General features: G+C 71.3%; 55 protein-coding genes and 2 pseudogenes (2 of these 57 only partly in view). 34 read left to right on the top strand and 23 right to left on the bottom strand.

Annotated features, from left to right (window positions below; all coding sequences use genetic code 11):
- Both hemB and ACZ5XZ_RS28605 read left to right on the top strand, forming a co-directional pair.
- Positions 1–382 carry the 3' portion of a porphobilinogen synthase gene (gene hemB / locus ACZ5XZ_RS28610; RefSeq protein WP_468983004.1) on the top strand. 608 nt of this gene lie to the left of the window's left edge, so only the last 382 of its 990 coding nucleotides appear in the window; the start codon falls outside the window, past its left edge; it ends in the stop codon at positions 380–382.
- A 222-nt stretch (positions 383–604) separates the two neighbouring features.
- Positions 605–2,173, top strand: a complete 1,569-nt coding sequence (locus ACZ5XZ_RS28605) for a CocE/NonD family hydrolase (RefSeq protein ID WP_468983001.1) — start codon at positions 605–607, stop codon at positions 2,171–2,173.
- Between the two features lie 10 nt (positions 2,174–2,183).
- Here the strand turns inward: ACZ5XZ_RS28605 and bla are convergent, their stop codons facing one another.
- Positions 2,184–3,122: a class A beta-lactamase gene (gene bla, locus ACZ5XZ_RS28600; RefSeq protein ID WP_468983000.1), complete on the bottom strand. Its 939-nt coding sequence runs from the start codon at positions 3,120–3,122 to the stop codon at positions 2,184–2,186.
- A 97-nt stretch (positions 3,123–3,219) separates the two neighbouring features.
- Complete coding sequence (gene argS, locus ACZ5XZ_RS28595) at positions 3,220–4,986, bottom strand: arginine--tRNA ligase (RefSeq protein ID WP_468982998.1); 1,767 nt, start codon at positions 4,984–4,986, stop codon at positions 3,220–3,222.
- A 187-nt stretch (positions 4,987–5,173) separates the two neighbouring features.
- Here argS and lysS point away from each other — a divergent pair, with 187 nt between their 5' ends.
- Entirely contained in the window at positions 5,174–6,946 is a 1,773-nt protein-coding gene (gene lysS, locus ACZ5XZ_RS28590; protein WP_468982997.1) for a lysine--tRNA ligase, read from the top strand.
- Positions 6,947–7,070: 124 nt separating this feature from the next.
- A complete protein-coding gene (locus tag ACZ5XZ_RS28585) occupies positions 7,071–7,286 on the top strand; it encodes a hypothetical protein (protein WP_468982994.1) in 216 nt (71 codons plus the stop codon).
- Positions 7,287–7,322: 36 nt separating this feature from the next.
- On the opposite strand, the gene ACZ5XZ_RS28580 is transcribed toward ACZ5XZ_RS28585, so the two are convergent.
- The 3 genes from ACZ5XZ_RS28580 to ACZ5XZ_RS28570 all read right to left on the bottom strand — a co-directional run bounded on the left by ACZ5XZ_RS28580 (position 7,323) and on the right by ACZ5XZ_RS28570 (position 10,562).
- Positions 7,323–8,561: a DUF2637 domain-containing protein gene (locus ACZ5XZ_RS28580; RefSeq protein ID WP_468982992.1), complete on the bottom strand. Its 1,239-nt coding sequence runs from the start codon at positions 8,559–8,561 to the stop codon at positions 7,323–7,325.
- Between the two features lie 198 nt (positions 8,562–8,759).
- Positions 8,760–9,473 (bottom strand): DUF3558 family protein, encoded by a 714-nt coding sequence (locus tag ACZ5XZ_RS28575; RefSeq protein WP_468982989.1) that lies wholly within the window; start codon positions 9,471–9,473, stop codon positions 8,760–8,762.
- Positions 9,474–9,683: 210 nt separating this feature from the next.
- On the bottom strand, positions 9,684–10,562 hold the full coding sequence (locus tag ACZ5XZ_RS28570; RefSeq protein ID WP_468982987.1) for a hypothetical protein: 879 nt from the start codon (positions 10,560–10,562) through the stop codon (positions 9,684–9,686).
- A gap of 162 nt (positions 10,563–10,724) precedes the next feature.
- On the opposite strand from ACZ5XZ_RS28570, the gene ACZ5XZ_RS28565 reads away from it, so the two are divergent.
- Positions 10,725–11,918, top strand: a complete 1,194-nt coding sequence (locus ACZ5XZ_RS28565) for an RtcB family protein (protein WP_468982984.1) — start codon at positions 10,725–10,727, stop codon at positions 11,916–11,918.
- Between the two features lie 188 nt (positions 11,919–12,106).
- Here the strand turns inward: ACZ5XZ_RS28565 and ACZ5XZ_RS28560 are convergent, their stop codons facing one another.
- Together ACZ5XZ_RS28560 and ACZ5XZ_RS28555 are read right to left on the bottom strand one after the other, a co-directional pair.
- Positions 12,107–12,865: an SDR family oxidoreductase gene (locus ACZ5XZ_RS28560; RefSeq protein WP_468982983.1), complete on the bottom strand. Its 759-nt coding sequence runs from the start codon at positions 12,863–12,865 to the stop codon at positions 12,107–12,109.
- An 81-nt stretch (positions 12,866–12,946) separates the two neighbouring features.
- Positions 12,947–13,282 carry a YnfA family protein gene (locus ACZ5XZ_RS28555; protein ID WP_399146442.1) on the bottom strand — a complete coding sequence of 112 codons (336 nt, stop codon included), beginning with the start codon at positions 13,280–13,282 and terminating at the stop codon, positions 12,947–12,949.
- 90 nt (positions 13,283–13,372) lie between these two features.
- Between ACZ5XZ_RS28555 and ACZ5XZ_RS28550 the strand changes: the two genes are divergently transcribed.
- Positions 13,373–14,116, top strand: coding sequence for an AAA family ATPase (locus ACZ5XZ_RS28550; protein ID WP_468983039.1), 744 nt, complete (start codon positions 13,373–13,375; stop codon positions 14,114–14,116).
- Here the strand turns inward: ACZ5XZ_RS28550 and ACZ5XZ_RS28545 are convergent.
- A complete protein-coding gene (locus tag ACZ5XZ_RS28545) occupies positions 14,070–15,758 on the bottom strand; it encodes an FAD-dependent monooxygenase (protein WP_468982980.1) in 1,689 nt (562 codons plus the stop codon). The two genes, ACZ5XZ_RS28550 and ACZ5XZ_RS28545, sit on opposite strands and share 47 nt — an antisense overlap.
- Positions 15,759–15,932: 174 nt before the next feature.
- On the opposite strand from ACZ5XZ_RS28545, the gene ACZ5XZ_RS28540 reads away from it, so the two are divergent.
- The gene (locus ACZ5XZ_RS28540) at positions 15,933–16,544 is read left to right on the top strand and encodes a TetR/AcrR family transcriptional regulator (protein WP_468982978.1); all 612 of its coding nucleotides are present in this window, start codon (positions 15,933–15,935) and stop codon (positions 16,542–16,544) included.
- A 19-nt stretch (positions 16,545–16,563) separates the two neighbouring features.
- On the opposite strand, the gene ACZ5XZ_RS28535 is transcribed toward ACZ5XZ_RS28540, so the two are convergent.
- Complete coding sequence (locus tag ACZ5XZ_RS28535; protein WP_468982977.1) at positions 16,564–17,442, bottom strand: AraC family transcriptional regulator; 879 nt, start codon at positions 17,440–17,442, stop codon at positions 16,564–16,566.
- A 122-nt stretch (positions 17,443–17,564) separates the two neighbouring features.
- Between ACZ5XZ_RS28535 and ACZ5XZ_RS28530 the strand changes: the two genes are divergently transcribed.
- The 3 genes from ACZ5XZ_RS28530 to ACZ5XZ_RS28520 all read left to right on the top strand — a co-directional run bounded on the left by ACZ5XZ_RS28530 (position 17,565) and on the right by ACZ5XZ_RS28520 (position 19,758).
- Positions 17,565–18,203 carry a TIGR03086 family metal-binding protein gene (locus ACZ5XZ_RS28530; RefSeq protein ID WP_468982974.1) on the top strand — a complete coding sequence of 213 codons (639 nt, stop codon included), beginning with the start codon at positions 17,565–17,567 and terminating at the stop codon, positions 18,201–18,203.
- Positions 18,204–18,319: 116 nt separating this feature from the next.
- On the top strand, positions 18,320–18,925 hold the full coding sequence (locus ACZ5XZ_RS28525; RefSeq protein ID WP_468982972.1) for a cupin domain-containing protein: 606 nt from the start codon (positions 18,320–18,322) through the stop codon (positions 18,923–18,925).
- A complete protein-coding gene (locus ACZ5XZ_RS28520) occupies positions 18,922–19,758 on the top strand; it encodes an SDR family NAD(P)-dependent oxidoreductase (RefSeq protein WP_468982971.1) in 837 nt (278 codons plus the stop codon). Before ACZ5XZ_RS28525 ends, ACZ5XZ_RS28520 begins: the two co-directional genes overlap by 4 nt.
- A 78-nt stretch (positions 19,759–19,836) precedes the next feature.
- Here ACZ5XZ_RS28520 and ACZ5XZ_RS28515 read toward each other — a convergent pair whose 3' ends face one another.
- Positions 19,837–20,397 carry a hypothetical protein gene (locus tag ACZ5XZ_RS28515; RefSeq protein WP_384441633.1) on the bottom strand — a complete coding sequence of 187 codons (561 nt, stop codon included), beginning with the start codon at positions 20,395–20,397 and terminating at the stop codon, positions 19,837–19,839.
- Between the two features lie 322 nt (positions 20,398–20,719).
- Between ACZ5XZ_RS28515 and hemL the strand changes: the two genes are divergently transcribed.
- From hemL to ccsB, 7 genes are all read left to right on the top strand, one after another.
- A complete protein-coding gene (gene hemL / locus ACZ5XZ_RS28510; protein ID WP_468982969.1) occupies positions 20,720–22,027 on the top strand; it encodes a glutamate-1-semialdehyde 2,1-aminomutase in 1,308 nt (435 codons plus the stop codon).
- An 8-nt stretch (positions 22,028–22,035) separates the two neighbouring features.
- Positions 22,036–22,716, top strand: coding sequence for a histidine phosphatase family protein (locus tag ACZ5XZ_RS28505; RefSeq protein ID WP_468982966.1), 681 nt, complete (start codon positions 22,036–22,038; stop codon positions 22,714–22,716).
- Between the two features lie 146 nt (positions 22,717–22,862).
- Entirely contained in the window at positions 22,863–24,080 is a 1,218-nt protein-coding gene (locus ACZ5XZ_RS28500) for a polysaccharide deacetylase family protein (protein ID WP_468982965.1), read from the top strand.
- Between the two features lie 78 nt (positions 24,081–24,158).
- On the top strand, positions 24,159–24,773 hold the full coding sequence (locus ACZ5XZ_RS28495) for a TlpA family protein disulfide reductase (protein WP_468982963.1): 615 nt from the start codon (positions 24,159–24,161) through the stop codon (positions 24,771–24,773).
- Positions 24,774–24,777: 4 nt separating this feature from the next.
- Positions 24,778–25,536 carry a cytochrome c biogenesis CcdA family protein gene (locus ACZ5XZ_RS28490; protein ID WP_468982960.1) on the top strand — a complete coding sequence of 253 codons (759 nt, stop codon included), beginning with the start codon at positions 24,778–24,780 and terminating at the stop codon, positions 25,534–25,536.
- A 3-nt stretch (positions 25,537–25,539) separates the two neighbouring features.
- Positions 25,540–27,330 (top strand): cytochrome c biogenesis protein ResB, encoded by a 1,791-nt coding sequence (resB, locus tag ACZ5XZ_RS28485; RefSeq protein ID WP_468982958.1) that lies wholly within the window; start codon positions 25,540–25,542, stop codon positions 27,328–27,330.
- Complete coding sequence (gene ccsB, locus ACZ5XZ_RS28480; protein WP_468982956.1) at positions 27,327–28,415, top strand: c-type cytochrome biogenesis protein CcsB; 1,089 nt, start codon at positions 27,327–27,329, stop codon at positions 28,413–28,415. The genes resB and ccsB overlap by 4 nt, the downstream gene beginning before the upstream one ends.
- On the opposite strand, the pseudogene ACZ5XZ_RS28475 reads toward ccsB, so the two are convergent.
- The 3 genes and pseudogenes from ACZ5XZ_RS28475 to ACZ5XZ_RS28465 all read right to left on the bottom strand — a co-directional run bounded on the left by ACZ5XZ_RS28475 (position 28,400) and on the right by ACZ5XZ_RS28465 (position 30,249).
- Positions 28,400–29,117 (bottom strand): annotated as a pseudogene (locus ACZ5XZ_RS28475) (DUF4291 domain-containing protein). The gene ccsB and the pseudogene ACZ5XZ_RS28475 sit on opposite strands and share 16 nt — an antisense overlap.
- Before the next feature lie 67 nt (positions 29,118–29,184).
- Entirely contained in the window at positions 29,185–29,730 is a 546-nt protein-coding gene (locus tag ACZ5XZ_RS28470; protein ID WP_468982954.1) for a nucleoside deaminase, read from the bottom strand.
- 99 nt (positions 29,731–29,829) lie between these two features.
- Entirely contained in the window at positions 29,830–30,249 is a 420-nt protein-coding gene (locus ACZ5XZ_RS28465) for a PLD nuclease N-terminal domain-containing protein (RefSeq protein WP_468982951.1), read from the bottom strand.
- Positions 30,250–30,337: 88 nt separating this feature from the next.
- Between ACZ5XZ_RS28465 and ACZ5XZ_RS28460 the strand changes: the two genes are divergently transcribed.
- Positions 30,338–31,795, top strand: a complete 1,458-nt coding sequence (locus ACZ5XZ_RS28460) for a menaquinone biosynthesis decarboxylase (protein WP_468982950.1) — start codon at positions 30,338–30,340, stop codon at positions 31,793–31,795.
- Positions 31,792–32,694 (top strand): menaquinone biosynthesis prenyltransferase MqnP, encoded by a 903-nt coding sequence (gene mqnP, locus ACZ5XZ_RS28455; RefSeq protein ID WP_468982948.1) that lies wholly within the window; start codon positions 31,792–31,794, stop codon positions 32,692–32,694. The genes ACZ5XZ_RS28460 and mqnP overlap by 4 nt, the downstream gene beginning before the upstream one ends.
- Positions 32,695–32,763: 69 nt before the next feature.
- On the opposite strand, the gene ACZ5XZ_RS28450 is transcribed toward mqnP, so the two are convergent.
- Positions 32,764–33,420, bottom strand: a complete 657-nt coding sequence (locus ACZ5XZ_RS28450; RefSeq protein WP_468982945.1) for a DUF4870 domain-containing protein — start codon at positions 33,418–33,420, stop codon at positions 32,764–32,766.
- 87 nt (positions 33,421–33,507) lie between these two features.
- Positions 33,508–34,101: a rhomboid family intramembrane serine protease gene (locus ACZ5XZ_RS28445; protein ID WP_468982943.1), complete on the bottom strand. Its 594-nt coding sequence runs from the start codon at positions 34,099–34,101 to the stop codon at positions 33,508–33,510.
- A gap of 142 nt (positions 34,102–34,243) precedes the next feature.
- Between ACZ5XZ_RS28445 and ACZ5XZ_RS28440 the strand changes: the two genes are divergently transcribed.
- Positions 34,244–34,972 (top strand): UbiX family flavin prenyltransferase, encoded by a 729-nt coding sequence (locus ACZ5XZ_RS28440; RefSeq protein ID WP_468982940.1) that lies wholly within the window; start codon positions 34,244–34,246, stop codon positions 34,970–34,972.
- A gap of 31 nt (positions 34,973–35,003) precedes the next feature.
- Here ACZ5XZ_RS28440 and ACZ5XZ_RS28435 read toward each other — a convergent pair whose 3' ends face one another.
- Positions 35,004–35,138, bottom strand: coding sequence for a hypothetical protein (locus ACZ5XZ_RS28435; protein WP_384441639.1), 135 nt, complete (start codon positions 35,136–35,138; stop codon positions 35,004–35,006).
- 121 nt (positions 35,139–35,259) lie between these two features.
- On the opposite strand from ACZ5XZ_RS28435, the gene ACZ5XZ_RS28430 reads away from it, so the two are divergent.
- The 5 genes from ACZ5XZ_RS28430 (at position 35,260) to ACZ5XZ_RS28410 (ending at position 39,953) form a co-directional block, all read left to right on the top strand.
- Positions 35,260–35,718 carry an Lrp/AsnC family transcriptional regulator gene (locus ACZ5XZ_RS28430; RefSeq protein ID WP_384441617.1) on the top strand — a complete coding sequence of 153 codons (459 nt, stop codon included), beginning with the start codon at positions 35,260–35,262 and terminating at the stop codon, positions 35,716–35,718.
- 158 nt (positions 35,719–35,876) lie between these two features.
- On the top strand, positions 35,877–37,040 hold the full coding sequence (gene mqnE / locus ACZ5XZ_RS28425; protein WP_393498526.1) for an aminofutalosine synthase MqnE: 1,164 nt from the start codon (positions 35,877–35,879) through the stop codon (positions 37,038–37,040).
- Positions 37,041–37,085: 45 nt separating this feature from the next.
- Positions 37,086–37,610, top strand: a complete 525-nt coding sequence (locus ACZ5XZ_RS28420; protein WP_468982938.1) for a GNAT family N-acetyltransferase — start codon at positions 37,086–37,088, stop codon at positions 37,608–37,610.
- Positions 37,611–37,747: 137 nt separating this feature from the next.
- Entirely contained in the window at positions 37,748–38,038 is a 291-nt protein-coding gene (locus ACZ5XZ_RS28415; protein WP_468982936.1) for a DUF4229 domain-containing protein, read from the top strand.
- Between the two features lie 538 nt (positions 38,039–38,576).
- The gene (locus ACZ5XZ_RS28410) at positions 38,577–39,953 is read left to right on the top strand and encodes a dicarboxylate/amino acid:cation symporter (protein ID WP_468982935.1); all 1,377 of its coding nucleotides are present in this window, start codon (positions 38,577–38,579) and stop codon (positions 39,951–39,953) included.
- Between the two features lie 114 nt (positions 39,954–40,067).
- Here ACZ5XZ_RS28410 and ACZ5XZ_RS28405 read toward each other — a convergent pair whose 3' ends face one another.
- Positions 40,068–40,943: an alpha/beta fold hydrolase gene (locus ACZ5XZ_RS28405; protein WP_468982933.1), complete on the bottom strand. Its 876-nt coding sequence runs from the start codon at positions 40,941–40,943 to the stop codon at positions 40,068–40,070.
- A 143-nt stretch (positions 40,944–41,086) separates the two neighbouring features.
- On the opposite strand from ACZ5XZ_RS28405, the gene ACZ5XZ_RS28400 reads away from it, so the two are divergent.
- Entirely contained in the window at positions 41,087–41,827 is a 741-nt protein-coding gene (locus ACZ5XZ_RS28400; protein ID WP_468982931.1) for a TetR/AcrR family transcriptional regulator, read from the top strand.
- Here the strand turns inward: ACZ5XZ_RS28400 and ACZ5XZ_RS28395 are convergent.
- Positions 41,824–41,967, bottom strand: coding sequence for a hypothetical protein (locus tag ACZ5XZ_RS28395; protein ID WP_468982929.1), 144 nt, complete (start codon positions 41,965–41,967; stop codon positions 41,824–41,826). The genes ACZ5XZ_RS28400 and ACZ5XZ_RS28395 overlap by 4 nt on opposite strands.
- Before the next feature lie 397 nt (positions 41,968–42,364).
- On the opposite strand from ACZ5XZ_RS28395, the gene ACZ5XZ_RS28390 reads away from it, so the two are divergent.
- A complete protein-coding gene (locus ACZ5XZ_RS28390) occupies positions 42,365–44,269 on the top strand; it encodes an AMP-dependent synthetase/ligase (RefSeq protein WP_468983036.1) in 1,905 nt (634 codons plus the stop codon).
- 60 nt (positions 44,270–44,329) lie between these two features.
- Here ACZ5XZ_RS28390 and ACZ5XZ_RS28385 read toward each other — a convergent pair whose 3' ends face one another.
- Positions 44,330–44,599: a hypothetical protein gene (locus tag ACZ5XZ_RS28385; protein ID WP_468982927.1), complete on the bottom strand. Its 270-nt coding sequence runs from the start codon at positions 44,597–44,599 to the stop codon at positions 44,330–44,332.
- A gap of 23 nt (positions 44,600–44,622) precedes the next feature.
- Between ACZ5XZ_RS28385 and ACZ5XZ_RS28380 the strand changes: the two are divergent.
- A pseudogene (locus tag ACZ5XZ_RS28380) lies at positions 44,623–44,844 on the top strand (helix-turn-helix domain-containing protein); the annotation flags it as partial.
- A gap of 233 nt (positions 44,845–45,077) precedes the next feature.
- Here ACZ5XZ_RS28380 and ACZ5XZ_RS28375 read toward each other — a convergent pair.
- The 3 genes from ACZ5XZ_RS28375 to ACZ5XZ_RS28365 form a co-directional block, all read right to left on the bottom strand.
- Positions 45,078–45,389 (bottom strand): hypothetical protein, encoded by a 312-nt coding sequence (locus tag ACZ5XZ_RS28375; protein WP_468982924.1) that lies wholly within the window; start codon positions 45,387–45,389, stop codon positions 45,078–45,080.
- A gap of 14 nt (positions 45,390–45,403) precedes the next feature.
- Positions 45,404–45,541, bottom strand: coding sequence for a hypothetical protein (locus tag ACZ5XZ_RS28370; RefSeq protein WP_399146476.1), 138 nt, complete (start codon positions 45,539–45,541; stop codon positions 45,404–45,406).
- A 457-nt stretch (positions 45,542–45,998) separates the two neighbouring features.
- Positions 45,999–46,202, bottom strand: a complete 204-nt coding sequence (locus ACZ5XZ_RS28365) for a cold-shock protein (RefSeq protein WP_003984261.1) — start codon at positions 46,200–46,202, stop codon at positions 45,999–46,001.
- Positions 46,203–46,520: 318 nt separating this feature from the next.
- Here ACZ5XZ_RS28365 and ACZ5XZ_RS28360 point away from each other — a divergent pair, with 318 nt between their 5' ends.
- Positions 46,521–47,348: a menaquinone biosynthetic enzyme MqnA/MqnD family protein gene (locus ACZ5XZ_RS28360; RefSeq protein ID WP_468983033.1), complete on the top strand. Its 828-nt coding sequence runs from the start codon at positions 46,521–46,523 to the stop codon at positions 47,346–47,348.
- Between the two features lie 19 nt (positions 47,349–47,367).
- On the opposite strand, the gene ACZ5XZ_RS28355 is transcribed toward ACZ5XZ_RS28360, so the two are convergent.
- Complete coding sequence (locus ACZ5XZ_RS28355) at positions 47,368–48,375, bottom strand: alpha/beta hydrolase (RefSeq protein WP_468982923.1); 1,008 nt, start codon at positions 48,373–48,375, stop codon at positions 47,368–47,370.
- Positions 48,376–48,541: 166 nt separating this feature from the next.
- On the opposite strand from ACZ5XZ_RS28355, the gene ACZ5XZ_RS28350 reads away from it, so the two are divergent.
- From ACZ5XZ_RS28350 to ACZ5XZ_RS28330, 5 genes are all read left to right on the top strand, one after another.
- Positions 48,542–50,425, top strand: coding sequence for a serine/threonine-protein kinase (locus ACZ5XZ_RS28350; protein WP_468982920.1), 1,884 nt, complete (start codon positions 48,542–48,544; stop codon positions 50,423–50,425).
- 148 nt (positions 50,426–50,573) lie between these two features.
- Positions 50,574–51,773, top strand: coding sequence for a cyclic dehypoxanthinyl futalosine synthase (gene mqnC, locus ACZ5XZ_RS28345; protein ID WP_468982919.1), 1,200 nt, complete (start codon positions 50,574–50,576; stop codon positions 51,771–51,773).
- 7 nt (positions 51,774–51,780) lie between these two features.
- Complete coding sequence (locus ACZ5XZ_RS28340; protein WP_468982918.1) at positions 51,781–52,326, top strand: imidazolonepropionase-like domain-containing protein; 546 nt, start codon at positions 51,781–51,783, stop codon at positions 52,324–52,326.
- A gap of 280 nt (positions 52,327–52,606) precedes the next feature.
- Positions 52,607–53,305, top strand: a complete 699-nt coding sequence (locus tag ACZ5XZ_RS28335; RefSeq protein ID WP_468982916.1) for a demethylmenaquinone methyltransferase — start codon at positions 52,607–52,609, stop codon at positions 53,303–53,305.
- A 274-nt stretch (positions 53,306–53,579) separates the two neighbouring features.
- Positions 53,580–54,532 carry the beginning of a hypothetical protein gene (locus ACZ5XZ_RS28330; RefSeq protein ID WP_468982915.1) on the top strand. Its footprint extends 1,465 nt past the window's final position, so 953 of the gene's 2,418 nt are visible here — the first part of the coding sequence; its start codon is at positions 53,580–53,582; its stop codon lies off the right edge, out of view.

Genomic DNA, 54,532 nt, shown 5'->3' with positions numbered 1-54,532 from the left:
GTACTCGTCGGCGTTCTACGGCCCCTTCCGCGAGGCCGTCGGCTCGTCGCTGCAGGGCGACCGCAAGACCTACCAGCAGGACCCGGCCAACCTCCGTGAGTCGCTGCGCGAGTTGGCGCTCGACCTCGACGAGGGCGCCGACATGGTCATGGTCAAGCCGGCGCTGCCGTACCTGGACGTGCTGGCGAAGTTCGCGGACGCGGTGGACGTGCCGGTGGCGGCGTATCAGATCTCGGGTGAGTACGCGATGGTCGAGGCGGCCGCCGAGAAGGGCTGGATCGACCGCGACAAGGCCATCCTGGAGACGCTGACCGGCATCAAGCGGGCCGGGGCGAACATGATCCTGACCTACTGGGCGACGGAGGTCGCGCGGGGGCTGTGATCCATCGCCGGTGATCCGTCGGCTGTGCTCCGTCGACGGTGATCGTCGGCTGTGATCCATCTCGCCCGGCGTTGCTGTTTGGGGGAGTCGAGGTGCGCGCATTCATGATCGTGCGCAGCGGTTCTGCGCCTCGATTCCCCTGAAGAGAAGAGCACTTCGGACGTGTTACGTTCCCGCCTGGCCAGATGCGCGGTGGTTCCGGCCACCGCGCTTGCCATATCCGTGGCCACCCCCGCCGTCGCCGAGCCCCGGCCGTCGGCTCCGGCCGCCCCGGCCTCGGCCGCGGCGCCCTTCCAGCTGGTGAAGATCCCCGGCGTCAACGGCGACAAGCTGGACGGCGCCGTCTGGATCCACCCGGACGACGCGCCCCGCCCCGCCATCGTCCTGCCGTCCCCCTGGACGCAGGTGGGCTGGCACACCTACGCGGTCATGGCGACGAAGTACGCGCTGGCCGGCTACAACGTCCTGGCCTACTCCGCGCGCGGCTTCGGCTCCTCGGAGGGCGAGGTCGACGCGGGCGGCCCGCTGGACGTCCAGGACGGCTCCAAGGCGCTGGACTACCTCATCGCGCACGCACCGGGCCGTACCACCAAGGTCGGCTTCGCCGGCCTGTCGTACGGCTCCGGCCTCAGCCAGCTGATCGCCGCCCACGACTCCCGGGTGGACGCGGTCGCCGCGCTGAGCACCTGGGGCGACCTGGGCGCGTCGTTCTACGAGAACCGCACCCGGCACCTGGGCTCCGTACGGGCCCTGCAGCTCGTCGCGGGCAACGCCCGTCTCAGCGCGAGCACCCGCCAGGAATTCGCGGACCTCCTCGCCAACCGCAACATCCCGCAGGCGCTGGCCTGGGCGAAGCAGCGCTCTCCGCAGACGTACGTCAAGCAGCTCAACAAGCGCAAAGTTCCGGTCCTTTACGCCCAGGCGTGGCACGAGACGCTCTTCCCCGCCAACCAGTCGCTGAAGACGTTCAACGCGCTGACCGGGCCCAAGCGGATCGACCTGTCCGTCGGGGACCACGCCGGGCCGGAGATGACCGGCCTGGGGGGCCTGCCCAACCACGTCACCAACGACGCCAAGCGCTGGTTCGACCGCTTCCTCAAGGGTGAGCGCAACGGCATCGACACCGAGGGCCAGGTCAACAGCCAGGTGATGTGGAAGTACTGGCCCTGGCTGCGCGAAACCCGGCCCACCTGGGGGGCGTTCACCGAGCGCACCCAGCGCCTCAACCTGGCCGCACCCGGGCGCGAACGCACCGACGGCGTGCTGCGCGCCGCGCCGTCCACCGGCTGGCAGATGCCCCTCACCTCCGGCAAGGACACCACCGCGAGCGCCGCGGGCAAGATCGTCTTCGCCGCCGGCTACGCGGAGATGGCGGGCCTGCCCAAGACCTACCGGACCGACTCCATCTCCCGTGAGAACGCGGCCGTATGGACCGGCGCGCCCCTGGAGGCCACCACCCGGCTGCGGGGCGCCCCCAAGCTGCGGCTGACCTACACGCCCACCACGGCCGGGTCGACGATCATCGCCCACCTCTTCGACGTCGACGCCCGCGGCAAGGCGCACATCATCACCCATGCGCCGTTCACCTCACTGGACGGCCGCGCGGGCCGGCCCGTCACCGCCGAGATCGCCCTGCAGGCCGCCGCGTACGACGTCCCGCAGGGCCATCGGCTGATGCTGGTCGTCGACACCAAGGACCCGCTCTACGGTGACGCGAACGGCGCCGGCGGCACCCTCACCTTGGGCTCGCCCCAGGCCGCGCCGTCCTATCTGGACGTGCCGACCGGCTGACGCGGCGCCCTCAGCCCGCCACCGCCTCGGCCAGCACCCTGGTCACGTCCTCGATCAGCGGGTTGTCGTAGGTCGCGGCCTGGTCCGCCTTGCGGGTCAGCACCGCCAGCACGATCGGGGTGCCGTCCGCGGTCCAGGCGACGCCCACGTCGTTGCCGGTGCCGTACGCGCCGGAGCCCGTCTTGTCGGCGACCGACCAGTCCTCGGGCAGACCGGCGCGGAAGCGGTCGACGTTGGTCTCGTTGGCCTTCATCCACGCCGTCAGGCGGTCGCGGTCGGTGGTGGGCAGGGCGTCGCCCACCAGGAGGCGGGCGAAGGTGCGGGCGATGGCGTACGGGGTGGTGGTGTCCGTCCGGCGCCAGGGCTCGGCGGTGTTCAGCTCCGGCTCCCAGCGGTCCAGGCGGGTGACCGGGTCGCCGAGGGAGCGGGCGAAGGCGGTGACGGCGGTCGGGCCGCCGAGCTCGCGCAGCAGGAGATTACCGGCCGTGTTGTCGCTGGTGCGCAGGGTCGCGTCGCACAGCTCGGCGACGGTCATCCCCGTCGCGACGTGCTTCTTGGTCACCGGTGAGCCGTCGATCACGTCGTCGGCGGTGTAGTGGATGCGGCGCGCCAGCGTCTCGCCGTCCCGGTCGAGGTCGCGCAGTACGGCGGAGACGGCGAGCGCCTTGAAGGTCGAGCACATCGCGAAGCGGGTGTGCGCCCGGTAGGCGACGGTGGCACCGGTGGCGGTGTTGTGGGCGAAGGCCCCGACGCGTGCCCCGTGCGCACGCTCCAGGCGGCGCAGCGCGGCGTGCGGGCCGGCGGCGGGGGTGGCCGCGGTGGCGGGTGCGGCGCCTGCGGGTGCGGCGCCGGCGGCCAGGAATCCGGCCGCCAGGAGGCCGGCGCCCGCGCCCAGCGCGGCGCGCCGGCTCGGTGCGGAGTGCGTCGTGGGCCTGCTGTGCTCGTACATCGCTGGATGCCCTCCCCGGGAGAAAAAACGGCGCGGCCCCGTACAACACCGTGGTTGTACGGGGCCGTTCGCCTTCGGAGCCTAGGCGAGATATGCCTCAGAGGCGCTCGGGAGTACGGATTCCGAGCAGGGCCATGCCCTTGTGGAGGGTGCGGCCGGTCAGGTCGACGAGGAAGAGGCGGTTCTCGACCACCTCGACGGGGTTGTCGGCGCTGACGACCTGGCACTTCTCGTAGAACGCGGTCAGGTGCGAGGCGAGCTGGTACAGGTACGCGGCGAGGCGGTGCGGCTCGTAGGACGCCGCGGCCTCGGCGAGCACCTCGCCGAACTGGTCGAGGTGGAGGCCGAGGGCCCGCTCCGCCGGGTGCAGCGGCAGCTCGGGGTGGGCCGCCGGGCGGGTGTCGCCGGCCTTGCGCTTGATCGACTGGATCCGGGCGTAGGCGTACTGGAGGTATACCGACGTGTCGCCGTTGAGCGAGACCATCTGGTCCAGGTCGAACTTGTAGTCCCGGGACGGGGAGGTCGACAGGTCGGCGTACTTCACCGCGCCGATGCCGACGTACCGCCCGTTCTCGACGATCTCCGCCTCGCTCAGGCCCACCTTGTCGGCCTTCTCGCGCACGACCGCGGTCGCCCGCTCGACGGCCTCGTCGAGCAGGTCCTCCAGGCGGACCGTCTCGCCCTCACGGGTCTTGAACGGCTTGCCGTCCGCGCCGAGCACCGTGCCGTAGCCCATGTTGTGCGCGGTGACGTCGTCGCCGAGCCAGCCCGCCCGGCGGGCCGTCTCGAAGACCATCCGGAAGTGCAGGGACTGGCGGACGTCCACCACGTACAGCAGCGTCGTCGCGTCCAGGTCGACGACCCGGTTGCGGATCGCGGAGAGGTCCGAGGCCGCGTAGCCGAAGCCGCCGTCCGCCTTCTGCACGATCAGCGGCACCGGCTGGTCGTCCTTGCCGCGGATCTCGTCGAAGAAGACCACGAGCGCGCCCTCGGAGCGCACCGCGACGCCGGACTCCTCAAGGAGCCGCGCGGTCTGCGCCATCATGTCGTTGTACGCGGACTCGCCGACGATCTCCTCGTCGCGGATCTCCATGTCCAGCTTCTCGAAGACCGAGTAGAAGTAGACCTTCGACTCGTCCACGAACCGCTGCCACAGCTCGAGGGTCTCCTTGTCGCCGGACTGCAGGGCGACGACCCGCTTGCGGGCCCGCTCCTTGAAGCCCTCGTCGGAGTCGAAGACCGCGCGCGAGGCCTTGTACACCCGGTTGAGGTTGCTCATCGCCTGCTCGCCGTCGACGTCGGCCGCCGGGGCCAGCTCGCCGGGGTTCTCGATCAGGTACTGGATGAGCATGCCGAACTGGGTGCCCCAGTCGCCGATGTGGTGCCGGCCGATCGTCTTCTCGCCGGTGAAGTCGAGCATGCCGCGCAGCGCGTCGCCGATGACCGCCGAGCGCAGGTGGCCGACGTGCATCTCCTTGGCCACGTTGGGCTGGGCGTAGTCGATGACCGTGACGCCCGGGTTCTCCTTCAGCGGCACGCCGAGCCGGTCGCCGTCGGCGGCCCGCGCGGCCAGCGTCCGCACGATCGCCTCGTCCGCGACGGTGATGTTGAGGAAGCCGGGGCCGGAGACCTCGATCTCCTTGATCAGCTCGGCGGCGTCGATGCCGTCGACGACCTTGCCCGCCAGCTCCCGGGGGTTGCCCTTGAGCTTCTTGGCCAGCGCCAGCATGCCGTTGGCCTGGAAGTCGGCCCGGTCGCTTCGTCGCAGCAGCGGGTCGGCGGCACCGGCCTCCGGCAGGGCTGCCGAGAGGGCGTCCGCGACACGCTGGTTGACGGAGGCTGCGAGGGAAGGGACCGAGGCCATGAAGCTGCACTCTCTTCTACGAGGAGGTGTCGTTGGAGTGGAAAGGGTTTGCCAAGGAGTATCCCACGCCACTACCACTGAATTTCCGTACGGCGGGTGTCTGGGAGAATGGCACCAACAGGCTTTTGCGCGTCATCCGGCGCAAGAGGGCGCAGCCGGAAACCACCAGGAAGAGGAAGGGCCGATCGTGGCTCAGCAGAGCACCGAGACCGACTGGGTCTCCAGGTTCGCGGACGAGGTCATTGCCGAGGCGGAGCGCCGCGCCCCGGGCAAAATGACATCGGGTGCTTCCGCACCGGGCCTGGCGGACGCCTCCGCCCCCGTGATCGTCTGCGCCTCGGGCCTGAGCCCCTCCGGCCCGATCCACCTGGGCAACCTCCGCGAGGTCATGACCCCGCACCTGGTCGCCGACGAGATCCGCCGCCGCGGGTACCCGGTGCGCCACCTCATCTCCTGGGACGACTACGACCGCTACCGCAAGGTCCCGGCGGGCGTCGCGGGCGTCGACGAGTCCTGGGCCGAGCACATCGGCAAGCCGCTGACCTCGGTCCCGGCCCCGGCCGGCTCGGCGTACCCGAACTGGGCCGAGCACTTCAAGGCCGCCATGATCGAGGCGCTGGCCGAGCTGGGCGTGGAGTACGACGGCATCAGCCAGACCGAGCAGTACACCTCCGGCGCCTACCGCGAGCAGATCCTGCACGCGATGAAGCACCGGGCGAAGATCGACTCGATCCTCGGCCAGTACCGCACGAAGAAGTCCCCCGCGAAGAAGTCCCAGAAGCCCGTCGACGAGGCCGAGCTGGAGGCCGCCGAGGGCTCCGGCGCGGCGAATGAGGACGACGGCAGCGGCGGCTCGTCCGGCTACTTCCCGTACAAGCCCTACTGCGGGCAGTGCGAGAAGGACCTCACCACCGTCACGTCGTACGACGACGAGACCACCGAGCTGTCCTACACCTGCACGGCGTGCGGCTTCGGCGAGACGGTCCGGCTCAGCGAGTTCAACCGCGGCAAGCTGGTGTGGAAGGTCGACTGGCCGATGCGCTGGGCGTACGAGGGCGTGGTCTTCGAGCCGTCCGGTGTCGACCACTCCTCGCCCGGCTCCTCCTTCGTCGTCGGTGGCCAGATCGTCCGCGAGGTCTTCGACGGCGCCCAGCCCATCGGCCCCATGTACGCCTTCGTCGGCATCAGCGGCATGGCCAAGATGTCCTCCTCCAAGGGCGGGGTGCCCACCCCCGGCGACGCGCTGAAGATCATGGAGGCGCCGCTGCTGCGCTGGCTCTACGCCCGCCGCAAGCCCAACCAGTCCTTCAAGATCGCCTTCGACCAGGAGATCCAGCGGCTCTACGACGAGTGGGACAAGCTGGCCGGCAAGGTCGCCGAGGGCACCGCCCAGCCCGCGGACGAGGCCGCGTACGTGCGGGCCGTCGGCACCGCGGCCGGCCCGCTGCCGACCACCCCGCGCCCGCTGCCGTACCGCACCCTGGCCTCGGTCATGGACATCACCGCCGGGCACGACGAGCAGACGCTGCGCATCCTCAGCGACCTCGACCCCGACAACCCGGTCACCTCGCTGGACGTCACCCGGCCCCGGCTCGACCGTGCCGAGTACTGGATCACCACCCAGGTGCCGGCCGACCAGCGCACCGTCGTCCGCGACGCGCCCGACGAGGAGCTGCTGGCCACCCTCGACGAGCAGGCCCGCGGCTCGCTGCGGCTGCTGCTCGACGGCCTCGACGAGCACTGGTCGCTGGACGGTCTGACCACCCTGGTCTACGGCGTGCCGAAGGTCCAGGCGGGTCTGGAGCCGGACGCCAAGCCGACTCCGGAGCTCAAGGCCGCCCAGCGCGCGTTCTTCGCGCTGCTCTACCACCTGCTGGTCGGCCGGGACACCGGGCCGCGGCTGCCCACTCTGCTGCTGGCCGTCGGCGCCGACCGGGTGCGCAAGCTGCTCGGCGGATGAGCCTGCGGCGACGAGCCGTTGCCGCTGAGTCGTAGACGCCGTCTCGGGCGTGCGACTCAGGGGTGAGAAGGGGTTCGGCCCCGGGGAGGAGGATCCCCGGGGCCGAACCCTTCACGATGGAGCCATGAGGGGATTCATCGGCTCCATCGTCATGATCCAGGGTGCGGTGGGCTTCATCGGGCAGATGTTCTTCGACGGCGCCTGGGGCCTGCTGCCCCACTGGGTCGAGCTGCCGTCGATCGCCTACGTCGGCGTCTTCGCGGCCGGCGCGGCGCTGGCCGTATGGGGCGACGTGGACAAGAAGCGCCGGCAGAAGCGGGCGGAGCCGGGGGCGGCCTGAGGGCCGGCCGGCACGGTCCGGCCCTCCGCGTGCGCGTTACGCGATGTGCTCGTCCATCAGCTCCGCGTTGAGGCGGTCGCTGAACTGGTCCATGTAGCGGTTCAGCTCCCGCGCCCGCATACGCATCCCGTACTGCGCCTCCAGGTTCGCCGCGAACGCGCCCGGTGTCGGCATGCCTTCGCCCTCTATCGAGCGCCGGAACACCTGGTACAGGTCCTCATCGGTCGGGGCCGCGGCCGGCGCCTGAGCGGGCTGCGGGTCCGCCTCCGGGATGCCCTTGCCGAGCGGGCGCGTGCCCCCCGCACCGGTCGGCACCGGCACCTGCGGCTCGGGCTCCGGCGCGCGGGGCGCCGGCACCGGGACCTGCTCGCGCGGCGGCACCTGCTGGTACTCGTCGTACGCGGGCTGATGCTCGTTGTGCGAGGGCTGGTGCTCCGGCTCCGGGACGTAGTCCGGGTCGTAGTCGCCCTGATACGTCACCTGCTGCGGCGCCGCGAACCACTGGTTCGGCAACGCCTCGGCCGGCTCCTGGGCCCTCGGCTCCAGAGCGGGCGCCACGGACTGCTCCGGCGCCGGGAGTACCTGTGGTTCGATGCCCGCCGCGGCGAGCCCCGCGGGAGCGGTCTCCGCCAGCGGCACACCGTACCGGGCGAGCCGCAGGGGCATCAGGGACTCCACGGGAGCCTTGCGACGCCAGCCCCGCCCGAATCGCGAACGCAGGCGCGCCTGGTACACGAGCCGTTCCTGCTCCAGCTTGATCACCGCTTCGTACGACCGCAGTTCCCACAGCTTCATCCGCCGCCACAACAGGAACGTCGGGACGGGCGACAGCAGCCAGCGCGTGAGGCGCACACCCTCCATGTGCTTGTCGGCCGTGATGTCGGCGATCCGCCCGACGGCGTGCCGGGCGGCCTCGACGGTGACGACGAACAGCACCGGGATGACGGCGTGCATGCCCATGCCCAACGGATCGGTCGCCACCGCGGCGTTGAACGCGACGGTCGCCACCGTCAGCAGCCACGCCGCCTGCCGCAGCAGCGGGAAGGGCATGCGGATCCAGGTCAGCAGCAGATCCAGCGCGAGCAGGACGCAGATGCCCGCGTCGATGCCGATGGGGAAGAAGTAGGCGAAGTCGCCGAAGCCCTTCTTGATGGCCAGTTCACGCACGGCCGCGTAGGAGCCGGCGAAGCCGATGCCGGCGATGACCACCGCGCCGGTGATGACGACTCCGATGAGTATCCGGTGCGTGCGCGTCAGCTTCAGTGGCTCGGCCACCCGAGAACCCCTCCTAGTCGGTCTTTTGCGAGCGACAGCCTGGCATACGCGTACGGGCGAGCGGGTGGCGGTATGAAGGGGGCCGGGTCACGATTGGGCTCTCGCACGGTGACCCGCACGCGGACGGGACGGCGCAGGGCCCGCACCGTACATCGGTGCGGGCCCTGTGTGGCTGAGGCGGCCGGGCGGCGCGCTGCGTCAGGCGTTGGCCTTGGTGGCGGCGGTGACGGCTTCCTTGGCGGCGGCCTGGGCCTTCTTGAGCAGGTCCTCGGCCTTGGGGGTGTCCGCACCGGCCAGGCCCGCGCCGTTGTAGTTGATGGTGACGACGATGTTGGACAGGCGGGCGACGACCGTCGTGTTCCTGAAGTCGTTGCCCTCCTTCTTCACGTTGTAGGTGATCGCGGTGGAGTCGTCGCCGATGCCGGACGTCTTGACCGTCTTCAGCTTCTTGGCGCCCTTGACGGCCTGACCGGCGGAGACCTGCTTGGTGTAGAACTCCGTGGCCCGCTTCTCGGCGGAGCCGACGCCCGGCTCGGAGTCGTAGCGCTGGTAGCCGATGTCCAGCCAGCGGAACTGGGTGCCGTCGACGCCCTGCTCGTCGGAGCTGTTCCAGGAGCAGGTGCCGTGCACGGAGTTGTCCGTGGACTTGCCCTGCTCGCCGGAGGCGTCCTTCACCTTGGGGAGCATCTTCTTGATGGTGCCCTTGGCGAACGCCTGGCACGGGTTCGGCAGCTGCTTGTACTTCGCGGGCTCGACGGTCGGCGACGGCTTGCCCGCCTTGCCGGAGGCGGACGCGGAGGAGGAGGCGTCACCGGAGCTGTCGCTGTCCGAGCCGGAGCAGCCGGCGACGAGCAGCACCGGTACTGCTGCGCAGGTGAGGAGGCTGGCGAGGCGCTTGGCTGAACGGTGCATGGTTCCTTCGCTGTTCGTCGTCGTCGGTTCGGCCCGGCCCGGCCGTGGGGTCGGCCGTGCGGGCCGCCCCGCCGCGCGTACGGGGCAGGGCTAGACGGCACGGTACGCGGCGCGGCGGGGTGTGTGACCGTTTCGTGTCGATGAAAAGGAAGGGCGAATCGGTCATTCGGGGACTTGGGGCGACGGTTGGGGTAATTCGCCCAATGCGGACTATTCGCTGAGGCTCTCGACCAGCTCGCCGGCCAGCGAACGGGCCTTGTCCTGCAGTTCCTGGCTGTCCGGCAACATCGCCTTGTCCGTGGACCACTGGTCGTACGCGATCGTCACGATGACGTTCGACGTGCGAAAGACCACAGTGACGTCACGGTGTACGCCGGAGTCCGCGGTGGCCAATTTGTCATTGAGGAACGCCGCGTCCCCCAGGTCGTCCAGCACGCGCGGAGCGGTCGAGCCGCTCGGGTCCGCGCTCGGTTCGGACGCCTCGGACGCTTTGCCCTGCTTGCCCGACTTTCCGTCCTTATCGACCTTGTCCGTCTTACCGGCCTTGTCGGTCTTGTTCGCCTCGGCGTCCTTCGCCTTCGCGGTGGAGGGGGGCGGGGTGCCCGGCGACGCCGAGCCGGTGGCGCCGGCCGGGATCTGTGCGGCCAGCTCCTTGGCGTCGTAGGTCTCCTGCGCCTTGTCGTCATCGCTGACCGCGGAGTCGTAGGAGACCACGCGCTGGATGTCGAGGGTCAGATGGCGGGTGCCGGCGGTGGTCTCGCGGGTCCAGTGGCAGCCGACCCGGCGGTCGGTGTCATAGGTGATGTCGGCCTGCCCGCCGTAGAGCTTGTCGGCCTCGGTGCCCGAGACATGCTGGCCGTCACCGGGCAGCATGCCGCGCACGGTGCCGCGCGCGGGCAGGCCGCAGGCCTCCGGGAGGGTCTGGTAGCGGCCCGGTTCGGCGGCCTGGCTGGCGGCGGTGGCGTCACCGCTCTTCGCGTCGGCGGCGCCACCGTCGGTGCCGGAGCCGCCGGTGCAGCCGGTGAGGCCGGCGGCCAGCGCCGCGGCGGCCACCAGTGCGGCACCGGGTACGAACGGCTTTCGTGGCATCGTTCGCGGCTCCTTCCCCTGGGAAATGTGGTTGCCGCCGGTCGGCGGCCGATGGACACAATGTCTATCGCACGTTTTGCCGCGCACGCCGGTCCGGCGTCCAAGATCGTATATCTTGTCCGGCTTTTGCGTTTTTCATGTTTTCGGGGGAATGAGGAAGTTATGTCGTACGTCGAGGTACCCGGTGCGCAGGTACCGATCCGGATGTGGACGGACCCGGCCACAGTCGAGGACGTCGCGATGCAGCAGCTGCGCAACGTCGCCACACTCCCGTGGATCAAGGGCCTGGCCGTGATGCCCGACGTGCACTACGGCAAGGGCGCCACGGTCGGCTCGGTGATCGCGATGCGCGGCGCGGTCTGCCCCGCGGCGGTCGGTGTCGACATCGGCTGCGGGATGAGCGCGGTGCGGACCTCGCTCACCGCCAACGACCTGCCCGGCGACCTCTCCCGACTCCGGTCGAAGATCGAGCAGGCGATCCCGGTGGGCCGGGGGATGCATGGCGATCCGGTCGACCCGGGGCGGCTGCACGGCTTCCCGACCGCGGGCTGGGGGGACTTCTGGGCGCGCTTCGACGGGGTCGCCGATGCGGTCAAATTCCGTCAGGAGCGGGCCACGAAGCAGATCGGAACGCTCGGCGGGGGCAACCATTTCTGGGAATTTTGTATCGATTCTGATCAGTCTGTGTGGATCATGTTGCACTCCGGATCGCGCAACATCGGCAAGGAGCTGGCCGAGTACCACATGGGCGTGGCCCAGAAGCTTCCGCAGAACCAGGGCCTGGTCGACCGTGACCTCGCCGTCTTCATCGCGGACACCCCGCAGATGGCCGCGTACCGCAACGACCTGTTCTGGGCGCAGGAGTACGCCAAGCACAACCGCGAGATCATGATGGCGCTGTCCCAGGACGTGGTCCGCCGGGAGTTCAAGAAGGCCAGGGTGACCTTCGACGAGGTCATCTCCTGCCACCACAACTACGTGGCCGAGGAGCAGTACGACGGCATGGACCTGCTGGTGACCCGTAAGGGCGCCATCCGGGCGGGCAGCGGCGAGTACGGCATCATCCCGGGCTCGATGGGCACCGGCTCCTACATCGTCCGGGGCCTGGGGAACGCCGCGTCCTTCAACTCAGCCTCGCACGGCGCCGGCCGCAGGATGAGCCGGAACGCCGCCAAGAAGCGGTTCTCCACACGGGATCTGGAGGAGCAGACGCGGGGTGTGGAGTGTCGCAAGGACTCCGGAGTGATCGACGAGATCCCGGGCGCCTACAAGCCGATCGAGAAGGTCATCGATCAGCAGCGGGACCTGGTGGAAGTGGTCGCCCACCTCAAGCAGGTCGTGTGTGTGAAGGGCTGAGCCGCGGCGGCACTCGGGCTGACCGGCGCTCGGGCTGACCGGCTCTCCGGCTGACCGGTGGGCCGGTCGAGGGGACCGGACCGGCCGGACCGCCGGCTCGGGGCAGGACGTCGGCCATCGCTCCGCCGCCGGTGGCCATGCCGCCGCTCGGCTTGGGCGGGGCGAAGGGGAGCCGCGTCGGACAGGCCCTAAGAGGAGCGGTGCACTTTGGTGTTGGAGGCCTGGGCGCGGGGCCGGACCACCAGCAGGTCGATGTTGACGTGGGCGGGACGGGTGATGGCCCAGGCGACGGTGTCGGCGACGTCCTCCGCGCTGAGCGGCTGGTCGACGCCTTCGTAGACCTTGGCGGCCTTGGCGGTGTCGCCGCGGAAGCGGGTGGTGGCGAACTCGTCGGTCTTGACCATGCCGGGGGCGACCTCGATGACGCGTACGGGCTCGCCGCACAGTTCCAGGCGGAGCGTTTCGGCGATGACGTGCGCGCCGTGCTTGGCGGCGACGTAGCCACCGCCGCCCTCGTAGGTGCCGTGGCCCGCGGTGGAGGACAGCACGACGACGGTGCCCTCGCCGGAGGCGGTGAGCGCGGGCAGCAGCGCCTGGGTCATATGGAGCACGCCGAGCACATTGACCTCGTACATGGCACGCCAGTCGGCGGGGTCGCCGGTGGCGACCGGTTCCGCGCCGAGGGCGCCGCCGGCGATGTTGACCAGGACGTCGACGGAGGGGAGACGGCCGAGGTCGGCGGCGAAGGCGTCGACGGCCGCGCGGTCGGTGACGTCGAGCGCATAGGCCCGGGCGTGCGGGAGTTCGGCGGCCAGCGCCTCGATCCGGTCCTTGCGGCGGGCGGTGAGGACCACGTGGTAGCCGGCGGCGGCCAGCGCCCGCGCGGTCGCGGCGCCGATCCCGCTGCTCGCTCCGGTGACGACGGCGGTTCGGGCCTCGGCGGTCATGGCGCTCTCCTTGGGGCGGTGGGGTCCCTGCCCGCCCCCCTCCGCTGCGGGGGCGTGCGGAGCCAGGATATGCGGGCCCGGTCAGCGGCTCCTGGGGGCGTACATGATCACTGCCATGCCGGCCAGGCAGATCAGCGCGCCGATGACGTCCCAGCGGTCGGGCCGATAGCCGTCGGCGACCATGCCCCACGCCAGCGATCCGGCGACGAAGACACCGCCGTACGCGGCGAGGATGCGGCCGAACTCGGCGTCCGGCTGGAGGGTGGCGACGAAGCCGTACACCCCGAGAGCGAGGACTCCGGCACCGATCCAGGCCCAGCCCCGGTGCTCACGGACGCCTTGCCACACCAGCCAGGCGCCGCCGATCTCGAAGAGCGCGGCGACGGCGAAGAGGGCGGCGGAACGGGCGATCAGCATGAGGAGAGCCTAGGCATGAGGAGACCCTCGGGAGGACGGGCGGGGGCCGGCGCGGGGCGGCTGTCGGTGGGGTGTGAGAGCTTCGAAGGCATGCTGATCGAGCGGGCTTATGTGGATGTTCCGGAGGGGGAGGGGACGGCCGGGGACGGCTGGCCCTGGACGGTGCCGTGTGTGCGTCAGCTGGCCGAGGAGGGGCTGGCCTTCCGCGCTCCGGTCACGTTTCTGGTGGGCGAGAACGGCTCGGGGAAGTCGACGCTGGCCGAGGCGCTGGCGGAGGGGTTCGGACTGGATTCCTACGGCGGCTCGGCGGGCTACAAGTACGCGAGCTCGCGGGAGGCGTCGCTGCTGGGCGGGCTGATGCGGTTCGATCCGACCCGGGAGGGGCGCCGGATGGTGCGCGGGCCGCGGACCCGCCGCAAGGGCTTCTTCCTGCGGGCCGAGACCGCGCTGGAGGCGCTCGGCGGGGAGCACGGCTCGCTGCGGCTGTCCCGGCACCCGGACGAGATGAGCCATGGCGAGGGCTTCCTGCTGGCGCTCCGGGAGCGGTTCACACAGCCGGGGCTGTATGTGATGGACGAGCCGGAGGCCGCACTGTCGTTCTCCTCCTGTCTGGAGCTGGTCGGGCTGATGAGTGAGCTGGGCAGCGGCGGCGCGCAGATCATCTGCGCCACGCACTCCCCGCTGCTGACCGCGCTGCCCGGCGCGGAGATCGTCGAGGTCGGTGAGCACGGCATGCGGTCGGTGCAGTGGGCGGAGCTGGGGCTCGTCGACCACTGGCGGCGCTATCTCAACGACCCGCGGGCGTATCTGCGGCATGTATTGGCGCCGGGATGACCGATGAGGGACGCGGGCCGGTCCCGCCGTCTCCGGGTGCGGTGCCGGTCCACCGCACGAGGGCGGCACGCAGGGCCGCGGCGCGCTCGGCGGGGTGGGTGGCGTCGGTGGCCCAGGCGATATAGCCGTCGGGGCGTATGAGGAGAGCGGTGCGGCGACCGCCGGCCCAGGTGGCGCGGATGACGCGGCCGTCGGCGGGCTGCGGGCAGGCCCCGCCGCCCGCCGGCTCCTGGGGGAGGGTGGGTTCGTCGGCGGGGGCGATGAGCACGAACCGGCCCTGGCGCAGGAGCGCGTAGAGGCGGCCGCCGTCGGCCAGGCGGATGTCGGGGGCGCGGTGGCCGGCGAGCCGGTGGGCGCCCGGCCCGGCCGGATAGGCGATGCCGATGCCGGAGACGGTGCCGATCGCGCGGCGGGCCAGCGGCCGCAGACGGGTCAGGAGCTGGGCGGCGAGTGCGCGGGCCGCCCTGCCCGGCGCGGAGTGCAGCAGAGCGATCCGGAGGATGGCGCCGCTGCTGCGCAGCACCATCTTCCCAATGGGGTGGCGCTCGGTCTGATAGCTGTCCAGGAGAGCGGCGGGGGCGTGGCCCCGGAGCACGGCCGCCAGCTTCCAGCTGAGGTTGGCGGCGTCCTGCAGGCCGGTGTTCATGCCCTGGCCGCCGGCGGGGGAGTGGACATGGGCGGCGTCGCCGGCGAGGAAGACACGGCCCACGCGGTACTGCGGGACCTGGCGCTCGTCGCTGTGGAAGCGCGAGATCCAGCGGGCGTCGTGCATGCCGTAGTCCGTGCCGAGGGCGAGCCGGGCGACCTCGCGGACCTCGGCGAGATCGGCGGGGGCGTCGTCATCGGCCTGGCGGTGGCGGTCCCAGCCGATGACGCGGTACCAGCCGTCGCCGAACGAGGCCACCAGGCCGAAGGCGTCCCCGGTGGCGTTGAAGGTGAAGGCGGACCGGGGCTCTTGGGCCAGCCGCACATCGGCCAGGACCAGCGAGCGGATCACGGACTTGCCGGGGAAGGGCAGACCGACGGCCTCGCGGACCGCGCTGCGCACGCCGTCCGTGCCGACGAGGTAGGCGGCGCGGGCGCTGCCATCGCCCCCGGCGCCGCGCAGCCGCACGGTCACCCCGTCCGCGTCCTGGTCGAGGCCGGTCACCTCGGAGTCGTACCGGAACGTCACGCCGGCCTCCCGGGCCCGGCGCTCCAGCAGCCGCTCGACCTCGAACTGGGGCGTGATCAGCACGAACGGGAAGCGGGAGGGGAGCCGGGACGGGTCGAGGGTGGCGGCGCCGAAGAGGCGGAGCCGGGAGATCGGGTGGCCGCCGGCGACCAGCTCGTCGGCGAGGCCGCGGGCGTCGAGCTGCTCCAGGGTGCGGGCGTGGACGGCCAGGGCGCGGGTGAGGTTGCTGGTCGTCTCGGTGCGGCGTTCGACGAGGGTGACGGCGAGGCCGGCCTCGGCGAGGTCGCCGGCGAGCAGTAGTCCCGTCGGACCGGCGCCGACGACGAGGACGTCCGCGTCGCGGGCCGTGTGCCCGGACGGGGTCGCGGAGCCGCCGGTGCCGCTTTCGCTGTCGGTGCCGCTTTCGCTGTCGGTGGTGCTGCCGGTGGTGCTGTCAGTGGTGCCGGGCTTGCGGTTGATGGCATTCATGGCCGTTGCCTCCTACGCCTGTCCTGACCACGTCGACGCGTGCGGATCGACGCACGCGCGGTCAACGCATATGTGTCAACGCCTGTGTGCCAACACTCGTTGGTCAACGCTTGTTGGCAAGCGTAGGACTCCTCGCGCTGGCATGTCAACGGCCGTTGGCCTACAGTCGTGGGCATGGTCGACCATGCGCCTCTCACCAGCAGCGACGCCGCGTCCGGTGCCGGGCAGACCCCCCAGCCGCGCTCCGCCGTGACCCGCGCCGCGATCCTGGCCGCGGCCCGCGACCGCTTCGCCGCCGAGGGCTACGAGCGCGCCACGATCCGCTCCATCGCCAGGGAAGCGGGCATCGACCCGTCGATGGTGATGCGCTACTACGGCAACAAGGCGGGCCTGTTCGCCGCCGCCTCCGAGATCGAGCTGCACGCCCCGGACCTCACCCACGTACCGCACGACGAACTCGGCGCCCGCCTGGTGCGCCACTTCCTCGAACGCTGGGAGCGGGACGAGGCGCTGACCGCCATGCTGCGCGTCGGCGCCACGAACGAAGCCGGCGCGGAGCGGATGCGGGGCGTGTTCGCCGAGCAGGTCGGGCCGGTCCTCTCCGCGGTCTGCCCCGTCCCCGAGGAGGCGGCGGTCCGCTCCGGGCTGATCGCCTCGCAGATGCTCGGGCTGGCCCTGTGCCGCTACGTCCTGCACCTCCCGCCGGCCGTCGGCCTCGGCCACGACGAGATCGTCGCCTGGCTGGCGCCCACCATCCAGCGCTATCTGACGGCCGAGCTGCCCTGAGGCCCCGGGCGGGGCCGCGTCAGCGCGGGTAGGCGGTCGGCGGCACCCCGACCGTCGCCGTGACATCGCGGACCAGATGCGCCTGGTCGCTGTAGCCCAACTCGGCGGCCAGCGCGGCCCAGTCGACCGCCGCGTCCGCCGCGGCCCGCTCCAGGGCCTCATGGATGCGGTAGCGCAGCAGCACCCACTTGGGGCTCACCCCGACATACCCGGCGAACAGCCGCTGCAGCGCCCGTACGGACATCCCCTCGGCCCGCGCGAAGTCCGCGACCCGCCGGATCGTGCGGTCCGTCCGGATCCGGTCGGCCAGCCGCATCGCGAGCCCGGCGTGTTCCAGGACCCGCGGCCCGGCCCGCAGCAGAGGCGTCAGGAAGGCGTCGAGCGCGGCCACCCGGGCGTCCTCGTCCGCCGGCTCCACCACGGCCCGCGCGGCATCCGCGACCGCCGACTGCACTACGGCTCGCACGGCATCGGCGCGCGCGCCCGGATCCTCCGCGCGCGCGTCCGGGCCCGGCGGCCCGGCGAAGACCGCCGTCAGCGGCAGCCTGCGGCCCGTCCAGTCGGTGACCGGCCGCTCCGGGGTGAACGGCCGGAACCCGCCGGGCCGGAACTGCACCCCGCACACCCGCCCCACCAGCGTCTGGGAGAACAGCTCCAGCCCGACGCCCGCGACCTCACCGAAGGCGGCCCGGCCGGCGTGCCGCTGGAAGACGACGTTCACACACGGGTGCGGCACGACCTGGCTGGTGTACGGCTCGGGCAGATCCCAGTCGATCAGCCAGTAGTGCTCGACATACGGGCGCAGCGCTTCGGCGGGGGAGCGGCGCCGGAACCGCACCCGCGCCAGGAGGTCCGGGGCGGCGACGATGCCCCGGGTGTCGCGCCGTGGAGCGGCCATGACCCGGATCCTAAAGCGGTGCGCGCCGAGCGCCACCGCACGGCCTGTCGCATTTCTTCAAGCCGCGGCCGGCGGCGGCCCGTAGCGTCATCGAGATGACGGACACCAGGGATATACGAGACATGCAAGACAAATCCGCCAGGGATGGGCGGGACGCGTCGGCCGAGTCGGGCGGTGCGGACGGGCCCCGGACGGCACCGCCGATCAGCGAGCTGCTGGACGCCGCGGCCCGGGCCGCGCTCCCGGTGCTGCGCGGGGTGCGCGACGACCAACTGGGGCTGCCCACGCCCTGCGCCGAGTACGAGCTGCGGGCGCTGCTCAACCACCTCTTCCACGTCGTGGTCGCCTTCCAGGCGCTGGCCGCCAGGAAGGAGGCGGACTTCAGCCGGACCCCCGACCGGCTCGGCCAGTACGGGGCCCGGTGGCCCGACCGGTTCGCCGAGGAGACGGTGCTGCTGGTCGAGGCCTGGGCGGCGCCGGGCGCTGAGGACGGCGTGTCCGGTGGGATGGGGCTGCCGGCGCGGACCGTCGGCGCGATGGTGCTGCTGGATCTGGTGGTGCACGCCTGGGACGTGGCGCGGGCGACCGGCCGGCCGTACGAGGCACCCGCGGGGTGCGTGGCCGAGCTGCGGACGCTGGTCGCGCGGATGGCCCCGACGGCCCGGCAGATGAACGTCTTCGCCGAACCGGTTCCGGTACCGCCCGGCGCCACCGAACTCGACGCCCTGCTGGCGGAGACGGGCCGCGACCCCGTCGGCTGACGGACCGTCGGCCGGGCGCGCGGACATGGCCCGATTGCGCCCGCCGCGGCGCCGCCTTCGCCCCTAGGGTGGATCACCTCCGACGGACGGCGACGAGTGGGAGGGGCCCAGCCCGGATGAACGCGCACCGAACGCCCCGCGACCGGCTCCCCGAGGCACTGATCGAGTTCTACGGGCTGGCGCCGCTGCCCCGCGAGGGCGGCCGGTTCCGGCAGACCTGGGCGGGCCCGGCGCGCCCCGACGGACGGCCCGAGGGCACGGCGATCGTGATGCTGCTCACCGCCGCGCCGGACGACTTCTGCGCCCTGCACCGGCTGCCGACCGACGAGATCTGGCACTTCTACACGGGCGACCCGCTCACCCTGCTCCTCCTGTCCGAAGGCGGCGCACTGCCCGAAGGCGGCGGACGCCTCGACGCCGACGGGCACCCGGACGACGGCGGACACGCCGAGGGCGGCGGCCCCTCCTCCGGCGGGCAGGCGTGCTCGGCCCGTACGGTCGTCCTCGGGCCGGACGTCCTGGACGGGCAGCACGTCCAGTTCACCGTGCCCGCCGGTACGTGGATGGCCGCCGAGGTCGCCGACGGCGGCGCCTGGACGCTCTTCGGCTGCACGATGGCGCCCGGATTCACCTTCGCCGACTACGAGCACGGGGACGCCGCCGAACTGGCCGCGCGCTTTCCCCAGGAGGCAGCGCGGATCGTCGCGCTGAGCCGACCATGACAGAGCCGTCGACCCCCGCGGAGCCGTCGACCCCCGACGGGCTCACCGACCGCGACGTCCCGGGCCGCCGCGCCCTGCCCGACCTCACCGGGCAGGTCGCCCTCGTCACCGGCGCCGCGGGCGGAATCGGCCGCGGGGTCGCGCTGCGGTTCGCCGCCGCGGGCGCCGAGGTCGTGGCGCATTACCGTACGGGCGCCGACGCGGCCCGCGCACTGGTCGCACGGATCGAGGAGGGCGGCGGGCGCGCGCTGGCGCTGCGTGCCGAGCTGGCCGACGAGGAGGAGTGCCACCGGCTGGTGACGCGGGCGGCCGACTGGCGCGGGCGGCTGACCGCGCTGGTGAACAACGCGGCGGTGCAGCCGACCCAGGAGCTGGCGGGGATGTCGCTGGCCGACTGGCGGGCGGTGGCGGATGTGAACGTGCACAGTGTCTTCGCCTGCACCCAGGCCGCGGCGGCCGTGATGCGCGCGCAGGGGACCGGATCGGTGACCCATATCGCCTCGATCGAGGCGGACCGCCCGGCGCCGCGGCACGCCCACTACTGCGCGTCCAAGGCGGCGGTGGTGATGCACGCGCGGTCGGCGGCGCTGGAGTACGGGCCGTACGGGATCCGCGTCAACAGCGTCTCACCGGGACTGATCGCGCGCCCCGGCCTGGCGGAGGACTGGCCGGAGGGGGTGCGGCGCTGGGAAGCGGCGGCGCCCACCGGGCGGTTGGGCCGCCCGGAGGACGTCGGCGACGCGTGCGTGTTCCTCGCCTCACCGATGGCGTCGTGGATCACCGGACACGATCTCGTCGTCGACGGCGGCGTCTCGGCGCGCCCCACATGGTGACCGCGGACACACCCGGTCCCACCCGAATCCGTGATCGGTGGCGCGACGGGCCGTGGCCCGCCGCGCCCTGCCGAACCGTTACGGCCACACCAGGCAGTACGCCTGATGGCCCGCCTCGTGCAGCCGGTGGCTGAAGTCCTGCCACTCGTGCAGCAGCTGGTAGACGGTGAAGGCGTCGCGCGGGCCACCGCGGTCGGGGACGGTGGACCAGATGAAGGCGGCCGCGCCGACCGACTCCTCGCCGACGCCGCGCAGCGGGTCGACCACGGTCATGGGGAGCTTGACGACGGCGTAGTCGGGGTGGAGGACGACGAGTTCGAGCGGCGGAACCTTATGAAGCGGTATGCCCTCTATACCGGTGAGGACCATGGCGGCCATCGTCTCCGGCTTGATCTTGGTGAACATACCGCCCATGCCGAGCTCGTCACCGCCGAGTTCCTCGGGGCGCATGGAGATCGGAACGCGGGCCGCGGTCGCGCCGTTGGGCGCGCCGAAGTATTTGTACGTCACCCCCATGCGGCCGCCTCTGATGTCCCCGCCCTTGTTCTCGTCGGTTTCCTCGCGCCGGTGACGGCCGCGCTGGGCGCGCTCGGGACCCCGGTCATTGGTTCCCTCGCCCAGTTCGCCACCGCGATGCATATCTCCACCCGACCACTCGCAGCCCCAGCCGCGCAACCCGATCATCGTCTCAGAGACCTCCCCCGTCGCAGGCGCGTGAAACGCCCGGCCGCACGCCCCCGTGCGCCTCTGAGACCATTGCTTGCGTGACTTACTCGTACGTCGCCCCAGTTTCGCAGACGACTGGGGGCTGACGCCCGGTCGGAAGCGAGAGGAATCAAAAAAGGATCGAACGGGAACCGCGCGGCACCTTGGGTGGTCCAAGCGGGGATTCCCGCACCGTTGTCAGCCGGGCCGTGTCCGTGCGTCGCCGCCCTCCCCGTTTATGCAGGTCAGGATCCCAGTGTCTTTTCCGTATGAAGCCCCTGTTTCGCAGTCGCTGTTCGAGCGCGCGTCCGCGGTGACGCCGGGCGGCGTCAACTCTCCGGTGCGCGCGTTCCGGGCCGTGGGTGGTACGCCCCGGTTCATGGTGTCCGGTACCGGTCCGTACCTCACCGATGCCGACGGCCGTGAGTATGTCGACCTCGTGTGCTCCTGGGGGCCGATGATCCTCGGTCACTCGCGCCCCGAGGTGATCGCCGCGGTCCAGGAGGCGGTCGCCCGCGGTACGTCCTTCGGCACGCCCGGCGCGGGCGAGGTCGAGCTGGCCGAGGAGATCGTGGCCCGGATCGAGCCGGTCGAGCAGGTGCGGCTGGTCTCCAGCGGCACCGAGGCGACGATGTCGGCGATCCGTCTGGCCCGCGGTTTCACCGGCCGCCCCAAGGTGATCAAGTTCGCCGGCTGCTACCACGGGCATGTGGACGCGCTGCTGGCCGCGGCCGGCTCGGGCGTGGCGACCTTCGGGCTGCCCGACACGCCGGGCGTCACGGGTGCGCAGGCCGGCGACACGATCGTGCTGCCGTACAACGACCTGGAAGCGGTGCGGGTGGCGTTCGCCGCGCACCTGGGCGAGATCGCCTGTGTGATCACCGAGGCGTCGCCCGGCAACATGGGCGTGGTGCCGCCGCTGCCCGGCTTCAACCAGGGGCTCAAGGACCTCTGCGCCGGCGACGGCGCGCTGTACATCTCCGACGAGGTGATGACCGGCTTCCGCGTCAGCAAGGCCGGCTGGTACGGAATCGACGGGGTGCGTCCCGATCTGATGACCTTCGGGAAGGTGATGGGCGGCGGCTTCCCGGCCGCGGCCTTCGGCGGCCGCGCGGACGTCATGGCGCACCTCGCCCCGGCCGGCCCGGTCTACCAGGCGGGCACCCTGTCGGGGAACCCGATCGCCACCGCGGCCGGCGTCGCGCAGCTGCGGCTGCTGGACGACGCCGCGTACGAGAAGGTCGACGCGGTCTCGGCCGAGCTGCGCTCGCTGGTGACCGGCGCGCTGGCCAAGGAGGGGGTCGCGCACCGCCTCCAGGTCGCGGGCAACATGTTCTCGGTCTTCTTCACCGGCCGGGACGTCACGAACTACGACGAGGCCAAGGCGCAGGAGTCCTTCCGCTTCACCGCCTTCTTCCACTCGATGCTGGCGCAGGGCGTCTACCTCCCGCCGTCCGCCTTCGAGTCGTGGTTCGTCTCGACCGCGCACGACACGCAGGCCGTGGAGCGGATCGCGGCGGCGCTGCCGGCCGCCGCCCGGGCCGCCGCCGAAGCGACCGAGTGAGGGGCGACATGAGCCACGACGACATCACCGTTGTCCATCTGATGCGGCACGGCGAGGTGCACAACCCCGAGGGTGTGCTCTACGGGCGCCGGCCCGGCTACCACCTGTCCGATCTGGGCCGGAAGATGGCCGACCGGGTCGCGGAGCACCTCGCGGGGCGGGACATCACGCATGTCGTCGCCTCGCCGCTGGAGCGTGCGCAGGAGACCGCGACGCCGATCGCCGGTGCGCACGGTCTGGACCTGGCCACCGACGAGCGGCTGATCGAGGCGGGCAACGTCTTCGAGGGCAAGACCTTCGGCGTCGGCGACGGCGCGCTGAAGAAGCCGGGGAACTGGAAGTACCTGACCAACCCGTTCCGTCCCTCGTGGGGCGAGCCGTACATCGAGCAGGTCGTACGGATGATGGCGGCGCTCGGTGCGGCGCGGGACGCGGCGCGCGGGCACGAGGCGGTGGCGGTCAGCCATCAGCTGCCGATCTGGATCGTCCGCAGCTTCGCGGAGCGGCGGCGGCTGTGGCACGACCCGCGCAAGCGGCAGTGCACGCTGGCCTCGCTGACGTCGTTCACGTTCCACGGCGACAAGATCATTTCGGTGGGGTACAGCGAACCGGCGCGCGACCTGGTTCCCTCCCATCTCCTGGCGGGCGCCAAACCCGTCAAGGGGAAGGCCAAGGCTTTCGGGGCCTGACGCTGCATCACTCGGCGGAACGCCGAAGGCCGGCAAAATAAAATATCTGAGCGATTAACTCTCTTCTCCGACGCTCGACATGCCCTTCACTCGGTTGTCCGTTTATATGGATATCGAGTTCGGCGAGCACGGATGGGGTCGAGGGTATGCGCGCGATCAGTCGACGAAACCTGTTGAGTATGGGAGTTGGTGCGGCCGCGGCGCTGGGCGTCGCCGGCTGCACCTCGTCGGGTTCGGGCGCGGACAAGCAGAAGGCGAAGAACTCCGTCCAGGCCCGCCCTCAACTCATCGGTGACGGCTCGACAGCGATATATGGCCCACAGCCCCATCAGCCGAAAACACCCGAACGGCTGGAACCCGGACAGACCCCTCCGCAGTTCGTGGTCTTCTCCTGGGACGGCGCGGGAGAGGTCGGCAACGGCCTCTTTCCCCGCTTTCTCAAACTCGCCAAGGACCACGGCGCGGCCATGACCTTCTTCCTGTCCGGGCTCTATCTCCTGCCGGAATCCCAAAAACACCTCTACGAGCCCCCGGGCAACCGGCGCGGCGCCTCCGACATCGGCTACCTCAGCGACGAGCACATCAAGGAGACGCTGAAGCATGTCCGCCAGGCCTGGCTGGACGGCCACGAGGTCGGCACCCACTTCAACGGCCACTTCTGCAGCGGCTCGGGTGCCGTCCGGCACTGGACCCCCCAGGAATGGCAGTCCGAGATCGACCAGGTGATGGACTTCGTCACCAGATGGCGCACGAACACCGGCTTCAAGGATCTCGAACCGCTGCCCTTCGACTACCGCCGGGAACTCGTCGGCGGCCGTACGCCGTGCCTGCTCGGCCAGGACAATCTGCTGCCCATCGCCAAGGAACTCGGCTGGCGCTATGACGCCAGCTCGCCCGGCGGCCGGCAGATGTGGCCGAAGAAAAGGATGGGAATCTGGGACTTCCCGCTCCAGCAGATTCCCTTCCCCGGTCACCCTTTCGAGGTGCTCTCCATGGACTACAACATGCTCGCCAATCAGTCCAGGAGATCCACCAAGGCCCCGCCCGCCAACTACCCGGGCTGGCGGCAGCAGGCCACCGACGCATACATCTCCGGATTCCGCCGCGCCTACGAGACCAATCGCGCGCCGTTCTTCATCGGCAACCACTTCGAGCAGTGGAACGGCGGCATCTATATGGACGCCGTCGAGGCGGCCCTCAAACACATCGCCAATGAGCAGAACCGGGATGTCCATCTCGTGTCGTTCCGCCAGTTCGCCGACTGGATCGACGCCCAGGACCCCGAGGTGCTGTACAAGCTGCAGCAGATCCCCGTCGGCCAGCGCCCCAAGGAGGGCTGGAAGGCCTACCTCTCGACGGCCTGACATGCCCCTGTGATGCCGTGGCCGGCCCGGCGAGGGGGGTGTGGAAGATCCGGAAAAGGCCCATGCGAAACTTTTCACATGAGTGCTAGCCGCGCCCCACGCCGCCTTGCGCGCCGACGCCGTACCACCCTGCTCGCCGCGGGCGCCGCGGCCGCCGCACTGGGCTTGAGCGCCTGCGGCGACGGTGCCTCCGGCGGCTCCGCGCAGACCCGGTTCGTCCCGGGCAAGAACGGCATCGACACCGTCAAGCCCGGCGACCGGCAGCCGGCGCCCGCACTGTCCGGCGAGACCACCACCGGCAAGAACCTCGACGTCGCCGACTACAAGGGCAAGGTCGTCGTCCTCAACGTCTGGGGGTCGTACTGCGGGCCCTGCATCGCCGAGGCGCCGAACTTCGCCAAGGTCTTCAAGGAGACCAGGAGCAAGGGCGTGCAGTTCGTCGGGATCAACACCCGCGACACCGACAAGGCGCTGGCCACCAACTTCGAGGACGAGCACAAGGTCCCCTACCCCAGCCTGTACGACCCGACCGGCAAGCTGATGCTGCGCTTCCCCAAGGGCAGCCTCAACCCGCAGGCCATCCCCTCCACGATCGCCGTCGACCGGCACGGCAGGATCGCCGCGCGCTCGCTCGGCCCCCTCACCGAGGACGCGCTGCGCAAGATGGTCACCCCGCTGATCGCCGAGAAGTGATCACGTGATCCAGCTCGCCGTCGCGGAGAACCAGACCGTCCTGACCGGCACCCTGCTCGCCGCCGTCCCCATCGCCCTCCTCGCCGGGCTCGTCTCCTTCTTCTCGCCCTGCGTCCTGCCGCTGGTCCCCGGCTACCTGTCCTACGTCACCGGCGTCACCGGCACCGACCTCGCCGAGGCCCGCCGCGGACGGATGCTGGCCGGCGCCGCCCTCTTCGTCCTCGGCTTCACCGCCGTCTTCGTCTCCGGCGGCGCGCTCTTCGGGTTCTTCGGCCAGACCCTGCAGGCGTACAAGGGCGTCCTGTCGAAGGTCCTGGGCGTGCTGATGATCCTTCTCGGGCTGGCCTTCGCCGGAGTGCTGCAACGCTTCGGCCAGCGCGAACTGCGCTTCCACATGAAGCCCGCCATGGGACTGGCCGGCGCACCCGTGCTCGGCGTGCTCTTCGGCATCGGCTGGACGCCGTGCCTGGGCCCGACCTTCGCCGCCGTCAGCGCGCTCGCCTTCTCCGACGCCAGCGCCGGCCGCGGCGCCCTGCTCACCGTGGCGTACTGCCTGGGCCTGGGCGTGCCGTTCCTCGCCGTCGCCCTCGCCTTCCGCCGGGTGCTCGGCGCGTTCGGCTGGGTCAAACGGCACTACCAATGGGTGATGCGGCTCGGCGGCGGCATGATGGTCGCGCTCGGCATCCTCCTCGTCACCGGCCTCTGGGACAGCCTGATGTCCGAGCTGCAGAGCTGGACGCAAAGCTCCACCGTTGGGATCTGACTGATGTCCACCAAGACCGACACCCCCCGCGAGCCCGGTCCCACCCCCGAGCCGGGCGGCGACCTGGGCGCCGCCGGATCCCAGCTGTCCACCGCGCCCAGGGAGGACGTCACCTTCCCCTCCCTCGGCCCCCTGGGCTGGGCGCGCTGGTTCTGGCGGCAGCTGACCTCGATGCGGGTGGCGCTGCTGCTGCTCTTCCTGCTGTCGATCGGTGCCATCCCCGGCTCGCTGATCCCGCAGATCAGCATCGACCCCGTCAAGGTCGACCAGTTCAAGGCCGACCACGCCACCCTCGGCGACATCTACGACAAGCTCGGGATGTTCCACGTCTACAGCTCGGTGTGGTTCTCCGCGATCTACCTGCTGCTGTTCATCTCGCTGATCGGCTGCATCGTGCCGCGCAGCTGGCAGTTCGTCGGACAGCTCCGCAGCCGCCCGCCGGCCGCCCCGCGCCGGCTGACCCGGCTGCCCGCCTACACCACCTGGCGCACCGACGCGGACCCCGACGAGGTCCTCGCCGCGGCCCGGCGGATGCTGAAGAAGCGGCGCTTCCGCGCCCACCGGGACGGCACCGCCGTCGCCGCCGAGAAGGGCTATCTGCGGGAGGTCGGCAATCTCGTCTTCCATGTCGCGCTGATCGTGATGCTGGTGGCGTTCGCCGTCGGCAGCCTGTGGAAGTCCGAGGGCGGCAAGCTGGTCACCGAGGGCGACGGCTTCGCCAACAACCTCACCCAGTACGACGACTTCAAGTCGGGCCCCTTCTTCGACACCGACACCCTGGAGCCCTTCGGCTTCACCCTCGACAGGTTCGAGGCGACCTACGAGCGCACCGGACCGCAGAAGGGCACCCCGCGCATCTTCCGCGCCCACATCAGGTACTTCTCCGGCGCCGACGGCAAGGAGCACAAGACCGCGATCGAGGTGAACACCCCCCTCGACATCGCCGGCTCCAAGGTCTACCTGCTCTCCCACGGCTACTCGCCGGAGGTCACCGTCAAGGACGGCCGCGGCAAGGTCGTCTACAAGGGCGCGGTGCCCTTCCTCCCGCAGGACAGCAAGAACTTCACCTCGACCGGTGTGGTCAAGGTCCCCGGCGCGCAGACCAAGGACGGCAAGCGCAACCAGCTCGGCTTCCAGGGCTTCTTCGTGCCGACGTTCGGCGGCAAGGGCTCCGGCTCGATGTTCTCCCAGTTCCCCGCGCTGGACTACCCGGTGCTGACGCTGACCGCCTACCACGGCGATCTGGGCGTCTCCTCCGGAGTGCCGCAGAACGTCTACCAGCTGGAGAAGAAGGGCCTCAAGCAGTACAAGACCAAGGGCCGCCCGCTGGCCCAGATGATGCTGCCCGGCGAGACCATGAAGCTGCCCGACGGCGACGGCAGCATCCAGTTCACCGGCGTCAAGAGCTGGGCCAGCTTCACGATCTCCCACCAGCCGGGCAACGGCCTCGCGCTGACCGGCGCGGTCGCCGCCCTGCTGGGCCTGGCCGGCTCGCTGTTCATCCAGCGGCGCCGGGTGTGGGTGCGGGCCGAACAGGCCGCGGACGGCACGACGGTCGTCGAGCTGGCCGGCCTCGGCCGCAGCGAGTCCGCCCGGCTGCCCGAAGAGCTCGCCGAACTCGCGGCGGCACTGGAACCCGACGCCCCGCTCGCCCCGGACGCCGCCCCCGGCAGCGATCCGGACCCCGGCAGCGATGCGGGCTCCGGCACCGGAACCGACACCTCCTCCCCAGACCCCGCGGAGCCCACTGACTCTGACGGTCCTGCTGACCCCTCCGAAGGAGCGCGCGCGTGAACCTCGCTGCCGCAGCCAACGAGACAATGGCGCACAACAGCAACCTGCTGGTCTATTCGGCGATGGCGATCTACACGCTCGCCTTCCTCGCGCACATGGCCGAGTGGGTGTTCGGCAGCCGCAGCAAGGTCGGCCGCACCGCCGCCGCCCTGACCGCACCGGCCGCGGCGCCCGCCGCCCCGGCCGCCCGGGCGGCGCAGCAGCGCGGCGGCACGGCCGTACTGGAGCGGCCCAAGGTCATCACCAAGGCCGTCGCCGGCAGCCGCGACGTCCCCGACGGCCCCGGCGCCGCCGGCGGCACGGAGAAGGGCGACCTCTACGGACGGATCGCCGTCTCGCTGACCGTCCTGGCCTGGGCCCTGCACGTGGGCGGCGTCGTCACCCGCGCCCTGTCCGTGGAGCGCGCCCCCTGGGGCAACATGTACGAGTTCTCCACGACCTTCGCCGCGGTCGCGGTCGGCCTCTACCTGCTGCTGCTCGCGCTGAAGAAGAACGTCCGCTGGATCGGCCTGCCCCTGGTCACCACCGTCCTGCTCGACCTGGGACTCGCCGTCTCGGTCCTCTACACCGCCAGCGACCAGCTCGTCCCGGCCCTGCACTCGTACTGGCTGTGGATCCACGTCAGCTGCGCGATCATCTCGGGTGCGGCGCTCTACCTGGGCGCCGTCGCCACCCTGCTGTTCCTCTTCCGGGACCGCTACGAGACCAAGCTCGCCGACCCGGACGGCAAGCAGCCCGGTGCCTTCGCCACGTCCGTCCTGGAGCGGCTGCCCGCGGCCGCCTCGCTGGACAAGTTCGCCTACCGCATCAACGCCACCGTCTTCCCGCTGTGGACGTTCACGATCATCGCGGGCGCCATCTGGGCCGAGGCCGCCTGGGGCCGCTACTGGGGCTGGGACCCCAAGGAGGTCTGGTCCTTCATCACCTGGGTCGCCTACGCCTGCTACCTGCACGCCCGCGCCACCGCAGGCTGGAAGGGCCGCAAGGCCGCCTGGCTGGGCCTGATCGCCTTCGTCTGCTACCTGTTCAACTACTACGGCGTGAACATCTTCGTGACGGGTCTGCACTCCTACGCGGGAGTCTGATCCGCGGCCGCACCCAGACCCGGCGTCCCCTCGGGCGCCGGGTACGGGCGCTCCTCGGGCAACAGCGCGGCGGCCGCCGCCGTGTCCCCCGAGCGCACCCGCGCATGGACCTCGTGGGCGAGCGCCGTGACATCCGTGATCGCCACCGTCCACTCGTCCGCGTACCGCCGCGACGCCTCCCCGGCCAGCCCCAGCTGCAGCGAACGGTACGGCAGCGGCCGCAGCCGCAGATCACGCTCCGGATCCCACTGCACCCGTGCCGGTGCGCCCTTCAACCGCTGCCTGAAGTCGTCGCGGTCGGCGTGCTCGCCGGGGTCGTAGTGCGACAGACAGGCGTGGCGCAGCGCCCAGTCGAAGCCCGCCCGGTCGATCTCGACGGCCAGCACGGTCTCCTGGTCGGCCTTGGCGCCCCATCCGCAGCGGTACATCATCCACAGGAACGACGGCTTGATCCACGTCATCCGCTCCCGCTTCCACGCCGCGGGAAACCGGCCGTCGCGCGCGGCCGGCAGGCCGAGGGCCGTGGGGGTCCCCCCTGCTCCTTCAGAGCTTGGGGGAGTAGGCCTGATAGACGGTGACGGTCCGTTCGGTGTACCGGGCGCGGATACGGCGGTACGGCTCGCCGTGCGGCGAGCCCGGGTGGTGCGGTGCGGTGGAGTGCGGGGAGACCCGTACGGGGACGTCGGAACCGGTGCTGCTCATGGCGGGCCATCCTGGCGGACGCCCGGCGCCGCGGCCACCGAATTCCCGGACCCGCCGGGCCGGGCGCTCACCCGCCGCCGATGTCCTCACGCCACAGCGCCGGCCGCGCCTCGATGAAGTCGCGCATCATCCGCGCGCACTCGGGGTCGTCCAGCAGGACGATCCGCACACCGTGCCGGGCGAGCCAGTCATGCCCGCCGTGGAACGTCCGGGCCTCGCCGATCACCACGCGCGAGATCCCGAACTGGCGGACCAGGCCGCTGCAGTACCAGCAGGGGGAGAGGGTGGTGACCATCGTCGTACCGCGGTAGCCGCGCTGGCGGCCGGCCGCGCGGAAAGCCGCCGTCTCCGCGTGCAGCGAGGGATCACCGTCCTGGACCCGGCGGTTGCGGCCGCGGCCCAACAGCACGCCGTCCGGCCCGTACAGCGCCGCGCCGATCGGGATACCGCCCTCGGCCAGCCCGGCGCGCGCCTCCTCCAGCGCCGTCGCCAGCATGGCGCGGGCCTGTTCCTGCAGATGGTCGGGGTGCCCGGACGGGTCGCTGTGGCCGTCGACGCCGCCGCGCAGCCGGAACTCGTCGCGGTCCTGACCCCAGTCCTGCGTGCGGTCCATGAGATCACCGTACGCCGCGCCGGACCGCCGTGGCGGCACCGAACGCCCCGACCCGTACCGACCCTCGGCCGGACGCCTCAAGCCCTCGGCCGGTGGCCGCTAGCCCTTGGCCGGCGGGGTGTCCTCGGGGCCCTCCGCCGCCTCGCCGCTCTTGCGCCGCAGTTCCTCCTCGCGGCGGCGCAGATCGGCCTCCCAGTCCTTGAGCAGGGCCTCGTCCTTGTTGTTCTCGTCTTTGAGGGACCTGAGGAACTCGGGGTTGTCGTCCGGGGCGACGAACTTCGTGCGGTGGTTGCGGTGCCACTCGGAGGGGGTGCTGCCGCCGCCCGTCGCCGGCTGCCGCTGCTTGCCCGCCACCAGCCACGCGATCGGCCCGATCAGCACCTCGCCGAAGAGCAGGATGATGATCACCCAGACCACCTTGGGCAGCCCGCGCACCTGCGATTCGGGGGTGTTGAGGCAGTCGATGAACGCGTAGATCCACAGCGCCAGCACCAGTAGGAACGGCAGATACCTGAGCATTGCGGAACGAGCCCCCTGCGCGCGACGGCGGGCCCTCGACGGGGCCCGGTGACCCGCCCAGGGTAGTGCGTACCCGATACTGGAACGCATGGCTTACGACGATCTCCGCTCGTTCCTGCGCGCACTTGAACGCGAAGGCGACCTCAAGCGCATCAAGGCCGAGGTCGACCCGTATCTGGAAGTCGGCGAGATCGTGGACCGGGTGCAGAAGTCCGGTGGCCCGGCGCTGCTCTTCGAGAACGTCAAGGGCTCGGCGATGCCGCTCGCCATGAACGTCTACGGCACCGACCGCCGGCTGCTGAAGGCGCTGGGCCTGAAGGCGTACGAGGACATCAGCGGCAAGATCGCCGGCCTGCTCAAGCCGGAACTGCCGCAGGGCTTCGTCGGCGTGCGCGAGGCGTTCGGCAAGCTCGCGGGCATGACGCACGTCCCGCCGAAGAAGGTCAAGGGTGAGAGTGCCCCGGTGCAGGAGGTCGTGCTCACCGGCGACGACGTCGACCTCGACCGGCTGCCCGCCCTGTTCACCTGGCCCAAGGACGGCGGCTCCTTCTTCAATCTGGGGCTGACGCACACCAAGCACCCGGAGACCGGCGTACGCAACCTCGGCCTCTACCGGCTGCAGCGCCACGACAAGCGCACCATCGGCATGCACTGGCAGATCCACAAGGACAGCCGCAACCACTACCAGGTCGCGGCCAAGCGCGGTGAGAAGCTGCCCGTCGCCATCGCCTTCGGCTGCCCCCCGGCCGTCACCTACGCCTCCACCGCCCCGCTCCCCGGCGACATCGACGAGTACCTCTTCGCCGGCTTCCTCCAGGGCAAGCGGATCGAGATGGTCGACTGCAAGACCGTCCCGCTGCAGGTGCCGGCCCACGCCGAGGTCGTCATCGAGGGCTGGCTGGAGCCCGGCGAGATGCTCCCGGAGGGCCCGTTCGGCGACCACACCGGCTTCTACACGCCGCAGGAGCCCTTCCCGGCGCTGACCATCGACTGCGTGACGATGCGCAGGCGGCCGCTGCTCCAGTCGATCGTCGTCGGCCGGCCGCCCACGGAGGACGGCCCGCTGGGCCGCGCCACCGAGCGCTTCTTCCTGCCCCTGCTCAAGATCATCGTCCCGGACATCGTGGACTACCACCTCCCCGAGTCCGGCGGCTTCCACAACTGCGCGATCGTCTCGATCGACAAGAAGTACCCCAAGCACGCGCAGAAGGTCATGCACGCCATCTGGGGCGCGCACATGATGTCGCTGACCAAGCTGATCGTGGTCGTGGACGCGGACTGCGATGTCCACGACCTCCACGAGGTCTCCTGGCGCGCCCTGGGCAACACCGACTACGCCCGCGACCTGACCGTCGTCGAAGGCCCCGTCGACCACCTCGACCACGCCTCCTACCAGCAGTTCTGGGGCGGCAAGGCAGGCATCGACGCCACGAAGAAGTGGCCCGAGGAGGGCTACACCAGGGACGACGGCTGGCCGGACATGGTCGAGTCCGACCCGTCGACGGCGGCCCTGGTCGACCGCCGCTGGAAGGAGTACGGCCTGTGAGCGCCTCCGCCGCCGCGGTACCGCAGCCGGGCAGGACCAAGGCGTTCCTGCGCCTGGTCGTCATCGAGCACTCCGTCTTCGCGCTCCCCTTCGCCTACATCGCGGCGTTCACCGCCATGTACCAGCTCGACAAGCGCATCCACTGGGTCCCGCTGCTGCTGGTGACCGTCGCGATGGTGGGTCTGCGCACCTTCGCGATGGCCGTCAACCGCATCATCGACCGCGAGATCGACGCCCGTAACCCGCGCACGGCCGGGCGCGAACTCGTCACCGGCGCGGTCTCGGTCAAGTCCGCCTGGACCGGCGCGCTGGTCGCCGTCGTCGTCTTCCTGGGCGCGGCGGCCCTGCTCAACCCGCTGTGCCTGGCGCTGGCCCCGGTCGCCGTGGTCCCGATGGTGGTCTATCCGTACGGCAAGCGGTTCACGAACTTCCCGCATGCGATCCTCGGCCTGGCCCAGGCGATGGCCCCGGTCGGCGCGTGGATCGCGATCACCGGCGAGTGGTCCTGGGAGGCGGTGGTCCTCGGCCTCGCGGTCGGCGTCTGGATCGGCGGCTTCGACCTGATCTACGCCTGCCAGGACGTCGAGGCGGACCGCGCCCACGGCGTGATGTCCGTACCGGCCCGCTTCGGTGTGCCGGGCGCGCTGTGGGGCGCGCGCTGGTGCCACGTCGTGACGACCGCGCTGCTGGTCTGCTACGCCCTCGTCATCGGCGCCGGTGTCTTCTTCTGGCTCGGGATGGTGATCGTCGTCGCGGCCTTCTGCTACGAGCACGCGATCGTCCGCCCGCACGACACCTCCCGGCTTAACCGGGCCTTCTTCCAGGTCAACAGCTTCATCGGCATCGCGCTGTTCGTCTGCGCGCTGCTGGATCTGGTGGTGCGCGGGCTGTCGGTCTGACGTGGTGTCGGGCTGACGCGGTGCCGGGTCGATGCGGTGTCGGGCCGGCGTCCGGGTCGTTCGGGGGTGTCAGCCCTTGCTGACCGGCCAGGCGATCAGGCGCGGGTAGGTCCACAGTTCGCCGCGGGTGGCTTTGACCGTGGCGATGATGGCGCAGACCATGCCCGATATGCCGTAGGCGGCCATGATGCCGATCACGGTCAGCAGCGGCACCGCGAGTCCGGAGCTGTTGCGCTGGGCTTCGGTGTGGGCGGCCGCCGCGAAGATGAAGGCGCTGGCGAAGTAGAGGATCACGCCGAGAGCCGCCATGACGGCCTGGGTGATGCCGAAGTTCAGCGCCTGGGTGGCGTGGTGGCGGACGTAGGGGTCGTGCTTGTGGCGCTCGTTGCCGCGGATGGACATCGGGAAGATCCAGCCGACGAAGGCGCCCAGGCCGCAGCACACCATGGAGCCGGCCGTGACGGTCAGCAGCGCGCCCAGATGGGACCACATCGCGGGGCTCGTGGAGGGGCTGGGCGGGGGCTGGGTGCCGTAGCCGGGAGTCGGGCCGTAGGCCGGGCCGGGGGTCTGGTAGCCGGGACCCGGCTGCTGGTACCCGGGGGCGCCGGGGTAGCCGTAACCACCCTCGGGCGCCGCGCCGTTCGGCCAGGGGGACTGCGGCGTCCCGTACGGCTGCTGGGGACCGCCGCCGTGCGGTCCGTAACCCGGCTGGTGGTAGTCGGACATGTCTGCTCACCCCGTGTGTGCTGCGTGTTTCGCCCGCGCGGTGCGTGGTGTCGTGTAACGCCTCGGCGGCTCCCGTTCGTTCCGAGGCTACGGGACCGGTCCGACAGCGGCTCCGGCGGTGGTGGCGCGGGCGCGCTCCCGGAAGGCGAAGGCCGCCAGCACCCCGCCGATCAGGCCGAAGAGATGGCCCTGCCAGCTGATGCCGCTGTCGGTCGGCAGCGCGCCCCACAGGATCGACCCGTACACCGCGCCGACGACCAGGCCGATGCCGATGTCGAGCGGTTTGCGCTCGATGAAGCCGCGCACCAGGAGGTAGCCGAAGAGGCCGAAGACGACGCCGGAGGCGCCCGCGGTGTTGCTGTACGGGGCGGCCGTGAACCAGACGCCCAGTCCGCTGGTGAGGATGATCAGCGCGACGACGGCGAGGAAGCGCCGCACCCCGCTGCGCAGTGCGGCGATGAAGCCCAGCAGCAGCAACGGCAGGGTATTGGCCGCCAGATGGCCGAAGCCGAAGTGCAGGAAGGCCGCGGGCACCACGTCGACCAGCTCGGCGGGCTCGCGCGGCTGTATGCCGAAGGTGTCCAGCGCGCCCGCGGTGACGAAGTCGACGCCCTCCAGCAGCCACAGCAGCGCGACCCAGCCCAGCATCAGGCAGATCGCCGGCTTGGCTCGTGCGGTCATCCCCGGCCCTCCCTTCTCCTCCCCCGGCGGGTGGCCCCGCGGGCGGCCTCCCCGGCCGGCCCCGGGCGGGTCCGCGCGCGAGGGGCGCACAGGTAACAACGGCCGTGACGGGGTCTGTGGTTCCGCCGGATAGGCTCGATGCGTGGAGCCGCCGCACAACGACACCAGCAGGCAGGACCCCGGGCGACGCCGTCCGTGGGTCGTGGGGATCTCCGGCGCGTCCGGGACGCCGTATGCGGCTTCCGTGCTGCGCGGGCTGCTCGCCGCGGGGGAGGCGGTGGACCTGGTCGTCAGCCGGGCGTCGCGGCTGACGCTGCTGGATGAGACCGGGATTGCGTTCCGGGATGCCCATTGGCGCGCTGACCTGCGGGAATGGCTGGCGCGCGGGGCGGACGGCAAACCGGCGACGTTTCCGGTGACGGAGGCGGACCTGGCGGATGTGCGCTACTGGGCGGCCGGGGACCTGGCGGCCGGGCCGTCGTCGGGTTCGTATCCGGTGAAGGGGATGCTGATCGTCCCGGCGAGCACGGCGTGTGTGGCCGGTGTGGCGCTCGGGCTGTCGAAGGATCTGCTGCAGCGGGTGGCGAGCGTGACGCTCAAGGAGCGGCGGCGGCTGGTGGTGGCGGTGCGGGAGACCCCGCTGAACGGGCCGACGCTGAAGCATCTGGTGACGCTGGACGAGGCGGGCGCCGTGGTGCTGCCCGCCTCGCCGGCGTTCTACGCGGGAGCGACGCACATCCAGGATCTGGTGGACTTCGTCGCGGGCCGGGTGCTCGACGCGGCGGAGGTGCCGCACGGGTTGTACCGGCGTTGGGAGGGGGAGCTTCGGGGTGGCTCCAAGGAAGAGGAGGAGGCCCCGGACGCTCCTTAGTCAGCGCCTGAGTCGGCGCTTCTTCGGTCGGTCAGCTCTTCTTCGCCGCGGCGGCGCGGCCGAAGCGGCGCCGGGCCCGCGGCTCCGCGGGCTTGTGGGCACGTGAACGATTGGCCTGGTCCTGCAGCTCGCGCATGCGGGCGTAGGCCATCTCGATCGAGTACACGGTGACAGCTCCTGTGGGATCGTCTTTGATCGTTTGGAAGATTCGCAGGGTCTAGGCCCTGTGTACCTTAGATTCTACATGTAGAACTCGAAAATGCGTAAAGATTGGAAGGCTTGAGGGCATGGACGCGGTGGATAGGCAGCTCATCCAGGCACTTCGCGAGAACGGCCGGGCCTCGTACGCGGAGCTCGGCCGCCTCGTCGGCCTCTCCGGACCCAGCGTCACGGACCGGATCAACCGCCTCGAAGCGGCCGGTGTGATCACCGGCTACCGGGCGACGGTCGACGCCGCCTCGCTCGGCCTCGGCGTCACCGCGCTGGTCGGCATCTCGCTGTCGGACGCCGCCGACCATGAGGACGTCGCCCGCCGGCTGCGCGACCTCGCCGAGATCGAGGACTGCTGGTTCATCGCCGGCGACGACTCGTACATGCTCAAGGTGCGGGTGGGCGATGTGGACGGCCTGGAGCGCACCATCCGGCGACTGTCCGGCACCAAGGGCGTCTCCCGTACGCGCACCACGATCGTGCTCTCCACCAAGTGGGAGAACCGCGTCGGCGAGCTGCCCGAAGAGGTCGAGTAGGCCACCGGGTCCAGGCGGGACACGGCAGGGCGGACGGGTGCACCAAGGGGGCCCCGTCCGCTGTCATTACGGGGGAGTACGCTCAACGAAGCCCGTTTCCTGCACAGAAGCGGCACAGAATACGGCAGAGACTGGGAGGCGACCGGATGGCTGCGTCGATGGATGCTGGCCTCAAGCGCGAGCTGGAGGCGAAGGTCCACGCCGGGGAGCGGCTGACCCGCGAGGACGGAATCGCCCTGTACGAGTCCGACGACCTGGCGTGGCTGGGCGGCCTGGCGCACGAGGTGCGCACGCGCAAGAACGGCGACGTCGTCCACTTCAACGTCAACCGCCACCTCAACATGACCAACGTGTGCACCGCGTCGTGCGCCTACTGCTCCTTCCAGCGCAAGCCGGGCGAGAAGGACGCGTACACGATGCGCATCGAGGAGGCCGTCCGCCTCGCCAAGGCGATGGAGAACGACAACCTCACCGAGCTGCACATCGTCAACGGGCTGCACCCCAATCTGCCGTGGCGGTACTACCCGCGGTCGCTGAGCGAGCTCAAGAAGGCCCTGCCGAACGTCTCGTTGAAGGCCTTCACCGCCACCGAGATCCACCACTTCGAGACCATCTCGGGCCTGTCCGCCTCCGAGATCCTCGACGAGCTGATCGACGCCGGTCTGGAGTCGCTCACCGGCGGCGGCGCGGAGATCTTCGACTGGGAGGTCCGGCAGCACATCGTCGACCACCGCACCCACTGGGAGGACTGGTCGCGCATCCACCGCCTCGCGCACGAGAAGGGCCTCAAGACCCCCTCGACCATGCTCTACGGGCACATCGAGGAGCCCCGCCACCGCGTCGACCACGTGCTGCGGCTGCGTGAACTCCAGGACGAGACCGGCGGCTTCCAGGTCTTCATCCCGCTGCGCTACCAGCACGACTTCGTGGACATGAAGGACGGCAAGGTCCGCAACCGCCTCCAGGCCCGTACGACGATGGCCACCGGCGCCGAGGCGCTGAAGGTCTTCGCGGTCTCCCGCCTGCTGTTCGACAACGTCCCGCACGTCAAGTGCTTCTGGGTGATGCACGGTCTGCAGACCACCCAGCTCGCCCTGCAGCACGGCGCCGACGACATGGACGGCTCGGTCGTCGAGTACAAGATCACGCACGACGCGGACAACTACGGCACGCCCAACAAGCTGACCCGTGAGGACCTGCTGGAGCTGATCCGCGACGCAGGCTTCCGCCCCGTCGAGCGCAACACCCGCTACGAGGCCATCCGCGAGTACCCGGGCCCGGACCCCGAGCGCCGCGAATCGCCGCAGCCGATGCGCGTCTGAGCTGGTCGGAGCCGATTGTCGGAGGGCGGGTTTAGGGTCCGGGGTATGAGCGTGCGTTTCGACCCGGATCCTCCCGTCACCCCCGAACTCCGCGACGGGATCTGCGCGTTGTGGGCGGAGGTCTCCAACGCCGACGGCGCTGTCGGCTTCGTCCCGCCGGTGACGACGCAGGATGTCCGGCCCGAGCTGCTCAAGCATCTGACGGCCATGGCCGAGGGCCGGGCGCGCCTGCTGGTCGGGCGGGACGCGGACGACCGGGTCGTGGCGACGGCGTTCCTCACCCTCAACACGCACCGCCTGATGCGGCACTGGCTGTGGGTCTACACCGTCATGGTCCACCCCTCCCTCCAGGGCCGCGGCGCGGGCCGCCGGCTGATGGCCGCCGTCGCCGAGGCCGCCCGCGGCATCGACGGCATATCCGGCATCCGGCTCACCTGCCGCGGCGGCACGGGCCTGAGCCGCTTCTACGGGGCCTGCGGCTACAAGGAGGTCGGCCGGGTCCCCGGCGCCATCAAGGTCGCCGACGACGACTTCCGCGACGACGTCACGATGTGGCTGGAGCTGGGCTGAGCCGGGCGCCGGGGCGGTCCGAGGCGGGGCGATCCGTGGCGGGGCGGCCCGCGACGGGGGCCCGGAAGATCGTCGGCGGCGCTGTGCTTGACTGGAAGAAGAACCTTTCGGTTGCCGTTGAGAAGAAGGTCCCGTCCGTGAGTAGCCACAAGTTCGCCACGCTCCGCTACACCGCCCTTCGCATCGGCCTGTTCGTCGCCTGCTTCGCGGTGGTGTGGGCGCTGGCCTACTTCCACGTCATCCCGCTCGCCGTGGGCGCGTCCAACACCGTGTGGATGCTGCTGCTCGCCATCGTGATCTCCGCGCCCCTCAGCTTCGTGCTGCTGCGCAAGCAGCGGGATGCGATGTCCGAGCAGATCGTCGCCAAGGTCGACCGGCAGCGCGAGCGGCTCGCGGCCAACGCCGGCCAGGAGGACGGCCTGCTCTAGCGGCCGCCCCACGCAGCACGAACCACGCAGCACGAACCAGTACGGACCAGGTAGTGCAGACCTTCCGCGTGGTACAGACCTTTCTGTAAGACGCCTCACAGTCGGCGGGCACCCCGCCGGCGCAGTACCCGACACCTTTCAGGCGCCCGTCGCCGTGGGCATCGCTCCACGGCCGGGCGCCTGCCGCGTTGTTGACCGGATCCGGCGGCTGCCGTGCTCGTCGGCGGGCGGCTTCGCCGTCCCCGCGTCCGCGGTGTCCCCGCCCGCCACCCCGGTCGGATCTCAAAGATTTTCTTTGGGTCCCTCAAAGTTCAAGTGTTAACGTACTTGCCATGAAGACCGCAGCCGCGCCCCCGTCACCCATGAGCGTTCCGCTCGTGGCGCGCCTGCACGTCGATCTTTGCCGCTGTATGTCCGCGGCCTGTTGCCGCCGCTGACCGACCTCGTCCAGCGGCCGGAGATCCTGTCTGAAGCACGGACCTCCTGGCGCTCTTTTCTGCCGTTTCCCCACGTCTTACCTGTCCCCGGAGTGTGTCCGTTGTCCACGTCTGCCGAGACCTCCCAGTCCGCACAGACCCCCAAGGCCCCCAAGGCCTCCCGAATACCCAAGGTCCCGTTCTGGGCCCAGATCCTCGCCGGCCTCGCCCTGGGCGTGCTGCTCGGCGGGATAGCCAAGAGCGGTGACATCGGCTGGCTCACCTCCACGCTGGCGCACATCGGCGACCTCTTCGTCCAGCTGCTGAAGCTGGCCGTCGCCCCGCTGGTCTTCTTCGCGATCCTGGTGTCGATCACCAACCTGCGGCAGGTCAACAACGCCGCCCGGCTCGCCTCCCGCACCCTGCTGTGGTTCATGGCCACCTCGCTGATCGCCGTCGCGATCGGCCTGGCGATCGGCCTGCTCACCCACCCCGGCGCGGGCACCGGCCTGACCCCCAAGGACGGCAAGCTCCCCGAGCACGCCGGCTCCTGGATCGACTTCCTGACCGGCATCGTCCCCACCGACATCATCACGCCGTTCACCGAGCTCAACGTCCTGCAGATCGTCTTCATGGCGGCCGTCGCCGGTATCGCGGCGCTGCAGCTCGGCGAGAAGGCCGAGCCGGTCCTCAAGGTCAGCCGCTCGGTCCTGGAGCTGCTCCAGAAGGCCCTGTGGTGGGTCATCCGGCTCGCCCCGCTCGGCACCGTCGGCCTCATCGGCAACGCCATCGCGACGTACGGCTGGAACCTGATCGGCAAGTACGCGACCTTCACCGTCGACATCTACGTCGGCTGCGCCCTGGTGCTCTTCGGTGTCTACCCGCTGCTGCTGTCGACCGTCGCCAAGGTCAACCCGCTGCAGTTCTTCCGCGGCGCCTGGCCCGCCATCCAGCTGGCCTTCGTCTCCCGCTCGTCGGTCGGCACCATGCCGGTCACCCAGAAGGTCACCGAGCGCCTCGGTGTGCCGCGTGAGTACGCCTCCTTCGCGGTGCCGTTCGGCTCGACGACCAAGATGGACGGCTGCGCCTCGATCTACCCGGCGATCGCCGCGATCTTCATCGCGCAGATCTTCGACATCCCCCTCGGCATCGGCGACTACCTCCTGATCGCGTTCGTCTCGGTCATCGGTTCCGCCGCCACCGCGGGCCTGACCGGCGCCACGGTCATGCTGACCCTGACCCTCTCCACCCTGGGCCTGCCCCTGGAGGGCGTCGGCCTGCTGATGGCCATCGACCCGATCCTGGACATGATGCGCACGGCGACCAACGTCGCCGGCCAGGCGCTGGTCCCGATCCTGGTCGCCGCCAAGGAGAAGATCCTGGACCGCGAGGCGTACGCGGCCGCCACCAGCATCCGCATCGGCGACGGCGACAGCGGCGCGACCGCGGCCACCGAGACGGAGCCCACGGCCGTCCCCGTCGCGGCCGCCGCGAGCTGACACCCCCTCGCACGCCGAACGGCGCCCCCGCAGCCAGTGCACACCGGCTGCGGGGGCGCCGTTCGTATGGCCGGGCGCCGGGCGCCGGGCGTGGGGCGTAGGGGGCAGGACGGGTCAGCGGGCCGCCGTGGTGTGCGCCAGGATCGCGTCGGCCAGCGGGCCGTGTACGGCGGGCGGCAGCGCGTGCCCCATCCCCGGGATCTCGACCACGTACGCGCCGTTGACGCACTGCGCGAGGTGCTGGGGGTGCGGCAGTGGGAAGACCGGTTCGGCGGGCGCGGAGACCACGAGGACCGGTACGCGGTTGCCGGCGAGTTGTTCCGTACGGAGCATCCCGGAGTCGTCCGCGCGGGCGTGTGCGGTACTCACCCCGTGGTGCCCCGTGTGGGCGATGACACCCTCTTCCAGGGAGCGGAAGAAGTCCGCGTCGAAGGGGAGTTGGTCACCGGCGAGTACCCGCCAGTGTTCGAGCCGGCGCCGCAGCTCCGCCTCCGGGCTGTGATCCTCCACCGGGCGGGCCCACAACTCCAGGACCTCGGGCGCGATACCAGGGAGTTCGCCGACCGGGACGGTGCCGCCGTCGGGGCGGGTGTAGGGGGTGGTGCTGAGGGCACAGGTGCCGAAGAGAGTGGCGCTGAGTACTCGGTCGGGGTGGTCGGCGAGCAGCATCTGGGCCAGCATGCCGCCCAATGACATGCCGACGATGTGTGCCCGCGCGATGCCCAGCCCGTCCAGGACCGCGATCGCGTCAGCGGCGAGGTCCGCGATCCGGTAGGGCCGCTCCTCGAACGGCCGGCTGGAGCGGCCGGTGTCGCGGTGGTCGTAACGGATGACCCGGTGGTGCGCGGCCAGCGCGTCGACCAGCGGATCCGGCCAGCCGACGCCGGTGGCCTGGGCGCCCATGATCAGCAGCAACGGGGGAGCGTCGGCGGCGCCGCGCTGCTCGGTCCACAGCCGGATGCCGGGGGCGGCGTCGATGAACTGCTGCACGGTCTGTCCTCCACAGGAGAGGTAGGGGCACATGGCCATCCACAACATGACGAGACGTATCGTCTCGTTGCGGCGGAGATTCTGTCAAGAAACCAGGGGCGGGAGGCGAAGATCGTAAAATTACTCGTCAGTAACGGGGTGGGATGGAGGGACTTCCAGGGGTGGGAGCTGTGAAGAGCAAGCGGGTGCCACGGGCGATCCGGGAGCAGCAGATGCTCGACGCCGCGGTGCTGACGTTCGCGCGGCGCGGTTACCGGACTGCTTCGATGGACGAGATCGCAGAGATGGCCGGAGTCTCCAAGCCGCTGGTCTATCTCTACCTGAATTCGAAGGAAGAGCTGTTCAGCGCGGTGATCCGGCGGGAGGCCGCGGCGCTGGTGGCGGCCGTGACCGCGGCCGTCGAGCCGGCGGCGACGGCCGACCGCCAACTGTGGAGCGGCCTGCAGGGCTTCTTCGCGCACACCGCCGAGAACCCGGACGGCTGGGCCGTACTGCACCACCAGGCCCGGACGCACGGCGAGCCGTTCGCCCGCGAAGTCGCCGCGCTGCGGGCGGACATCGTCGCCTTCGTCACGGAGGTCATCGGTATGGCCGCCAAGGAGGCGGGCTGCGTCGGCGAACTGGCCGACCGCGAGGTGGCGGGCCTGGCGCACGCCCTGGTGGGCGCGGCCGAGTCGCTCGCCGAATGGGCCAACGTCCGTACGGACGAGGGGCCTTCGGGGGAGCGGGAGCATCCCACGGCGAAGGACGCCGCGGCCACGATGATGAATTTCGCCTGGGCGGGCCTCGGCCGCCTGATGGGCGGGCAGCGCTGGACGCCGGGCGGACTCGCCGGTCGCGAGGGCCACCCGGCGCCTATGGACGAGGGGGAGGACACCCTCTAGCGCCGATCGCCCCGCTGGCCGGTGGTGAACCGTCCGCCACCGGCCGGCGCGGCGGCCGCCCGCCGCCCGCCGCCCCGCTTCGCCGGGCGCTCGGACGCCTTCTCCTCCGGCCCCTCTTCCACCTCCGGCCCCTCTTCCACCTCCGGCTCCTCCGCCACCTCCGGCGGCTTGCGCCCGGCCCACCCGGCCGGAAGGACCAGGTCACGCCTCCTCAGGCCGGGCCGGAAGTCCCGGACTTTGCGCCCGGGGCATTGGCCGGCTGCCGCTCCTCGCGTAAATTTACCGCGAAGTAAGGTTACTGACGCGTCAGGAGTCGGGGGCAACTCTGCGACGCCGTCAGGCAGTTGGGTCGCGCCCGCCCTCCCCGGGGCGTCCGGCGCGCCCGTCACCGCACTCCGCACGAGAACCGAGGAGCCGCTCGTGTCCCACCAGGAAAGTGCACCCGCCGGAACGGCCGAGACCCCCCGACACGCTCCCGGAACCAACCCCCGGAACAACCCGGGAAAGCCCCCCGTCCCCACCCCTGCCGAACCCCGGATAACCCTCCACAACGGCGAGGTCCGCGAGGTCTACGTACCCCCGCTCGCCCCGCCCGTGGACCGCGGCTCGCTCGGCGACCTGCCGTTCGCCAACGCCGCCGAGGCCCCCACCGACATCGCCCTCGCCCGCAAACAGCCCAGCGGCACCTGGCGCGACATCACCACCGCCGAATTCGCCGCCGAGGTGCACGCCGTGGCCAAGGGTCTGATCGCCTACGGCCTCCGCCCCGGCGACCGCCTGGCGATCATGGCCCGTACGACCTACGAGTGGACGCTGATCGACTTCGCCGCCTGGGCCGCCGGCCTGGTGACCGTCCCCCTCTACCCCACCTCCTCCGCCCACCAGGTGCAGTGGATCCTGCGCGACTCCGGCGCCCGCGCCTGCGTCGTCGAGGACGTCGAGGAGACCCGTCTGATCAGCGGCATCCGCACCGAACTCCCCGCCCTGGACCACCTGTGGCAGTTCAACACCGGCGCCGTCTCCCAGCTCGTCTCCGCGGGCCGCAACCTCCCGGACGAGGCGGTGGACGAGCGCCGCGCCGCCACCGGCCCGTACTCCCTGGCCACCCTCGTCTACACCTCGGGCACCACCGGCCGCCCCAAGGGCTGCGCCCTCACCCACGCCAACTTCTTCGCCGAGGTCGACAACGCCGTCGAACTCCTCCACCCCGTCTTCACGTCGGTGAGCGCGGAGCCCGCCTCCACCCTCCTCTTCCTGCCGCTCTCCCATGTCTTCGGCCGGATGGTCGCCGTCGGCTGCCTGCGCGCCCGCGTCCGCCTCGGCCACGCCCCCAGCATTCAGACCGACGACCTGCTGGCCGACCTGGCGGCCTTCCGGCCCACGTTCCTGCTCGCCATCCCCTACGTCCTGGAGAAGGTCTACAACACCGGCCGTGCCACCGCCGAGAAGATGGGACGCGCCTCCTCCTTCGACCGCGCGGCCCGCATCGCCCGCTCCTACGGCGAGGCCGTCGAAGCCAGAGAGCGCTCGGCTTCCGAAGGCCGGCTGAAGAGCCGAGGCGGAGCGAGGCGGAGCGGTGCGGGCTCCGGCCCCGGCGTCGCCCTCAAGGCCGCCCGCAAGCTCTACGACCCCCTGGTCTACCGCCGCATCCGCGCCGCCCTCGGCGGCAAGGTCCGCTACGTCATCTGCGGCGGCTCGCCCCTCGGCCACCGCCTGGCGGCCTTCTACGCCGGCGCCGGCATCGAGGTCTTCGAGGGCTACGGCCTGACCGAGACGACGGCCGCCTCGACCGTCACCCCGCCCCAGCGACCCCGCATCGGCACGGTCGGCCGGCCCCTGCCCGGCACGGCCGTACGCATCGCCGACGACGGCGAGATCCTGCTGTACGGCGGCCATGTCTTCGCCGGCTACTGGGACCCGGCCCTCGGCGCGGCCCGCCCCGCGACCGACCAGCAGGGCTGGCTGCCCACCGGGGACCTCGGCGCCCTGGACGCGGACGGCTATCTGACCATCACCGGCCGCAAGAAAGAGATCATCGTGACGACCGGTGGCAAGAACGTCGCCCCGGCGCCCCTGGAGGACCGCCTCCGCTCCCATCCCCTGATCGGCCAGTGCATGGTCATCGGCGACAACCGTCCGTACATCACCGCGTTGATCACGCTGGAGCCCGACGGCCTGGCCCACTGGCGCCAGATGCACAAGAAGCGGGATGTGCCGCTGGCGGCGCTGGTCCGCGACGAGCGGCTGCTCGCCGATCTCCAGCGCGCCGTCGACGACGCGAACGAACTGGTCTCCCGCGCCGAGTCCATCCGCCGCTTCGCCGTCCTCCCCGCGGATTTCACCCCGGAATCCGGGCATCTGACCCCTTCGCTCAAGCTCCGGCGCACCGCCGTGGCCCGCGATTTCGCCAAAGACATAGCGGCGCTTTACGAAACGAGGTGACAACGGAAGCGCATCTGCTCTGGAGCGAAAGCCCTCGGCGCGTCAAACTGGAACCCCGTGTCACCTCTGTGGGGGAGGTGGCACGGGGTCTCTTTGCCTGCCTCTTTTCCGGCCTCCGCACCCCGCTGCCGCTTTGCGGAGCGCTTCGATGAGCTTGCGCGCCGTGGCCGTGTTGCAGTTACCGAGCGCGACCAGCGCCGGCAGGTAGGTACCGGCGAGCGCCGGCAGCTCCACGCCGAGCGACGGCAGCGTGATCCCGTTGTCCTTGAGTGCGGCACGCAGCAGTTCGGTGCAGCTGTGCACGTCGAGCGATCGGGTTGTGCAGCGCAACTTGCGGACAATGGCGGTGAGTTATGCCTCCTCGTGAAGACCCCGATGGCTCGGCGAGCGTTCCGGCTTTCTACGGCGCCGAGTTGCGCTACAAGCGCGAGGCGGCGGGCCTGACGCTCGAACCGCTCGCGGAGGGCAGCTTCCGCGGCGTCTCGTTCCTGAGCCAGATCGAACGCGGTGAGCGGCGAATGCCGGAGGATCTGGCCCGGCACGTCGACGAGAGGCCGAAGACGGACGGGCAAATGCAGGAGGAGCAGCAACACCAGGACGAACGCCAGCCGTGCGCCTACGGAGGCCCCGTGCGCCCCGCGGATCTTGAAGACCGCGCCGAGTGGCGGACGTACCAGGGGTCGTGCGCGGTGAGGGGCCCGGGGCCTCTCGCGTCCGTTGGTGTCAGGCTCATGCCTCACGACCCACGCTATCCACGAGGCCTGTTGTAGACAGCGCACCACCTCGCCCCTACAGCACACCGCGGGCTCTACCTCGGCGGTAACGCCACCGCCGTCTGCATCTCGCAGGCGTTGCACCAGAACGCCCAGCCGTTGGCGTCGACGGAGCGCGATCCGCACGCCAGGCACGGGTCGCCCACGAAGCTCGCGGCGACCCACGCGCCGGCCGTCGCCGCCCGGCGACCGGCGGCCGCGCATTCGTCGGCGTAGCAGGGGATGCAGACCCCGCCCTGGCGGCCGGGCAGCTTCATCGAGCGTATGCCGCAGGTGGAGCACGGGAGTTTGCCGACGTACTGCGCGTCCAGGCCGACCGGCTTGCCGTTTCTGCTGAAGGCTGCCACGCCTCCGCCTCCTCTTACGCCAGTACGGTTCCGGTGCCGCCGCATCCGGAGCACTGCGTGATGACTTCGTCGCCGGTCGGCGTCTCCCAGACCACGGTGCCTCTGCCGCCGCAATCGGGGCAGGGCTTCTGCGGGGGCAAGTGCTCGCTCATTCTGCCCACGGTAGGCCGCCCCATGTACCGATGTGACCACTTTCCGTGATCGCTTCGATACGCGGGCGGGTTGGGGGCCGACTCGGGGGCGTCCGCGGGGTGTTGGGGGCTCGGGCGGGGCGGGATCGTCACCGGAGTGCTGAGTGCCTGAGTGCTGAGTGCTGGAGTGCCGGCGGGCCGGATGCCGGATGGCGGATGCCGGATGGCGGAGTGGCGGATGCCGGAGTCCCGGAGCGGCGGCGGTAATTGTGGTGCGTTCCGGTTGTTTGGCGTTTTGTGTTTCCCGGTGCGCAATGGGGTGGGCGGGAAAATGTCATGTAGCTGCCATTTGCGCGCCCCGGTGCGGAACCGGGGACGGCGGACAAAAGGCAGGAGCCCCGCTCGCCACCGGAGTGGCGGAGCGGGGCTCCTTAGGTACTACGTTGAAGCGACCTGGAAGAATTCCGGGCCGGGCAACTTAGACCGGCGTAACGTTCTCCGCCTGCGGACCCTTCGGGCCCTGCGTGACGTCGAAGTTCACCTGCTGGTTCTCCTCCAGGGAGCGGAAGCCAGAGGCGTTGATCGCCGAGTAGTGGACGAAGACATCCGGGCCGCCGCCGTCCTGGGCGATGAAGCCGAAGCCCTTTTCAGCGTTGAACCACTTGACGGTTCCGGTAGCCATAAGCCCTCCTTGGGCCAAAGGGTTGCCCTGCTCCAGAACCTGCAAACAAGTCTGAAAACTACAAAAGCCTGCGGGTCACATGCTCCGCAGGCTTTGTACTGCAAGGGAAACCAAACTGCAACTTGCGCTGAGCGTAGCATGGGGCCCTCGTGAGGCGGAAGAGCCAAAGATCACGTTTAACCGTCAGCACTCATGTCCGTACGCGGCCCCGCCTCGTCGGCCCTTGAGCGGCGGGTCTAGCCTCCGCATGTGGACAATTCAACCTTCGGAGACACTCCCGCAGGAGTCGATGGCGACCACCGTCGCAGCCGGCCGCGGGTGGGCCACATCCAGTTCCTGAACTGCCTGCCCCTTTACTGGGGCCTCGCCCGTACGGGCACCCTGCTCGATCTGGACCTGAGCAAGGACACGCCGGAGAAGCTCAGCGAGCAGCTGATCCGCGGGGAGCTGGACATCGCGCCGGTCACGCTCGTGGAATTCCTGCGTGCCGCCGACGATCTCGTCGCCTTCCCGGACCTCGCGGTCGGCTGCGACGGCCCGGTGATGTCCTGCGTGATCGTTTCGCAGAAGCCCCTGGAGGAGCTGGACGGCGCCCGGGTAGCCCTCGGTTCGACCTCGCGGACCTCCGTACGGCTGGCGCAGCTGCTGCTGGCCGAGAAGGTGGGGGTGCGGCCCGACTACTACACCTGCCCGCCCGACCTCGGCCTGATGATGCAGGAGGCGGACGCGGCGGTGCTGATCGGGGACGCCGCGCTGCGGGCCAATCTGCACGACGGGCCGCGGCTCGGCCTTGAGGTGCACGACCTCGGGCAGATGTGGAAGGACTGGACGGGCCTGCCGTTCGTCTTCGCCGTGTGGGCGGCCCGGCGCGACTATCTGGAGCGTGAGCCGACCATGGTGCAGCGGGTGCACGAGGCGTTTCTCGCCTCCCGCGACCTCTCGCTGGAGGAGGTCGCCAAGGTCGCCGAGCAGGCGGCCCGGTGGGAGACCTTCGACGAGCCGGTGCTGGAGCGCTACTTCACCACGCTGGACTTCCGCTTCGGGGCCGATCAGCTGCGGGGTGTGGCGGAGTTCGCCCGCCGGGTCGGGCCGACGACCGGGTTCCCGGCGGATGTGAAGGTGGAGCTGCTGGGAGGCGCCCGGTAGCCGGCACCCCGTAGCCCGGTCAGTCCGACGGTGTCGGGCCGCGCAGGAGCTTGCTGACGGCCTCCAGGCTCGCGTCCCGCATGCCCCGGATGTAGCCCTTGGCGTTGTGGCCGCCGTCCTGGATGACGTGCAGGTCGGCGGTGATCGGGCCCTTGGCGTACCGGCGGATGAAGCGCTCCAGGTTGGCCCGGCCGCCCTCCTTGGTTCCTATCTGGAACTGGAGGTGGACGGGCGGGGCGTCGGGGCGGCGGGCGAGGCGGGCGGCGAGCCGCTCGGGGTCGTTGGCCCGCTTCTCCTTCTCGTGGCCGCGCCACAGGGGGGAGTCCGGGCGGGTGTCCGGGCCGCTGGCGATCACCGCCCGGAAGCGGTCCGGGTGCTGCAGTACCTGCTTGAGGCCGGCGAAGCCGCCGGACGAGGAGCCCATGAACGCCCAGCCGTCGCGGCTGGGGAAGGTCCGGAAGGTGGCCCTGACCAGGTCGGGGACGTCGTCGGAGAGCCAGCTGCCCATCTTCGGCTGCCCCGGTATGTCGCTGCCGTCGTAGTAGTGGCGGCGGTCGGGGTTGAGGACCGGCATGACGACGACGAAGGGCTTGCTGCGGCCCAGCGCGGTCAGGTCGGTGAGGGTGCGCTGCAGGTTGAGGTCGGTGCGCATCCAGTAGTTCGTCGGGTAGCCGCGGCCGCCGGGCAGCGCGATCAGGACCGGGAACGCGCTGTGGCGGTAGCGCTCCTCGTAGTACTCCTTGGGCGCCCAGGCCCACACCTTCCCGGTGAAGCCGGACTTCTTCCCGTGGAGCGTCGTCACGCCGATCCTGGTGCCGTCGGCGAGGGTGTCGGCCGTACGGAACGGGGGCTGCGGGCCGGCCAGCGGACGGCCGAAGGACATCGGCTCGCCGGTGCCGGGGAAGACGTTGCCGTACTTGACGACGGGGAAGGCGCCGAGCCCCAGGGCCGTGATGACCGCGCCGATGAGGAGCGCCCGTTTCCTTGTGATGAGGAGCGCCCGTCTCCTTGCCTTGCGGATGTGCACGGGTTCGTTCTCTCCGGACGGTCACGCTGCCGCTGGGCAGGCCTGCCGCTGGAGGCAGGAAGGGCGAGTTACTCCCTGTTTGACGGGGAAAGTGGGGGAGCGGGTTCACGGGGCCGGGCATGACATGGGTCATAAGCTGGGTGCGCCGTACGGAGGGGGAGGCGCGATGGAGCCGCTGGCAGGGAACGATCCGCGGGTCCTGGGCGGATACCGGCTGCTGGGCCGGCTCGGCGCGGGCGGGATGGGCCGGGTCTACCTCGGGCGCAGCGCGGGCGGGCGGACGGTCGCCGTCAAGGTCGTGCATCCGCACTTCGCCGTCGACGACGAGTTCCGGGCCCGCTTCCGGCGGGAGATCGAGTCGGCGCGGCGGGTGGGCGGCGCCTGGACCGCGCCGGTGCTGGACGCCGACCCGGACGCCGAGGTCCCCTGGATCGCCACCGGTTATGTCGCCGGCCCCTCGCTCGCGCAGGCCGTCGCCGATGTCGGGCCACTGGCCGAGCGCTCCGTACGGGTCCTGGGCGCCGGGCTGGCCGAGGCGCTGGCCGCGGTGCATGCGCTCGGGCTGGTGCACCGGGACGTCAAGCCCTCCAATGTGCTGCTGACGCTGGACGGGCCGCTGCTGATCGACTTCGGTATCGCGCGGGCCACGGAGGGCACGGCCTCGCTCACCTCGACGGGGGTCTCGGTGGGGTCGCCCGGCTACATGGCGCCCGAGCAGATCCTCGGCAAGAAGGCCGGGGGTGCCGCCGACGTCTTCTCGCTCGGCGCGGTGCTGGCCTTCGCGGCGACCGGTGCCAGCCCGTTCCCGGGTGACTCCTCCGCCGCCCTGCTCTACAAGGTCGTCCACGAGGAGCCGGAGCTCGGCCCGCGGCTCACCGGTGAGCTGCGGGAGCTGGTGGCCTCCTGCCTCACGAAGAACCCCGCGGACCGCCCCGCCCCCGAGGCGCTGGCGGCCCGTCTCGCAGGGGAGGGCAGCGGCGGCGCGGCGGGACTGGTGCGGGCCGGCTGGCTGCCCGGCCCGCTGGTGGAGCGGGTCAGCCGGCAGGCGGTGGAGCTGCTGAACCTCGATGCGGGAGAGGGGGCCGGCGCGGACTCGGGGACGGGGACGGCGACCGGGGCGGGCGTGCCGGGTGCGGTGCCCGGAGGGGCGTTCGGGCCGCCGGATCCTTCGTACGGGGCGGCCGGCGGGGTCGCGTCCGGTGGCGTCACGTTCGGCGGATCGGGCGGGGCGGCGTCCGGTGGGGTGGCGTCGGGGCTGGTGCCCTTCGACGCGCAGGCCCAGGCCGAGGGCGCCTCGGGGATCTCCGCCCAGGTGCCCGCCCAGCCGCCCGGCCCTCCGCCGCGGCCCGCGTCCTGGCCGGCCGCCGGTCAGGCGGCGCCACCGGGTCCCGCCCACCCCCCAACCACCCCCGGTATCGCCGACCTGCCGACCGGGGCCGCGGGGCCCGCCGCGCCCAAGGAGCGGCGGATCGCGCTGACCGGTGCGGTGGCGGGCAGGGACCGCCCGCGGCGGGTGAGTTGCACGCTGGTGCTGTCGGTGGCCGGGGCGCTGGCCGCCGCGACGACGGCGGCGTTCGTCTTCCGCCTGCTGCCGGGGACGGGCTCCGACGCCGACGCCGGACCGCAGACCGGCGCCAAGCCGCCGGCCGACGGCTCGCCCACGGCCGGTCCGACCGACCCCGCGGACCCCCGAGGCGAACCCACCGTCGCCAAGCCGTTCCTCGGCACCTGGACCGGCAGCATCACCACGGCGCACGGGATCCCCAACGGCACGATGACCAGCACCATCGAGGCCGGCGGCAAGGGCGACTACGTCATCCACACGGTCTACGACGCGGTGCTGGTGCGCTGCGCGGCCAAGGCGAAGCTGGAGTCGGCCACCGCCGGCCGGCTGGTGCTCGTCGAGCGCCCGGACGGCAAGCAGGGGCCGGGCTGCACGGGCAACAAGTCCCGGGTGACGTACACCCTCGGCAAGGGGGGCGCCACGATCGCGTTCACCTCGGACGACGACGCGGGCGGCACGCCGAAGGCGACGCTGACCAAGCGCTGACCCGGTGCCAGGCCGAGTGCCGGGCCGAGTGCCCGGCCCAGTGCCGGGCCGAGCGACGAGGCCGCGCGGCCCGGCCGCCAGCGAGGCTGTCGGACCCCTGACGTACGCTGGTTCAGTCGTGATGCCCGCCTGCGAAAGGGACGCCCCGGTGACCGAGAACGCCGACCTCCAGTCCGTACTCGACCGCGCAGCACAGGGCGGCCGCATCACGCCGGAGGAAGCGCTCGACCTGTACCGCTCCGCGCCGCTGCACGCGCTGGGCCGCGCCGCCGACGCGATCCGCCGCCGCCGCTACGCCGGCACCGAGCACATCGCGACGTACATCATCGAACGCAACATCAACTACACCAACGTGTGCGTGACGGCCTGCAAGTTCTGCGCCTTCTACGCCCCGCCCAAGGACACCGCCAAGGGCTGGACCCGCGACCTCGACGACATCCTGCGCCGCTGCGCGGAGACCGTCGAACTGGGCGGCACCCAGATCATGTTCCAGGGCGGCCACCACCCGGACTACGGCGTCGAGTACTACGAGAAGCACTTCTCCGCCATCAAGAAGGCCTTCCCGCAGCTGGTCATCCACTCCCTCGGCGCGTCCGAGGTCGAGCACATGGCCCGGATCTCCAAGGTGTCGGTCGAGGAGGCCATCGAGCGCATCCACGCCGCGGGCCTGGACTCCTTCGCGGGCGCCGGTGCCGAACTCCTCCCGGCCCGCCCCCGCAAGGCCATCGCGCCGCTGAAGGAGTCCGGCGAGCGCTGGCTGGAGATCATGGAGACGGCCCACGGGCTGGGTGTGGAGTCGACGTCCACGATGCTGATGGGCACCGGCGAGACCAACGCCGAGCGGATCGAGCATCTGCGGATGATCCGCGACGTCCAGGACCGTACGGGCGGCTTCCGCGCCTTCATCCCGTACACCTACCAGCCGGAGAACAACCACCTCAAGGGCCAGACGCAGGCCACCCTCTTCGAGTACCTGCGCATGATCGCCATCGCCCGGATCTTCTTCGACAACATCGCGCACATCCAGGGCTCGTGGCTGACCACCGGCAAGGAGATCGGCCAGCTGTCGCTGCACTACGGCGCGGACGACCTCGGCTCGATCATGCTGGAGGAGAACGTGGTCTCCTCGGCCGGCGCCAAGCACCGCTCCAACCGCATGGAGATCATCGACCTGATCCGCAAGGCGGGCCGGGTCCCGGCGCAGCGCGCCACGACCTATGAGCACCTGGTCGTGCACGACGACCCGGCCAACGACCCGGTCGACGACAAGGTCGTCTCGCATCTGTCCTCGACGGCCATCGAGGGCGGCACGGCCCACCCGGAACTGAAGTTCGTCGAGGCGAACTGAGCCGCCGGTGCTGACACTTCACCGTGTGCGGGGGGTCCGGCTCGTGCACGACGGAGAGTTGGCCGAAGGGCATGCGGTCGTCGTGGACGGCGCCCGCCTCGCCGCCATCGGCCCGTACGAGGAGCTGCTGGCGGCCTACCCGGCGCGCATCCGCGAGTGGGACGGCGTACTGACCCCCGGCCGCTACGAACCGGACGGCGCCGCGCTGCTGGAGGCCGCCTACCACCCCGACCCGCGCGAGGCCGACGAGCTGGGCGGCGAGCCGATCACGGGCGAGGCGCTGGCGGCCCTCGCCATGACCGACGCCCGCTGGGGCGCCAGCGCCCGCCGCGGGCTGCAGCGCCTGCTGGCCGCCGGGACGACCGCGCTGACCGGTCCGTTCACCCGGCCCGCGGTCCGCACGGCCGTCAAGCGGTCCGGGCTCGCGGAGCTGCCGGGCCCCCGTACCCGCGCGCTGACCATCGGTGGCCCGGCCGACTTCGCGGTCTTCGCGGCGGACGGCAGCGCGCTGGCCACGGTCCTCGCCGGCCGCCTGGTCCACCGCCGCCGCTGATCGCGGCCCCGCCGCGGCCGGCTCCGTCAAGGCGCCGTCAACGCGCCCCCGCCGCACGTCAGGGCGGCGTCAACACAAGCGGAACGAGGCATTCTCGGCGGCATGATCGTTGTCGCGGGGACGGCCGGCGCCGGCCGCTCACGATGCGCTGCGCACCGCTGGACCGCCCGGATGTTCTGAGGGGGGCAAGCCGGCCGTCCCCGACCAGACCTCCGGCCCCGGGGCCCGCCGGGCCGTGCCCGGTGCGGGGCGCCGCCGGCGCACGGTGGACAATGGCCGGGTGACCCGAGCATCCCTGGACAAGCAGCCGCACGAAGTCGCCGCGATGTTCGACGACGTGGCGGCACGGTACGACCTCACCAACGACGTGCTCTCCCTGGGGCAGGCGCGGCTGTGGCGCAAGGAGGTGGACCGTGCGGTGGCCGCCCGGCCCGCCGAGCGGGTGCTCGACCTCGCGGCCGGCACCGGCACCTCCTCGCTGCCGTTCGCCCGCACCGGTGCGCACGTCGTGCCGTGCGACTTCTCCGTCGGCATGCTGAGGGAGGGCAAGAAGCGGCATCCGTGGCTGCCGTTCACCGCCGGTGACGGGACCCGGCTGCCGTTCGCGGACGATGTGTTCGACGCCGTGACCATCTCCTTCGGGCTGCGCAACATCCAGGACACCGATACCGCGCTGGCGGAGCTGTACCGGGTCACCAAGCCCGGCGGCCGGGTCGTGATCTGCGAGTTCAGCGAGCCGACCTGGGCGCCGTTCCGGACGGTCTACACCGAGTACCTGATGCGTGCGCTGCCGCCGGTCGCCCGCGCGGTCAGCAGCAACCCGGACGCCTACGTCTACCTCGCCGAGTCCATCCGCACCTGGCCCAACCAGCCCGAACTCGCCGCCAGGCTGCAGGGCGTGGGCTGGACCAAGGTCGCCTGGCGCAACCTGACGGGCGGGATCGTGGCGCTGCACCGGGGGACGAAGCCGACGGTCTGAGGCGGAGCCGGGGGCCGCGGCGCCCGGGCCCGGCGGGATTCGGCATCGCTCGGCATTGGTCGGCATCGCTCGGACTCGCGCGGACTTGCTCGGACTCGCTTGGGTAACTCCGCATCACCGGGCACGCACCGACGGGAACCATGCGTGGGGCAGTGATGTCCCTACGTTCGCCCGCGGTAGCTGTTCGCGCTGCCCCTTGATCTCCCCGGAGTCCGCTTTGTCGTCGTTCTGCCCGGACTGTGGTTCTGCCTCGCCACCCGAGGCACGCTTTTGCATGGGCTGCGGCCGGGAGCGGCAGGCCGCCGCGCCACCCGCCCCCGACGGGCCGCCGCCCCCGCCGCAGCCACCGGTCCCGGGGCAGCCGCCGGCCCCCGCCGCGCCGCCCGGCCCTCCCGCGTACGCCGCGCCCGCCCAGCCCTCGGCCGTGGGCGCCCTGCTCGCCCGCACGGTGCGGGGCGACTGGAAAGCGGCGGCCAAGGTCGCCGCCGGGCCGACGCTGCTGCCGCTGGTACTGGCCTCGGTGCTGGCGATGTTCCTCTCGGACGACGCGCACTCGGGCGGGCTCGGCTGGGGCGTACGGATGCGGATCGCGCTGGCGCTGCTGCTGCAGAGCGTCGGCGGCGGGGTCACCCTCGCCGGAGACGCCGGGGCGTCCCTGGGGTCGTTCGGCGAGGGGCTCTCGGGTGAGGCCACGCTGTCGCTGGTGCCGCTCGTGGTCACCCTGGCATGGGCGGGCCTGCTGGCGGCGGCCGCCCGCCGGTTCGCCGCCGCCCCTTCGGCCACCGCCGTCGGGGCGCCCATAGCGGGGCCGGCGGCAGACGCCCGGACCGCCGTGCTGGAGACCGTCCTGCGGGTGGCCGCGCTCTGCGGCGCCGGCACCTTCGCCCTGGGCCTGCTGGCCCAGCCCTCCTACAGCGGCGTCGAGTTGTCGTCCGCGCCGTTCCTCGCGCTGCTGTGGTCCTTCCTGCTGGCGGCCGCGGTGTGCGGCGCCGCGGTGGGGCGCGGTGAGGCGGGGGCCTGGCTCGCCGCCCGGCCCGCCTGGCGGATCGGCCTCGGGGCGCTGCGCACCGCGCTGCTCGCGCTGGTGGCCGTCGTCGCCCTGGCAGGCGTCGTCGCCGTCGTGGTGCTGCTGACCAACGCCAAGGACCTCGACGGCGGCGGGGTCGTCGCGGCGCTGGTGCTGCTGCCCAACATCGGTGCGCTGGCGCTCGCGATGGCCTGGGGCGC

It is taken from the genome of Streptomyces sp. NPDC033270, from assembly GCF_055576575.1.
Note: the sequence above shows the minus strand (reverse complement) of the source record. Positions and strands in the feature narration are given on the sequence as shown.

Bases quoted from the DNA above. Each gene is read 5' to 3' on its own strand.
- ACZ5XZ_RS28520 (WP_468982971.1), top strand. From the start codon at position 18,922: ATGACAGAGCCGTCGACCCCCGCGGAGCCGTCGACCCCCGACGGGCTC.
- ACZ5XZ_RS28350 (WP_468982920.1), top strand. From the start codon at position 48,542: ATGGAGCCGCTGGCAGGGAACGATCCGCGGGTCCTGGGCGGATACCGG.
- ACZ5XZ_RS28370 (WP_399146476.1), bottom strand. From the start codon at position 45,541: ATGAGCGAGCACTTGCCCCCGCAGAAGCCCTGCCCCGATTGCGGCGGC.
- ACZ5XZ_RS28495 (WP_468982963.1), top strand. From the start codon at position 24,159: ATGAGTGCTAGCCGCGCCCCACGCCGCCTTGCGCGCCGACGCCGTACC.
- ACZ5XZ_RS28570 (WP_468982987.1), bottom strand. From the start codon at position 10,562: ATGCCACGAAAGCCGTTCGTACCCGGTGCCGCACTGGTGGCCGCCGCG.
- ACZ5XZ_RS28460 (WP_468982950.1), top strand. From the start codon at position 30,338: ATGGCTTACGACGATCTCCGCTCGTTCCTGCGCGCACTTGAACGCGAA.
- resB (WP_468982958.1), top strand. From the start codon at position 25,540: ATGTCCACCAAGACCGACACCCCCCGCGAGCCCGGTCCCACCCCCGAG.
- ACZ5XZ_RS28550 (WP_468983039.1), top strand. From the start codon at position 13,373: ATGCTGATCGAGCGGGCTTATGTGGATGTTCCGGAGGGGGAGGGGACG.
- ACZ5XZ_RS28560 (WP_468982983.1), bottom strand. From the start codon at position 12,865: ATGACCGCCGAGGCCCGAACCGCCGTCGTCACCGGAGCGAGCAGCGGG.
- ACZ5XZ_RS28515 (WP_384441633.1), bottom strand. From the start codon at position 20,397: ATGCATCGCGGTGGCGAACTGGGCGAGGGAACCAATGACCGGGGTCCC.
- ACZ5XZ_RS28545 (WP_468982980.1), bottom strand. From the start codon at position 15,758: ATGAATGCCATCAACCGCAAGCCCGGCACCACTGACAGCACCACCGGC.
- ACZ5XZ_RS28575 (WP_468982989.1), bottom strand. From the start codon at position 9,473: ATGCACCGTTCAGCCAAGCGCCTCGCCAGCCTCCTCACCTGCGCAGCA.
- ACZ5XZ_RS28445 (WP_468982943.1), bottom strand. From the start codon at position 34,101: ATGACCGCACGAGCCAAGCCGGCGATCTGCCTGATGCTGGGCTGGGTC.
- argS (WP_468982998.1), bottom strand. From the start codon at position 4,986: ATGGCCTCGGTCCCTTCCCTCGCAGCCTCCGTCAACCAGCGTGTCGCG.
- ACZ5XZ_RS28430 (WP_384441617.1), top strand. From the start codon at position 35,260: ATGGACGCGGTGGATAGGCAGCTCATCCAGGCACTTCGCGAGAACGGC.
- ACZ5XZ_RS28585 (WP_468982994.1), top strand. From the start codon at position 7,071: ATGAGGGGATTCATCGGCTCCATCGTCATGATCCAGGGTGCGGTGGGC.
- mqnE (WP_393498526.1), top strand. From the start codon at position 35,877: ATGGATGCTGGCCTCAAGCGCGAGCTGGAGGCGAAGGTCCACGCCGGG.
- ACZ5XZ_RS28540 (WP_468982978.1), top strand. From the start codon at position 15,933: ATGGTCGACCATGCGCCTCTCACCAGCAGCGACGCCGCGTCCGGTGCC.
- ACZ5XZ_RS28535 (WP_468982977.1), bottom strand. From the start codon at position 17,442: ATGGCCGCTCCACGGCGCGACACCCGGGGCATCGTCGCCGCCCCGGAC.
- ACZ5XZ_RS28420 (WP_468982938.1), top strand. From the start codon at position 37,086: ATGAGCGTGCGTTTCGACCCGGATCCTCCCGTCACCCCCGAACTCCGC.
- ACZ5XZ_RS28400 (WP_468982931.1), top strand. From the start codon at position 41,087: ATGGAGGGACTTCCAGGGGTGGGAGCTGTGAAGAGCAAGCGGGTGCCA.
- ACZ5XZ_RS28465 (WP_468982951.1), bottom strand. From the start codon at position 30,249: ATGCTCAGGTATCTGCCGTTCCTACTGGTGCTGGCGCTGTGGATCTAC.
- ACZ5XZ_RS28565 (WP_468982984.1), top strand. From the start codon at position 10,725: ATGTCGTACGTCGAGGTACCCGGTGCGCAGGTACCGATCCGGATGTGG.
- ACZ5XZ_RS28525 (WP_468982972.1), top strand. From the start codon at position 18,320: ATGAACGCGCACCGAACGCCCCGCGACCGGCTCCCCGAGGCACTGATC.
- ACZ5XZ_RS28470 (WP_468982954.1), bottom strand. From the start codon at position 29,730: ATGGACCGCACGCAGGACTGGGGTCAGGACCGCGACGAGTTCCGGCTG.
- ACZ5XZ_RS28530 (WP_468982974.1), top strand. From the start codon at position 17,565: ATGCAAGACAAATCCGCCAGGGATGGGCGGGACGCGTCGGCCGAGTCG.
- ACZ5XZ_RS28365 (WP_003984261.1), bottom strand. From the start codon at position 46,202: ATGGCTACCGGAACCGTCAAGTGGTTCAACGCTGAAAAGGGCTTCGGC.
- ACZ5XZ_RS28500 (WP_468982965.1), top strand. From the start codon at position 22,863: ATGCGCGCGATCAGTCGACGAAACCTGTTGAGTATGGGAGTTGGTGCG.
- ACZ5XZ_RS28450 (WP_468982945.1), bottom strand. From the start codon at position 33,420: ATGTCCGACTACCACCAGCCGGGTTACGGACCGCACGGCGGCGGTCCC.
- ACZ5XZ_RS28555 (WP_399146442.1), bottom strand. From the start codon at position 13,282: ATGCTGATCGCCCGTTCCGCCGCCCTCTTCGCCGTCGCCGCGCTCTTC.
- bla (WP_468983000.1), bottom strand. From the start codon at position 3,122: ATGTACGAGCACAGCAGGCCCACGACGCACTCCGCACCGAGCCGGCGC.
- ACZ5XZ_RS28505 (WP_468982966.1), top strand. From the start codon at position 22,036: ATGAGCCACGACGACATCACCGTTGTCCATCTGATGCGGCACGGCGAG.